The organism is Pseudomonas sp. Irchel s3h17 (assembly GCF_900187505.1).
GTDB lineage: Bacteria > Pseudomonadota > Gammaproteobacteria > Pseudomonadales > Pseudomonadaceae > Aquipseudomonas.
Window position 1 is genome coordinate 114561 of sequence record NZ_FYDL01000001.1, and the last position, 57671, is coordinate 172231.

The following is a 57671-nucleotide window of genomic DNA, read 5'->3' on the forward strand; positions in this document are numbered from 1 at the left end:
GTGGCCGGCAGCCCGAGGCCGAAACCGTTGTGCTGATAGCCCGTGGCAAAACCGTTATCGAGGTTGTGATAGGCGTACAGTGCGATCGCCATCGCGTCGCTGAACAACGCCTTGGATGCTGATGCGGTGAAGTCTTTGTAGTCATAGACAGCCATGGTATTGCCTCTCTCGTTGTTGGAATTGTCAGAGATAGCTCACGCAGCCGGAACGCCCCGCTGGGCGGGACGTTCCCGCGTATTACCTGGTGATGCGTTTACGCAAATACGATCCCCGCGCCTGACAGGTTGTCCAGGCCAACGCCCACCAGCGTTACCGCGTAGTCGCCGACCTTGAGCAGCGTGTCGCTGCCCGATTGCGAGACATGCTGGCTGTAGTCGTAGCCCTGCCCCGCGCCCTGCACGCCCATGAACACCAGCGTGTCGCCGCCCTGGTAACCGTTGATGGCGTCGAAGCCGAACGCACCGCTGAACAGGTAGGTGTTGTTGGCGCCACTGGCCGACATGACGTCATTGCCCTCGCCGCCGACGAAGGTCACCTGCTGCTTGTCGCTTTGCAGGTGGTCGTTGCCCGACAGACCGAACAGCCAGTCGCCGTCGGCGCTGGCCACCAGCGAATTAGCGTAGGCATCACCCTCGAACGAGTGGTTGTAAGCGATCAGGCCGGTGTCACTGAGCAAGCCCCGGTCGGTGACGTTGTAGCTGACGTCCTTGTTGAACAGCCCCCACAGGGCGCCGGACTCCTTGCTTACCAGCGCGTCGATGTCCCGGGTCAGGCTGATGCCGCCGTAGCTGTCGCGCAGGTACAAGGTGCCATCGCCGTCATGGGCCAGGTTGAAGTTCTGCAGGGGCTGTTGCAGTTCCAGCAGGTTGTGCCCCTGGCCACCGAGCAGGATGTTGTAGCCACCACCATCACGGAAGCTGTCGTTGCCGTCGCGTCCTTCCAGGAAGTCATTGCCCTTGCCGCCACGCAACAGGTCGTTGCTGTCGGTACCGATGATGAAGGTGCTGCCGGTGTGGGCTTCACCACTGCGGCCCAGGTCTTCGATCCAGGTGCTGCCACGGACGCTCTCGGACAGGGTCGAGACGAAGATCGTCGAGTCCTTGTGGGTGAGGTCGTAGAACGCCGAGTCGATCACCCGGTTGAGGCCATCGGCATAGCCCAGTGAACCGTGGGCCGCCCAGTGTGACGGGTTGGCGATGCTGAACGGGGTCATCTGGGTGGAGGCGTAATGGTCGTTGAAGTTGACCAGGTTATTGGTCGCCGACGCCTGGGGCTGGTCGTGCTTGTACAGCGACGAAGCGGTGAAGGTGGTGCCATCCAGTACACGGAACACCGGGTCGTTTTCATAGCCGATGTTCAGCACCTGGGTACCGGGCGAGCTTTGGGTCGGCGAGGCAAAGGACACATAGTTGGCGTCCTCGTAGAAGCCGCCCCAATGGTCACGGCTCAGCTCGGCGACACTGTTGACGCCCAGGCCGCCCAGGCTGTGGCCGCTGATCAGCACGTCCCTGGCACTGAGGCCCTGGCTGGTGGCGAACGCGGCAACGTCCTTGAGCAAGGTGTCGAACGCACTCTTGGCGTAGTTCTTCGCGTAATCCGTGGGCCCGACGGCCGCCAGCAGGTTGTTCTGCATGTCGCCGTAGGTGTCGCTGTACCCCAGGCCGCCGGTGCCGCGAAACGCAATGCCCAGGCCGAGCAGCTTGCCCGCCCCGTCGTACCTGGCCAGCACCTCGGCTTCGGCGCTGGTGAAACCGGGCTGCTCGCCAAAGAACGTACCCTGGGCACCCACGGTGCCCTGGTAACCCAATTGCCCGGCCGTGACCGGCGTCCAGCCGGACGCCAGCGGCTGGCCGGTCGGCGTGTAGGCATAGAGGGTCAAGGCGATGGCGTCGCTGTACAGCGCCCTGGCCTCGCCGCTGAAGTTCCTGTAATCAAAAACACCCATGGTCTTGCCTCTTGGTCAGTGCGGGGGCGTGTTGCGGTTGTGCGCGTGAGGCGGCCATCAGAATTGCCAGTCGAGGGTCAGCCCCACGCCGTGGGTCTTGTCGTTGGAGCCCAGCAGGCCGTTGTAGTCCAGGTTCAGGCTGACATCCCGCGCCAGCGCCAGGCCGGCGCGCACACCCACCACCGCGGCGTTGCGGTCCATGGACACGCTCTGCACGCTGAACGGCGTACCGCCACCGTTGGCAAAGGCCAGGTTCTCTTCGCTGTGGATGTTGCTCAGGTTGTGCTGCCAGCCCAGGGTCCCGGACAGGTCCAGTGACTGCTGCGCGCTGAGGGCCACGCGCTGGCTGGCGCGCAGGCCGAGGGTGGAGAGCACGGCATCGCGGTTATCGTCGCCGCCCTTGAGCGCTGCCGCCCCGCCTTTCTCGGTGAAGCTGTCACTGCCCACGTGCACATAGGCCAGGTTGGCGAAAGGTTCCAGGGCCATCGGTTGCAGGTCCAGGCGGTAGGCGGCTTCGGTGAACACCTGGCTGGTTTGCGCATCGCGCTTGGTTTTCTGCTTGGCGCTGACGTCGCCGAACTGCAGTTCCCGCTGGCTGTCGATGCGGTGCCAGCTGTGGGCGCCACCGACGCTCAGGCGCCATGCGTCGAGCTGATGCCCGGCGTACAGCCCCAAGTGATAACTGTCGACCGAAGCCGAGGAATGGGTACCGTCGCCCATGCTCAACGAACTGTCGCTGTAACCGGTGACGAAGCCCAGGCGGGTGTTTTCGGCGATCAAGCCGTCCACGCCGGCCAGCAGGCCGCCAATGGAATGGGTGTAGTTGGCATCACCCTGGTCGCCGTCGGTCTTGCCCCAGGCACCGAGCACTTTGACCCAGCCGTTGTTGTCGTCGCTACCGGGGGTGGCAGCGTCATACAGACCGTGATCGCGCAAGCGCTCACCCACGGCATCGCGCAGGTAGCGCGAGTCGTTGACCAGCAAGGTGCCGATGGCCGGATGGATTTCCCCGGACAGTTGCTGGAACGCTTGCTGCGCGCTGGCGGCGTCCGGCGACAGCAGCACGGTTTCATACAGCGCATTGCCCGCCCCCAGTTGCTCGGTGGCCGCGGCGACCGAACGCTGGTTCGGGGTCTGGCCGACGCTGGCGAAGCTGTTGCCATTGCGCCCGACTTCCAGTTGCACGGCGGTCGCCGAGTAGTCGAGGGTGCCGCCGAGGAACGCGTAGTTGGGCAACACCGCGCCGAACTGGCCCTGGATACCGCCAGCCGCTTGCAGGATGTTGTACTGGGTACCCAGCAGGCTGCGGACCTGGGTGGTACTGAGCAGGGTTGGACTGTTTTCCAGGGACAGGCTGACGGTCGCGCCCTGAACGGTGGCCTGGCCACCGGCAACGATGCGGTCGCTGCTCGTAGGTGAAACCTCCACGGCGTAGGTCGAACCCGGCGCGAAGGTGACATCGCCGGCCACGTTCAAGGTGCCGATGGAGTTGCCCGGCGCCACCGTGCCGCCGCTGTTCGCGCGCAGCGCGCCGACGCGCCCGGAACCGCCGAGGATGCCGCTGTCGTTGACGGTCACCGTCGAATCCAGCGCACCATTGATCGCCAGGCGCCCCTGGTTGACCAGGGTCGGGCCGCTGTAGGTGTTGTTGCCAGTGAGCACCAGCGTGCCGATGCCCTGCTTGGTCAAGCCGCCGTGACCGGCAATGTCGTTGCCCCAGACATCCAGGCCACAACTGAGGTCAGTGCACAGCCGTTGCGTGGGTTTGCCGGCATCGATGACCGCGCCGATGCCCGGCAGGTCGGCGACAAACTGGCCGTTGCCATAGGCACCCTCTACGCGAAATTCCTGCGGGATATCGGCGTCGGCGACGAACATGCCGGGGCCGTCGATGCCCTTGCGCAGGTTGATCATGCCCCAGCCGTACAGCGAGTCGATGCCCGGTGTGCCCATGTCGGTGGCGGTGGTTTTCAGCACGCCGGCGACCTGCGCACCGGTCATGTACGGGAAGCGCTCCATCAACACCGCCGCAGCACCCGCCACGTGGGGCGCGGCCATCGAGGTGCCACTCTTGTTGGCGTAATCCATGGTCAGGTTATCGGCGTTGGTACCGCCAATCACCGCGCTGTAAATGCGACTGCCCGGAGCCGACACGCAGAAACCCGCGGTGTAGCCGCAACGCGAGGAGAAGGCGCTGATGGTGTACGGGTCGGCGCTGGCGAGGTCCGGATTCTTTTGCAACGCGGCGACGGTAACCCAGTTGGCGGCGATGTCCGGGACGAAATAGCCGAGGCCGGCGATGGCATCCGGGTTGTTGAGGTTGTAGTCGTTGCCGGCGGCGAAAATAGTCACGATGCCGCTGCGGGCGGCATCGATGGCGCCACGGTAGGCACCGCCCTGTTTGGTGTCGAGCAAGGGCTGGATCTGGTCGAACTGGAGTTGGGCGTCGCTCACCGTGAAGTGCGGGAATGCCGGGTCGCGCCCCCCCTGGTCAAAGCGGTCGGTGATGCCGATGCCCCAACTGTTGTTGATGATCCGTGCGCCACTGTCGCGCAGGGCGTCCCAACCGGCCTTGTACACCGCGCCGTCGTTGCCCAGGATGATGCCGTCTTCCGGGCCCGGATCGCCATTGTCGGCGCTGATGATTTGCGCATTGAACGCCACGCCGTGCATCGGGTTGCCGTCGCGGCTGCCGGCGGCGATCCCGCCGACGTGGGTGCCGTGGGAACCGAGCTTGCCGTCCGAACCCACCGACGGCGACCCGTCATACACAAAGGCATCGCCGGCTTTGACCGGGATGTACGGGTCGGTGTACTCGCGAATGCCGCGAGTGACCAGGGTGATCACTTTGTCCGCGCCGGAAAACTCCGGGTGCGGGGCGTACACCGGCTGGTCGAAGATCCCCAGTTTCACCCCCTTGCCGGTGTAGCCAGCGGCGTAGGCATCCTGGGCATTGATCGCCCCCAGGCCCCATTCGGCATTGAACTCGGCGCTGCGCCAGCTGTTGGCATCGCCGACCCTGCCGGCTTCCTCATAGGGCGCGGCCTGGGCGGTTCCCAGGGTCGCCAGCGCACAGAGCAAGGCGCGGTTTAGGGTTTTCAGGGTGAATATTGCGTTTGCTTGAACCGGTTGCACGTCCATCCAGCCACCATCCTTAGTTGTTTTGCCGTTGTTGTTATTGCCCGACCGTTCCCGGCCGGGTGTACTGCCGGGGTCAGAACTGCCAGTTCAGGCTCAGCCCTACCCCATGACTGCTCTCGTCGCTGGCCAGGCGGCCGCTGTAATCGAGGTTCAAGCGCACGTCCCTGGCCAGCGCCAGCCCCGCCTGCACACCGACCAGGGCGGCATCGCGCGCCAAAGGCGTGCTTTCCACGGCGAACGTCGGACCACCGCTGGCGAACGCCAGGTGATCCTGCGAATCGGTGCCACTCAAGGTGTGCTGCCAACCGAGGGTGCCCGCCAGGTCGAGCGCCTGTTGACCGGACAGGTTGATGGTTTTCAGCGCGCGCACCCCCAGGGTGCCGAGCACCGCGTCCCGCGTGTCCTCGCCGCTTTGCAGCGCGGCGGCATCGCCTTTTTCGCTGAAGCCATCCGTATCGAGGTGCACATAGGCCAGATGGGCGAAGGGTTCCAGCGCCAGCGGTTGCAGGTGCAGGCGATAGGCCGCTTCGGTGAATAGCTGGGTGGTGCCAGCATCGACGGTGGCCTTCTGTTTCGCGCTGACGTCGCCGTAATGCAGGTCGCGCTTGATGTCCGCGCGGTGCCAGCTGTAGGCCCCGCCGAGGCTCAGGCGCAGCGCGCCCAGCTCACGCCCGGCGTAGGCGCCCAGGTGATAGCTGTCGACCTGCGCCCGGGAATGGGTGCCGCTGCCCAGGTTCAGCGAGCTGTCGCTATACCCCGCCACCAACCCCAATCGCGTGTCCTCTGCCAGCACCCCGTCGACCCCGGCCAACAAACCGCCAATCGATGACGTCGACCCCGCGTGGTCATCGTGTGCGTCGCTCGTCCCCCAGGCGCCCAGTGCCTTGACCCAACCGTTGCTACCCGGCGCCTGATATTGCAAGCGCTCCGCCACCGCATCACGCAGGTAACGGCTGTCGTTGATCAGCAAGGTGTCGAGCGCCGGATAGATTTCTCCTGACAACTGCTGGAACGCCTGCTGCGCGGGTGCGGCCGACGGCGACAGTAAAAGGCTTTCGTAGACTGGGTTGCCCGTGCCCAGTTGCTCGACGGCAGCACCCACCGAACGTTGATTCGGGGTTTGCCCGACACTGGAGAACGACGTACCGTTGCGTTCGATCGCCAACTGCACGTCGCTCGCCGAGTAGTCGAGACTGCCGCCGATAAACAGGTAGTTGGGCAGCACCGCCCCGAACTGGCCTTGAACGCCGCCTGCCGCGTGCAGAATGTCATAGCGCTGTCCCAGCAGGCTGCGCACTTGAGTCGCGCTCAACAGTGTCGGGCTGTTTTCCAGCGCGAGACTGACCGTCGCGCCCTCGACCGTGGCCATCCCCGTTGCCACGATTCGGTCGCTGCCCGAAGGCGACACCTCCACGGCATAGGTCGAACCCGGTACCAGCGTCACGTCCCCATTCACCTGCAAGGTCCCGATCGAATTGCCGGGGGCAACGGTGGCACCGCTGCGGGCCGTCAAGCCTCCAACGCGCCCGGACCCGCCAAGGGTGGCGCTGTCGTTGACTGTCACCGCTGAACTCAACGAGCCATTGACCGTCAGCAGGCCGCCATTGACGGAGGTTGCGCCGCGATAGGTGTTGTCCCCGGTCAACACCAACTGACCGGCGCCGGACTTGATCAGGCTGCCGGCATACAGGCGTTGGGTGGCCGCGGCGGCGCGCGCCGTGCCCACGGCGTAGTCGGTCTGGTCCTGCTGGCTGGCGTCGCTCGCGATGCCGTGTTCCCAGCCCTTGTCCTTGAGGGTCTGTTGCCACGCGCTGCGCTCCGCGGCATCTTCCGCCTGACGCTGCAGCAAGGCCTTGTCGGAAATGTCATTACTCCACACATCGCGCTGACCGACGCCCAGGTTCGCGTCAAATTCGCCGAGCAGTTGCCCAGGCCCACGCATCGCCCGCGCCAGGTCGGGCACGCCCCAGCCCACCCGGTCGGTGGGCGCGTCGGTGATTGAGCCGTCGAGCTGAGTCGCGGTGGTCAGCAGCACGTGCAAGGCTTGCTGGTTGTTCATGTACGGATAGCGTTCCATCACCAGGGCCAGCGCGCCTGTCGCGTGAGGCGCGGCCATCGACGTGCCGTTGTAACTGGCGTATCCGCCACCGACGATGGTGCTGTTGATCTTTGCGCCCGGGGTGCTGATGCACCAGTATTTGGCGATGCCGCACTGGTTGTATTTCTGCTGGTTGTTTTTATCCAGCCCCGACACCGCCAGCCAGTGACCTTCCAGGTCCGGCTCGAAGTACGGCAGCGCCGAACGCACGCTGGCATTGGCATAACCGCTGTTGCCGGCGCTGAACACATTGATCACCCCGCGCCGCGAGACATCGGCCGCGGCATCGATCCAGGTGTTGCGGTTCCAGTGCTGGGCATAGGCGGCATGCAGGCTTTCGAGCGTCTTATAGTCGACGTCCTTGGGCTGGCTGCCCCAGCTGTTGTTGATCGCCCGCACGCCGGCATCGGCGAGGGCATCGTAGGCAGCCTTGAAGTAACGCGGGTCGGGGCCGGGACCGAACAGGAAGCTGTCGTTCTGGTTGGTGTTGGCGACGTACACATCCGCGTTGAAAGCAACACCGTGCATGCCGACACCGTCACGGGCCGCGCCCATGGTGCCGGTGACATGAGTACCATGGGAGTCGTTGTTACTGTTGAGCACACCGCTGACACTGAATGGCGAGCCGCCGGCATCGATACCGTTGGCGACAATCGGGCGGAATCTCGCGGCCTCGGGATGGTTGGGGTCGAAGCCTGAGTCCATGGCGCCGATTTTCACCCCTTGACCGGTGATTCCCGTGGCGTAGGCCTGACTCGCCTGCATGCGCTCCAGCCCCCAGTCCTCCTGGTACTCCGGCGTGCGCCAACTGGCGGCATCCCGGGGTTGCCCCGGATCAAGATAAGCGGCCTGCACCGCCGCCGGGAGCGCTGCCATCAGCAGCAACGAACGGGCGGCCATGGGCCTTGCGCGGTAACGACGTACATCCGTGTTCATAAATACTCGCTTTTCTGCCGTTGTTATTGTCGGGGTCCCCTGCTGCGGGGCGATGCGCTCTTCAGCGGGTTGTCGTACGCGGACCGAAGGCCTCGTCCACTTTCGCCAGGTCCGCTTCACCCAGGACACCGGCGTAGTAACGCAACCGGGTCCAGGCCATCAAATAGTCGTAACGAGCCTGGGCCAGGTCGCGGCGGGTGCTGAAGAGCTGTTGTTCGGCGTTCAACACGTCGAGGTTGACCCGTTCGCCGCCGAGGACGCTTTGCCGGGTCGACACCACCTGCGCCTGGGCCGAGGCCAGGGCCTTTTGATAAGCGCGCAGTTTGCTCACGCCCGACAGGCAGCCGGTGAACTGGCGACGCAGTTCGATCAGGGTTTCGCGGGTCTTGGCGTCCAGGTCGTATTCGGCCTGCTCCATGGAGCGGCTGGCCTGGCGGGTCGAGGCCGAGACCCCGCCACCGGCATACAGCGGCACGCTGATTTCAATGCCGACGGTGTTGGTGTCATAGCGCTGGTTGTAGGTGTTGCCGCTTTCCGACTCGTTCTGCCGCGCCGAGGCATAGGCGCTGATCCTGGGCAAGTGCCCCGAGCGATTGCGCTCCACTTCATAGCGCGCCACCTCGACCGCCTGGCGCTGGGAGGCCAGGTTCGGGTTGTTGCTCAGCGCCAGTTCGTGCCAGCTGTCGTAGTTGGCCGGTTGCAGGCTAAAGGACTGGAAGGACTCGCCCAGGGGTTCCAGGTCGTTGATGTCGATGTCCGGGGTGCCGATCAACGCGCCCAGTTCACGCAACGAGGCGTCCTGCTCATCGCGCGCTTCGATCTCTTCGGCAGTGGCCAACTCGTAGCGCGATTCCGCTTCAAGGATATCGGTGCGGGTGCCCTCGCCCTGGCGGAACAACTGCTCGTTCTGCTGGAACTGCTGTCCGAAGGCCTTTTTCTTCGCTTGCGCGATGTCGATCTGGTCCTGGGCAAACAGCGCCTGGGTGTAGAGCGTCAGTACTCGAACCAGCAGTTCCTGGCTCTTGCCACGAAAGTTTTCATCGGCAAACAACGACTGGGCCACGCCTTTGCGATAGGCCGCGTAGGCCTCGTAGTCCACCAGTGGCTGTTGCAGGGTGAAGGTCGAGCCATAGCTGTCGTAGTTACGATCATCAGTGCGATTGCGGCGGTTTTCGTCCAGGTAGGTGGCCTTGGAGTTGTTGCGGCCCTTGTTGTAGTTGTACGACAGTTTTGGCAACAGGCCGGCGCGACCGATGGTCCGGTTCTCCAGGCCCGCATCGCGTTCCTTGATGGCGCCGAGGAACACCGGATCATTGCGCAACGCCTGTTCATACACCTCAAACGGCCCCATGGCCTGGGCCTGAGTACACACCAGCCACGCAATGGCGGCCCCGAGAATGGAAAGCTTGCTCATGCGACGGGACATCCTTATTCCTCGGTCAATGCCGAACCTGCCCGGTCGAGCAGCGGTTTGAACAGGTAGTTGAGCAACGAGCGTTCACCGGTACGCACGAACATCTCCGCCGGCATGCCCGGCTTGATCACCAACCCGTTGAGTTTTTCCATAGCCACATCGCTGACGCTGCTGCGCAGTACGTAGTACGGCACGCCGGTTTTTTCATCGATCATCTGGTCCGCCGAAATCAGGCTGACCTCGCCGGGAACCCGTGGGGTTTTGCTCTGGTTGAACGCGGTGAACAGGATGTCCACCGGCAGCTGGCTGCCGACCTTGTCGATCAGGTTGACCGGCAGGTGGCCTTCCACCTCCAGGCGGGTGCCTTGCGGCACGATCTCCAGCAAGGTGTCGCCGGGGCGGACCACCGCGCCTTCGGTGTGCACCCCGAGGTTGACCGCGATGCCATCGGCCGGGGCGACGATTTCACTGTGCTGCAGGTCAAAGCCGGCGGAGGTCAGTTGCTGTTCCAGGGTCAGGCTCTTGAGCTGGGCTTCGGCCAACTGGCCGCGCACCTCTTTCTGGTACTCCTCGGCATGCTGTTGCAGCTTGAGGCGGGTCTCGACAATACCCTGCTCCACCCGCCCGCTTTCACCGCTGTTTTGCGCCAGTTCCTGCTGCACCTGGGAGAGTTGGCGCTGGTATTCCATCAAGCGGTTGCGCGGGATGTAGCCGTTGTCCGCCAAAGGCTGCAGGTTGGCCAATTGCTGGCGCAGGGATTCGGCCTGCGCCAGCAGGTCGGTGCGCGCCCGGCGCATCCCGGACAGTTGCGCGGTGGCGCCGTCGATGTTGGCGCGCAATCCGGCCTGTTCACGATCGAACGCTTCACGGCGGCTGCTGAACAGTTGCCGCTGGCCTTCCAGTACCAGCGCCAGGCGCGGGTCGGGGTCGTTGCTCAGTTGGGACGGAAAGCTCACCTGCTTGAGGTTGTCACGCTCACTCTGCCACCGCGCCAGGCTGGCCCAGGCCATGCGGTATTGGGCTTGCAGCGACTGCACGTCGGCCTCGACCTGGGTCTGGTCGAGCCGGAACAATGGCTGGCCCTGTTGCACCGCTTCGCCTTCACGCACCAGAATCCGCGTGACCACCCCGCCGCTCATCGACTGCACGGCCTTGCGTTTGCCGGACACCACCACCGTGCCCTGCACCGGGATCCCTTGATCCAGCGGTGCCAGGCTGGCCCACAAAAAGAAGCTGCCGGCCCCCACCACCGTCAGTATCCAGCCCATGCGGGCAAAAAAACCGGCCTCGCGCTCCGGGCGTTCCGGGGCGTCAGTGTGTTCGATGGTCATGTCGCGTTCCTTGCGGCTCATACACCGGCACTCCGTGTCGGCGCCTGGTACTGGCGGCTCATGCTGAGCCCGTTCGGGGTTTCCCGTGGTGGCTGCGACTGGACGCCGGACAAGGCCTTGAGCACCTCCTGGCTGGCACCGAAGGCTTGCAACCGGCCTTCGTTGAGGACCAGCAACTTGTCTGCCTGGGCCAGGGCTGAGGAGCGATGGGTCACCAGCACCACACTGGTGCCCTGGGCTTTCATCTGCGCAATGGCACTGGCCAGTGCCGCTTCACCGACGGTATCGAGGTTGGAATTCGGTTCGTCGAGCACCACCAGGCTCGGGCCGCCATACAGCGCCCGGGCCAGGGCCACGCGCTGCTTCTGGCCGCCGGACAGACCGCTGCCATCATCCCCCAGGCGGGTGTCGTAACCCTGGGGCAGGCGCAGGATCAGCTCGTGCACGCCCGCCTGTTGCGCCGCCTCGACGATTTTCTGCGGATCGGCCTGGCGAAAGCGCGCGATGTTCTCGGCCACGGTGCCGCTGAACAGTTCGATCGCCTGCGGCAGGTAGCCGATGTAAGGGCCAAGGTCGTCGCGGTTCCAGCGTTGGATGTCCGCGCCGTCCAGGCGTACGGTGCCGGCCAGGGTCGGCCAGACACCCACCAGCACCCGCGCCAGCGTCGACTTGCCCGAACCCGACGCCCCCAGCACTCCCAGCACCTCGCCGGCACCGAGGGTGAAGCTGACCTGTTGCAAGGTCGCATTGCGCTGGCCGGGTGGGCCGGCGCTGACCTGTTCGAAGCTCACCTGGCCCTTGGGCGCCGGCAGTGCCATGGCGCTGTCCGTGGGCGGGAATGCCAACAGCAAGGCGTCCAGGCGCCGATAGGCCAGCTTCGCCCCGCTCCATTGTTTCCAGACCGCGATCAGTTGGTCGATGGGGCTCAGCACCCGGCCCATCAGAATCGAACCGGCGATCATCATGCCCGCCGTCATCTGCCCCTGGATCACCAGCAACGCCCCCAACCCCAGCACCAGGGATTGCAGGCACAGGCGCAGGGTCTTGCTCAAGGAACTGATGACCGCCCCGGTGTCGCTGGCCTGGTTCTGCAGGCCGAGGAATCGCGAATGCACCTGGAACCAGCGCTGGCGCAGCGCACCCAGCATGCCCATGGCCTGGACGGTCTCGGCATTGTGCAGGTGACTGGTGGCCAGTTGGCTGGACTGCTGGGAGTACCCACCGGCTTCGGCCAGCGGCTTTCGGGTCATGGCCTCGTTGAGAAACGCCAGGGCGATCAACAGCGCGGCACCGACGGTGGCGAATACCCCCAGCCAGACATTGAACAGGTAGATCACCAGCAGGTAGATCGGAAACCAGGGCGCGTCGAAGAAGGCAAACAGCGCTGGCCCAGTCACGAACTGGCGAATGTGGGTCAGGTCGGCCAGGGACTGGCCGGCGTTGCCCTCGCCCTTGAACAGGTTGCGCTCGAACGCCGCCTGGTAGACCTGCAGGTTGAAGCGCCGCTCCAACTGGCTGCCGATGCGGATCACGATAAAGCTGCGAACGATCTCCAGCAGCCCGATGAACACGAAGAACCCCACCACCATCAGTGACAACATCACCAGGGTGGTTTCGTTCTGCGACGAGAGCACGCGGTCATACACCTGGAGCATGTAGATCGACGGCACCAGCATCAGCAGATTGATCAACGCGGTAAAGCAGCCCACGCTGATCAGAATGTTTTTATAGTCACCCAGCGCGTTCAATAGCGGTGCAGTGGGAGTGGTCTTCGCCATTCTCATTAATCTTTCCCGAGCTGATAAAGCGTGCCGAAGTTCGACACGGATCCAATAAACTGCCGCGAAGCAAGTCCAGGCATTGTTTGAATACAGGCAACTGACAGGCGAACGAACGCCCTCTGATGACGATAGAGCGCCGAAGTTATTTACCCGACCGTTAATAACGACAATGAATGCAGGTATCCACTCAGGGATAATTATTCAGTTTACAGCTGTACTCCCGACTTCAGTCGCGCTGTAAAACAATAATTGGATCCGATTGTTTGTTACTCCGGTAACGTCTATCTTGCTGTCGGGCAAGATGAATAATCCGTGTGCCTTCCTTATTGGTCAGCGATATACCATCGGGTTCGGTGAACCAGCCGACGGGAAGTTGCCCGAGCCAGGCGGCCAGACATTCAACATCGCCGCCCAGGGTTTGATCGGGCGCCAGTTTCAGTGCACAGGTGTTCTGCGGCTGCGGTTGCAGGTAAACCCGCCAGGTGCCCGCCAGTTCCGAGGGGTCCGCCAATCTCAGGCTGCTAGCCATGCAAACATCTCCAGAAAACATCATCAGCGTGGCGATCAGCCAGGCCATTGCCTTGTAGGTAAAGGCGTTATTCGTCATAAGCCGTGTGATTCCAGGTTGTAGCCCTTGCAGCCTTGCCTTTCGCGGCTCAACTGGCAAGGACAAAGGGCAGCGCATCGGCGCCGCCCCCTTGATCATCGACTCAGGCCACGATATCCGTGGTAGCTGCCTGGCCAACGGTGCTGACCAGGAAGTCAGCCACGCCATGCCCGGAGAAGTCGATGGCCAGACTGCTGCCACCCGACACCGTGCTCAATACCGCGTCACCCACCGCGCCGGTGAACGCGCTGACAAAGTGCAACCCCGTGCCCTTGGTCAGGCCGGTCAGGTCGATCTTGTCCAGGCCGCTGACGAAATCGAGGATCTGATCCACCGTCCCTGGTCGGGAGTCCGAGCTGGCGGCAAACACGAAGGTGTCGGAACCGCTGCCACCCCATAGCTTGTCGGCACCGCCGGCGCCAAACAGGATGTCGTTGCCGGCACCGCCCTTGAGCTCGTTGGCCACGGCATTGCCGATCAGCAGATCGCTGCCCGAACCGCCGATGGCGTTCTCGACGGTCACGCCCTTGGCAATGGACACGTTACCAAACATACCGCCAACGTCGGAGAACGAGGCCTCATTGAGGTTGATCTTCTGGTTCTGGGTGAAGCCTGAGAAGTCCAGGGTATCCTTGCCGCCCGCGTCCCACACCGAGAACACCACTTTGTCCGACGACGAACTGGCGCCCAGGAAGTCGCGCCCGGCGTTGGAGTTGAAGCCGTAGGTGGTGTCCCCTGTACGGGTACTCATGTTGGCACCGTAGAGTTTCTGCACCGCGGCGATATCGTCCATCAGCGGGCCGGACGCATACGCCGTCGAGCCGCCCTTGCTGAAGTCCTGGTCGATATTGTTTTCGCTCCAGTAGCTCATGACGCTGTAGCCGCGGGTGTCTTCGGCGTAGGTCACATCGTTGTAGGTCGGGTTGCCTTCGCCGGCGTTGTAGTCGCCAGGGTGCGCCAGGCCCAGGGTGTGGCCAATCTCGTGGGTCAGGGTCTGGCGGCCATAGTTGTTCAGGCCGGGGGTCTTGTTGACGTTGTAGCCATCACCCGTGAGGTACCAGGACTGGCCGTTGTAGACACTGCCAGGCTCCGGGAGGAACGCAAAAGCCGCGCCACCGCTACTACCGTTGCTGTAGTTGCCAAAGGTCATGTGACCGTCGCCACCCGAGGCTTTCTCGGTAAAGCTGACATTGGCGACATCGCCCCACGATTGCATGGCCAGTACCGCCTGGGCCTTTTGCAGCGCACTGAATTGGCTGAACGTACCGACCTGCAGCGCGGCGAAGCTGGACCCAGGAGCCGTGAGGAACGTGTAGGTCAGTTCGATCTTGCCGCTACCGTTGAGGTCCTGCCAGGACGCACCGTCACGCAAAATCTGTGTCGCGGCCTGATCAACGGAATAAGAGGGTTTGCCATTGACCACAAGATTGCCGCCCCGGTCATACTGATGGCTGAAACTATCGATCTGCGACCAGGCAGTACTGGGGGCGGCCGCCGATTCAATAGCGTTAACTTTTACTTTCGACATAAACACACTTCCTTGTTTTGCAATGGAACAGTTTTTGTCCGATAGCGACTCTCTCTGGCGAGATCGTCCTATCACTCGCCCAATGAAGGCGAAAGGAAACTGACACAATTTGAAATCCGACGTCTAGTGTTTTTTTGACGTCAAATTGAACCACTCCACAAAACCACCGAAAACAATGAGCACACTGTCTGAATAATAAGGGTTGCGCTCGATCCGACGTGGATGAACGAGCAGAGTCTTATTTAAATATTAAATATCAGTACAGTTGTACTTGCGATCTACGTCGCCCTGTTCACAGGGCACTTCGCCATCAACTAAGACACGTCCCGTGAATTGAAAGTCCGGCCGCCACACCGGTCGCCAATGAGGACTCCAACCGCCATCGGGGTTGAGCACTGCAAATGCACCATTAAGGTGCGATCAGCCCTTCCCTTCGCGCTACGTTCAAGCATCGGACGGCCCTTTTTTGGCCTTCCTGCCCTGCGTCGCCGCACTTCGCCGGTGCAATTGTCACAATCCTCGTGTCGTCCTTTGCCGCCGAAAACCGATTGTCGAACAATTCGAAAAACCCTTCCACATGGCTCTAGATTCTGACCTAGACTCCTGATCGCAAATGGAAACCGGTCGGTCATATTTCGGCGAAAAACCCGAAACTTTCCACCGCAGGCACGGGTCAGGTGTTAAGAGGGGCCGGCGACTGGTGCAATCCTTGCAATGTCCAAAACAGCCTTCGAGCTTCACCGCAGCGGGCCGCGTTTGCCGCACGTTGCGTAGCGCTTTAGCGCCTGGCCAGGGAACCGGCCACATCCATCACGGGTGAGATGCCTGAACCAGATCAATAAAACGGGAGAACCACATGAACAGTGCCGCTTTAGACATCCAGGAAGAAACTACTCACCCGACCATCGACGAAACGACGTCCATGGCCATCCTGGCTTCGGGTTCAAAACCGGTACTGCCTGCTCAACGTCACAATCCGAACAAGAAGAAAGTGCTGTTCGTGACCTCGGAAATCGCCGACCTGGTGAAGACCGGAGGCCTGGGGGACGTGTCGGCCGCACTGCCCCGCGCCATGGCCCACCTGCACGATGTGCGAGTGCTGATCCCCGGTTACCCGCAAGTGATGCACAGCGACAACCCGATTCACATCATTGGCGAACTGGGTGGCCATGCGGCCCTGCCGGCCTGCAAGATCGGGCGCATGGACATGCCCGACGGGCTGGTGATCTACGTGCTGATCTGCCCGGAGCTGTACGAACGCGAAGGCTCGCCCTATGGCGCCAACAACGGTCGTGACTGGCCGGACAACCATATCCGGTTCGCCCGCCTGGGCTTGGCCGCCGCCGACATCGCGGCGAACCTGGCGCACCTGCACTGGTGCCCGGATCTGGTGCACGCCCACGACTGGCCCGCGGGGTTGGCCCCAGCCTACATGCACTGGCGCGGGCAACGCACGCCGACCCTGTTCACCATTCACAACCTCGCCTATCAAGGCGTGGTCAGCCTGGCCTCCTGCCCGGAGTTGGGCATTCCCGAACACGCCCTGCAGCAGGAAGGCATGGAGTTCTACGGCAAACTGTCGTTTCTCAAGGCCGGCATGGCCTATTCCAGCCATATCACCACCGTCAGCGCGACCTATGCCCAGGAAATCACCACCCCGGCATTTGGCTGCGGGCTGGACGGTTTCCTCGCCAGCAAGACCCAGCAAGGCCTGCTCAGCGGTATCCCCAACGGCATCGATGAGAGCTGGGATGCGGCGACCGACCCGCACCTGCTCTGCCCCTTCGGCATCGGCGACTGGGAAGGCAAGGCCGTCAACGCGGCCCATGTGCGCCAGCTGTTTGCCTTGAAAGAGTCCGAAGGTCCGTTGTTTGCGGTGGTCTCGCGCCTGGTCTATCAGAAAGGCCTGGACCTGACCGAGGGCGTCGCCGAGTACATCGTCAAAGCGGGCGGACAGATTGCCATCATCGGCCGTGGCGAGCCGGAAGAAGAACACGCCATGCGCAACCTGGCGCTGCGTTTTCCAGGGCAGATCGGCGTGCGCATCGGCTTCAATGAAACCGATGCCCGGCGCATGTTCGCCGGCAGTGATTTCCTGTTGATGCCGTCGCGTTACGAACCCTGCGGCCTGAGCCAGATGTACGCGCAGCGCTTTGGTTCGTTGCCGGTGGCCCGCAACACGGGTGGCCTGGCCGACACCATCGAGAACGGCGTCACCGGTTTCCTGTTCGACGAATCCACCGTGGTCAGCTACGAGGAAGCGCTGAGCCGGGCATTCAAGGTCTTCGCCTTCCCCGCCCTGCTCAATGCCATGCGCTGCCGGGCCATGGCCGCGCCCTTCAACTGGTGCAAGGCGGTCGAACCCTACGCCGAACTCTATGAACAACTGGTCGCCAAGGCGCTGGGCAAGTCGGTCAAGCCATGAGAGGGGTCCTCGAATGCCGTTACGGACTCTGCAAACCTGGCCCCACGGCGCCGTCATGCTGGATGCCGGGCGCACCCGCTTTGCGTTGTGGGCGCCCGATGCTTTTCATGTCAGTGTCGAGTTTGCCACGGGGCAATCCTTGCCCCTGCGGCCCCGGGAGAACGGCTGGTTCGTGACCGACACCCGGTGCCCGGCAGGCACCCGCTACCGCTTCAACATCGATGGCGAGCTGGACGTGCCAGACCCTGCATCACGGGCCCAGGTCGCGGGCCCGGAGTCTCCCAGTGTGGTGGTCGACCCCCTCGCCTACCACTGGCGGCACCCGGATTGGCAAGGCCGGCCCTGGCACGAGGCGGTGATCTACGAACTGCACGTCGGCCTGCTGGGCGGATTTGCCGAGGTCGAACGCTATTTGCCGCACTGGGTGGAGTTGGGCGTCACGGCCATCGAGCTGATGCCGCTGGCACAATTTCCCGGCGAGCGTAACTGGGGCTACGACGGCGTGCTGCCCTACGCGCCACAGTCATCCTATGGTTCGCCCGAAGACCTCAAGCACTTGATCGATACCGCCCACGGCCTGGGCCTGGTGGTGATGCTCGACGTCGTCTACAACCACTTCGGCCCGGATGGCAACTACCTGCCCCGCTATGCCAAGGGCTTTTTTCGCGAAGACCGGCAGACCCCCTGGGGCGCGGCCATCGATTTTCGCCGGCGCCAGGTGCGCGACTTCTTTATCGACAATGCACTGATGTGGCTGTTGGAGTACCGCTTCGACGGCCTGCGCCTGGACGCGGTGCATGCCATCGAGGATCCGGACTTTCTGCAGGAACTCGCGTCCCGGGTGCGCCAGCAGGTCGAACCGCCCCGTCACGTCTGGCTCACCGTGGAAAACGAACACAACCAGGCCAGCCTGCTGGAGCAGGGTTTCGACGCCCAATGGAACGATGATGGCCACAATGCCCTGCACGTCCTGCTGACTGGCGAAACCGACGCCTACTACGCCGACTTTGCCGAGCAGCCCACCGAACAACTGGCCCGCTGCCTGAGCCAGGGATTTGTCTATCAGGGCCACCTCAATCGCCACGGCCAGCCCCGTGGCGAGCCCAGCGCCCATCTGCCCCCCAGCGCCTTTGTGCTGTTTCTGCAGAACCATGACCAGATCGGCAATCGGGCCTTTGGCGAACGCCTGCACCAGTTGAGCGCCCCGCAGGCACTGCAGGCGACTACGGTGCTGGTGTTGCTGTCGCCTATGATTCCACTGTTGTTCATGGGCGACGAAGTGGCCGCCGCCGAACCCTTCCTGTTTTTTACCAGCCACCAGGGCGAACTGGCCGAACGGGTGCGTGAGGGCCGACGCAACGAGTTCGCCGCCTTCACCGCGTTCGCCGATCCCCATCGCCGCGCCCGGATTCCCGATCCGAACGCCCCGCCGACCTTTCTCGGCTCGCGTCCGACCTTGACCCCGGGGCCATCCAGATCCCGGCGCGCCACCCATGAGCTCTATCGACAACTGCTGCGCATCCGCCACCGGGAAATCATCCCGCGCCTGCCCGGCGCCCGGGCCCTGGAGACCACGGTACTGGGAACCGGCGCCCTCAGCGCCCGCTGGCAATTGGGCGATGGCAGCCTGCTGTGCATTGACGTGAACCTGGGGCGTACCGGGGTTGCCCATCTGCCGCCCGCCCATGCCCGGTTGATCTTCGACTACCCTCCCCATACCTTCGAACAGCTGCAACAGGGCACCCTGGCGCCCCATTGCGCGGTGGTCAGCCTGACGGCGGGCACTGCATTGCCATCCCCTACTGGAGAGCGCCCATGAGTGACGCCCAACTGGAAATCCTCGCCAGCCGCGCCGGCCTGGCAGTGGACTGGATCGACGCCAATGGCCGGCCGCAAAAAGTCGCGCCATCGGTGATGCGGGCCGTCCTCACCGGGCTTGGGCACCCGGCCGGCAGCGCCCAGGAAATCGACGCCAGCCTGCAAGCCTTGCAGCAGGCCCAGGACCGCACGCACTTGCCGCCGCTGATGACCGTCGATGTGGGGCGCGGACTCGACCTCGCGCGCTACTTTGCGCCCTGCACGCCCTGTGAAATTCGCCTGGAAGACGGCGCAACCCTCCACCTCAGGCTCGACGACGATGCCGTCCTGCCAGGACTGATCCCTGTGGGGTATCAGGATGTCAGCATTGCCGGGCATGCCTTCACCCTCGCCGTGGCCCCCTTGCACTGCCATAGCGTGGCGGCGGCGGTGGACAGTCCGACACCTCGGGCCTGGGGCTTGAGCGTACAGTTGTATGCATTACGACGCCCTGGCGACGGCGGTATCGGCGACACACAGGCCTTGGAGAACCTCGCCCGGGTTGCTGGCGAACGGGGCACCGAGGCCCTGGCGATCAGCCCGATACACGCGATGTTCAGCAACGACCCGCAGCGCTATAGCCCTTACTCGCCCTCCAGCCGGTTGTTCCTCAATAGCCTGTATGCCGCGCCCGGCGAGATCCTCGGCGAACGCGCGCTGCGCATGGCCATTGACGCCACCGAACTGGCGGACGAACTCAAGCGCCTGGAGAACCAGCCACTGATCGACTGGCCGGCGGCGGCCAAGGCCAGGCAACAAGTGCTGCAAGCGCTGTACGACGGGTTCACCCAAGGCGAACACCCGTTGCACGCCGACTTCGGCAGTTTTCGCCACAGCGGTGGCGAAGCCCTGGAAAACCACTGCCGCTTCGAGGCCCTCCAGGAGGTGTGTGCCGCCCGCGGTGAAAGCCTCGACTGGCGACAATGGCCGTCCCCCTGGCGCAACCCGCGCAGTGCCGAACTGGCCGCCTTTGCCGAACAAAACGCCGGGCGCATCGGCTACTACGCCTTTTGCCAATGGCTGATCGCCCGCTGCCTGCAACGGGCGCAAAACGTGGCCCGCAACAGTGGCATGGGTATTGGCCTGATCGCCGACCTGGCGGTGGGCGCCGACGGGGGCGGCAGCCAGGCCTGGAGCCGCCAGGACGAATTGCTGGCCTCGCTCACGGTCGGCGCGCCGCCGGATATTCTCAACCGCACCGGTCAAGGCTGGGGGATTTCCGCGTTTTCTCCCGAAGGGCTGGTGCGTAACGGCTTTCGTGCGTTCATCGAAATGCTGCGGGCAAACTTCGCCCACGCCGGAGGGTTGCGCATCGACCATGTGATGGGCCTGCAACGATTGTGGGTGATCCCCTTGGGCGCGCCGCCCAGTGAAGGCGCCTACCTGTACTACCCGGTGGACGACCTGCTGCGCTTGCTGACACTCGAATCCCATCGGCACCAGGCAATCGTCCTCGGTGAAGACCTGGGCACCGTACCCGACGGCCTGCGGGAGAAACTCAGCGCGCGCTCGATCCTGGGCATGCGTGTGCTGCTGTTCGAGCAGGACCACGGCGCGCGCTTTCGCCCCATTCTCGACTGGCCCGACACCGCGCTGGCCACCACCAGCACCCACGACCTGCCAACGCTCAACGGCTGGTGGCATGGCCGCGACATCGAATGGAGCGCCCGCCTGGGGCTGACCGATGAGCAAGGCGAGCGGCAATGGCGCGCACACCGCCAGCGCGAACGCGACGGCCTGCGCGGCGTACTGAGCCAGGACCCACAGAACTTCCGCGAGGAAGCCCTGGAGACCGATCAAGTGCTCGATGCCAGCACACGCTTCCTCGGGCATACCCGCGCGCCCCTGGTGCTGCTGCCCCTGGAAGATGCACTGGGGCTTGATGAACAGGCCAACTTGCCTGGCACTCACGACAGCCACCCGAACTGGTGCCGGCGCTTGCCGGTGGACAGCGAAAAACTGCTGGACGATACCGACGTTGCGCGACGCCTGGAGATGCTCGCCTGTGCTCGCCAGCAGGCCGTTGAGCGTGATCAATGACCCAGGGGCACACCCCACCGCCAAGGGCAACCCTCCGGTTGCAGTTTCATCGCGGCTTCACCCTGGATGACGCGGTGCCGCTGGTGCCGTACTTCAGCGACCTGGGTATCAGCCATCTGTACGCCTCGCCACTGCTGTGTGCGCGCAGCGGTTCGCCGCACGGCTACGATGTGGTCGACCCCGGCCGGGTCAATCCCGAACTGGGCGGCGAGGCCGCGTTGCGGCGCCTGGTGCAGGCCCTGCGCGCCAGGCACATGGGCCTGGTGCTGGACCTCGTGTCCAATCACATGGCCGTCGGCGGCGCGGACAATCCCTGGTGGCTCGATCTGCTGGAGTGGGGGCGGCTCAGCCCCTACGGCGAATTCTTCGACATCCAGTGGCACTCTCCGGACCCCTTGCTCGAAGGTCAACTATTGCTGCCGTTTCTGGGCAGCGATTACGGCATCGCCTTGCAGGACGGTACCCTGGCGCTGCAATTTGATCCTGGACAAGGGCGTTTCCATGGCCAGTACGCTCAACACCGTTTCCCGATCTGCCCCACCGACTACGCCCTGCTGCTCAAGCCCGACGATGCACTGAGCGCCGACCAGACCGAACCCCTAAAGGCCCTGGCCGACCAGTTCACCACCCTGCGTTACCAGACCGACGCCCGCGCCCTCGCCGACCCCTTGCACCAAGCGCTGGCGACACTGGCCCGACGGCCCGGGATCGCGCGCTGCATCGCGTTCAACCTGGCCCTGCATGACGCCCGCCAGCCGGAGGGCTTCCAGCGCCTGCACACCCTGCTGGAACGGCAGAGCTATCGCCTGGCCAGCTGGCGAACCGCCGCCGACGACATCAACTGGCGACGCTTCTTCGACATCAATGAGCTGGGTGCGCTGAGGGTCGAGCGCCCGGCCGTGTTCGAGGCCACCCACGCCAAGGTCTTCGAGCTGATCGCCAGCGGCCTGGTGGATGGCTTGCGCATCGACCACATTGACGGCCTCGCCGACCCACGGGGTTACTGCCGCAAGCTCAGGCGCCGGGTCGACGCGCTTGCGCCCGGGCGGCACATCCCCCTCTACGTCGAGAAAATCCTCGGCGCCGGCGAAACCCTGCGTCGCGACTGGAAGGTCGATGGCAGTACCGGTTATGAATTCATGAATCAGCTGTCGCTGCTGCAACACACCCCCCAAGGCGCGCAGCCCCTGGCTCAATTGTGGCAGCGCCACAGCGAACGGCCGCCGGCCTTTATCGAAGAGGCCCAGTTGGCTCGCCAGCAAATCCTCAACGGCTCGCTGGCCGGCGACTGTGAAAGTGTCGCCCAGGCCCTGCTGCAAGTGGCCCGGGATGACGTCATGAGCCGCGACCTGACCCTGGGCGCCATTCGACGGGCCCTGCAGGCGTTGATCGTGCATTTCCCGGTGTACCGCACGTACATTGGGCCGCTCGGGCGCTCGACCGAGGATGAGGTTTTTTTCCAGAAAGCCATGACCGGCGCACGCCAGGCCTTGAGTGAAGCCGACTGGCCGGTACTCGATAATATTGCGCTATGGCTGGGCGGCCAGCCCTGGCGCAAGCGAGCGGTGGGCCGTCAGCGCAAGATCCTCAAGCACGCCTGCGTGCGCTTCCAGCAACTGACCTCACCCACTGCGGCCAAAGCCGTGGAGGACACCGCGCTCTATCGCTGGGGCGTGCTGCTGTCGCGCAACGATGTCGGCTTCAACAGCGAACAATTCAGTGCGCCGGCCAGCGATTTCCATACCGCCTGCCAGCAACGCCTCGAGGCGTTTCCCGACAACCTGCTGACCACCGCCACCCATGACCACAAACGCGGCGAAGACAGCCGCGCGCGACTGGCTGTACTCAGTGAGCTCAGCACCTGGTATGCCGGACAGGTCCATGCCTGGCGCCCGCACGCCCAGGCCTTGCGCACCGACCCGCTCGCCCCCTCGGCTGGCGATGAACTGATCCTCTACCAGACGATGCTCGCCAGCTGGCCTCTTGGACTACGCGCAGACGACCTCGCCGGCCTGACAGGCTATTGCGAACGCCTGTGCCAGTGGCAACAAAAGGCCCTGCGCGAAGCCAAGTTGCAAAGCAGCTGGAGCGCCGCCAATGAGCCCTGTGAGCAGGCCGCCCGGACCTTTATCGAGACACTGCTGCTCGCACCGCGAGGCCTGGCATTGCGCACCGCGATCGCCGAGGCCGCGCAGACGATTGCCTGCGCCGGCGCACTCAACGGGTTGGCGCAAACCTTGCTGCGCATGACCGCGCCAGGGGTGCCGGACCTGTATCAGGGTAACGAATTCTGGGACTTCAGCCTGGTGGACCCGGACAATCGTCGGCCGGTGGACTTCAAGGAACGTCAGGCCGCGCTGGCCACCATGGCCCCGCCCCGGGTGCTGCTGGACACCTGGCGCGACGGCCACATCAAGCAGGCGTTGATCGCTCGTACCCTGGCCTTGCGCGCCGATTATCCGCAGCTGTTCCGACGCGGACGCTATGTGCCCTTGCCGGTGCTGGGCAGCCAGGCCCGACGGGTACTGGCCTTTGCCCGCGAGGACCGGGGGCAATGGGCGATTGTGCTGGTACCGATACAGGTTGCCACGCTGCTGGAAAGCAGTGCCGAACCCAAGGTCGCTGCCCCGCTCTGGGGCGACACCCGGGTCAAACTACCGTTCACCCTGCGCGGTGAAACACTGAAGGGACTTTTTTCAACACCTGAAGTCACACACCCCACGGAACTACTGATCAGTGCGGCACTGGGTGACTTTCCGGTCAATCTGTTAATCCAGCCTTGAGCCCAACTCAGGAGTATTGCGATGAGTACCGATGACAAACGCATTCGTGAATTTGCCTATCAGATCTGGGAGTCCGAAGGGAAACCCGAAGGTCAGGAAGCCCGCCATTGGGACATGGCCTGCAAACTGGCCGAGGCCGAAGCCCTGGCACCCGCCAAATCGGTAAAGCCGGCCAAGGCAGCGACTGGCAAATCCCCGGCGACCAAGGCCGGGACCGGGACCAAGGCCAAAAGCGCGGCGGCCGCCACGCCAGGTGAAAAGAGCGTCGCGCCAAAAAAGCCCCGGGCGCCGCGCAAGCCGGCCAGTTGAAGGTCGCCTCTGGAACACCGCCCGCGCATCGCAATGCTGTTGAGTTAAGGATAGGGTTGCTCAATACATCCCCGGTGGCGAGCGAGCTTGCTCGCGCTGGGTTGCACAGCAGCCCCAAAAGCTTGCGCCGAGTTCGTTCTGAAAGACCGCAGTCGCTTTATTGGGTGCGCTTCGCGCCCCGGCGCGAGCAAGCTCGCTCGCCACGGGCCTCTCACTCGCCTCAAGCGTTTCTCAACGGAACCGTATTACCCGCGAATCGGCCCACGTCGATGCCAAGCCGCAGGAGTCTTCATGACCACGCCCACTACGACCACCGCCGAACCCCATGTCGAGGCCACGCGCATCCGTGAAGGCCTGCCTTTTCCGCTGGGTGCCACCTGGGACGGCCTGGGGGTCAACTTCGCGATCTTCTCGGCCAACGCCACCAAGGTCGAACTCTGCCTGTTCGACGATGCCGGCGAGGTCGAGCTCGAGCGCATCGAACTGCCGGAATACACCGACGAAATCTTTCACGGCTACCTGCCCGACGTCCATCCCGGGCTGATCTACGGCTATCGGGTGCATGGGCCGTACGACCCGCAGAACGGCCATCGCTTCAACCCCCACAAGCTGTTGATCGACCCTTACGCCAAGCAACTGGTGGGCCAGCTGAAATGGTCCGAAGCCTTGTTTGGCTACACCATCGGCCATCCTGACGCCGACCTCAGCTTCGATGAACGGGACAGCGCGCCCTTTGTACCCAAGTGCAAGGTGATCGACCCCGCGCACACCTGGGGCCGCGATCACCGGGTCAACGTGCCGTGGGACAAAACGATCATTTATGAGACTCACGTGCGAGGCATCAGCATGCGCCATCCGGCGGTGCCGCAAGCACTGCGCGGGACGTTCGCCGGGCTGATGGTCGACGACCTGCTGGAGCACATCCGCAAGCTGGGGGTGTCATCGGTGGAGTTGTTGCCGATCCATGCCTTCGTCAACGACCAGCACCTGCTGCACAAAGGCATGACCAATTACTGGGGCTACAACAGCATCGCGTTTTTTGCCCCCGACCCGCGCTACCTGGCCAGCGGCAAGATTGCCGAGTTCAAGGAAATGGTCGCGCACCTGCACGACGCCAATCTGGAAGTGATCCTGGACGTGGTCTACAACCACACCGCCGAAGGCAACGAACAAGGCCCGACCCTGTCCATGCGCGGGATCGACAACGTCTCGTACTACCGCTTGAAACCCGATGACAAACGCTTCTACATCAACGACTCCGGTACCGGCAACACCCTGGACCTGAGCCATCCCTGCGTGCTGCAGATGGTCACCGACTCCTTGCGCTACTGGGCCGGGGAGATGCACGTCGATGGCTTTCGCTTCGATCTGGCCACCATCCTTGGCCGCTATCACGACGGCTTCGACGAGCGCCACAGCTTCCTCGTCGCCTGTCGACAGGACCCGCTCCTGCGCCAGGTCAAACTGATCGCCGAGCCTTGGGACTGTGGCCCCGGCGGCTATCAGGTCGGCGGCTTTCCACCCGGTTGGGTGGAATGGAACGATCGCTTCCGCGACACCGTGCGCGCATTCTGGAAAGGTGACGATGGCCAGCTCGCCGATTTTGCGGCGCGCATGACCGCCTCCGGGGAAATGTTCAACCAGCGCGGTCGGCGGCCCTACTCCTCGGTCAACTTCATCACCGCGCACGACGGCTTCACCCTCAATGACCTGGTCTCCTACAACGACAAACACAACGAAGCCAACGACGAAAACAATCAGGACGGCAGCCAGCACAACCTGTCCTGGAACCACGGCGTCGAAGGCCCGACCGACAACCCCGGGATCAACGCACTGCGCCAGCGGCAGATGCGCAACTTCTTCGCCACCCTGCTCCTGGCCCAAGGCACGCCGATGCTGGTGGCTGGCGATGAGTTCGCCCGGACCCAGCACGGCAATAACAATGCCTACTGCCAGGACAGCGAGATCGGCTGGGTCAACTGGGACCTGAGCGACGACGGCAAGGCCTTGCTCAAGTTCGTCAAGCGCCTGATCAAGCTGCGCCTGAGCTACCCGATCCTGCGCCGGGGGCGATTCCTGGTCGGCAGCTACAACGAGGACATCGGCGTCAAGGACGTGACCTGGCTGGCACCCGATGGTAGCGAGATGTCGACCGAACAATGGCAGGACAGCCACGGTCGCTGCCTGGGCATACTGCTTGACGGTCGCGCCCAGGAAACCGGCATCCGTCGCAAGGGGGCCGATGCCACCTTGCTGCTGGTGGTCAACGCCCACCACGACATCGTCGACTTTTGCCTGCCCGAAGTGCCTGACGGTGGATTCTGGACCTGCCTGGTCGACACCCACCAACCCTCGATTCGTGGCCAGGAACGCTTCGCTTTCGATCACCCGTACGCCGTGACCGGCCGCTCGCTGCTGCTGTTCGAACTGCAACGCGAGGAGGATGAGTGAAACCCTACCCCTCGGGTCGCACCCAGTACAGTCCTTGAAAAAATACTGACCTGCATGCAGGCGGGGGCGACGAACCGCAGGGCATGGACAATACTCAACGTGCGGCAGTCCAGGGTCAGGATCGCTGAACCCCGGTACAACGAGTGCCACCCGATCTGTCGCCAGGACGTAGCCAGCAAGGCGGGTACGACAGATGACCACCCCGTACAAGGACGTATGACCATGAGCCCTACCCCTCTCGTCGACCGCCTGTTGCCTGGCCCCCTCTGCAACCCGCCCCCGCAAGCAGAGCACAGTGCATTCATCCGTCCCCGTTCCCTCCTCTATGCCTGCGTGCGTGCCTGGGTGATCACTGCGCGCGACGACACGGCCGCGCGCCCCTGGCTGAACTGCCGGCCACTGCATCGGTCGCATGGATACCCTGTTGCGGATTTCGAGGAGTGAACGTGAGCCCCGACTCAGAACAGCAATCGGCCCCCGCGGCCTCGACGGCGACCCATCGACTCCGGGTGCTCACCGTCAACACCCACAAGGGGTTTACCGCCCTCAACCGGCGTTTCATCCTTCCAGAGCTGCGTGAGGCCGTGCGCAGCACCGCGGCCGACCTGGTGTTCCTGCAAGAGGTGCTGGGCGAGCATGATCGCCACGCGGCGCGCCACAGCAACTGGCCATCGACCTCGCAGTACGAGTTTCTCGCCGACAGCATGTGGAGCGACTTTGCCTACGGACGCAACGCGGTCTACCCCGACGGTCATCACGGCAATGCCCTGCTGTCCCGCTACCCGATCCGTCATTACCGCAATCTGGACGTGTCCATCACCGGCCCCGAACGTCGCGGGTTGTTGCATTGCGTGCTCGATGTACCGGGGCACGCCGAGGTGCATGCGATCTGCGTGCACCTGAGCCTGCGGGAAAGCCACCGTCAGTTGCAGCTGGCCCTGCTCTGTCAGTTGCTTGAGTCGCTGCCGGGCGATGCGCCGGTGATCATCGCCGGCGATTTCAATGACTGGCAGCTTCAGGGCAACCTCACCCTGGCCCGGCGCGACGACCTGCACGAAGCCTTCGAGCGCCATCATGGGCGCCCCGCCAAAACCTACCCGGCGCGGTTTCCGCTGCTGCGCCTGGACCGCATTTACCTGCGCAATGCCAACAGTCACGAGCCGAAAATCCTCGGCAGCAAGCCCTGGACCCACCTGTCCGACCACCTGCCGTTAGCAGTCGAGGTTCATCTGTGAACCCGACGAAAGGCGTGAAATCAACGCTCGGCGGATGATTTTTTGGATAAACAACGGCTTATGGATTCGTCAATTTTCAGTCGTTTACATCACCTAATTTTGTCGTACCGCTCATCGTTCAATTTCTTGACGCGGAGCCTCGGGTCTTCTTAGCTAGTCCTTACTACCCCCGGAAGTATCTCCCTGGGGCAGGCCTCGACAACCCGTCACCACGGGCCGCCAGGGTTTGCCCCAATGAAATCGGTCGCCCCTCATTCGGGGTAGGAGGGACACCAAGACGAGAGACAGCATGCGATTGCAAGGTAGACCTCCATGACCACTTCACTCCGCCACCACGAATTCAAACTGACCCTGTACACCGTTTCGACTTCGCTACTGCTGTGTACCTCCATGGAGGTTCAGGCGTCGTCCGCCGAAGACGAGGCGACTCCCTGGTATCGGCAGGATGTCCCAACGTTCGCGTTCCCCGCCCCTGACGTGCCGCAGGGCGGGCACTTCATTCGCCAACCCGGCCTTGAAAACCAGCTTCTGACCATCGAGCAGGCGGCCCCGGCCGCCTGGCAACGGGTGTACGGCGAACCTGCCCGCCAGGCTGAGCAGGATGTACTCAATTCGCAGTTTTCCAGCACCGCCGGCCATCCGAGCGTCAAGAGCCCCGCGCTCTTGACCGTGCATGGCAATGGCGGCAGCACGCAGCGCATGGGACTGGTGGGTGGAGCCCAACAGATCCAGGGCAACAGCAGCGGCACGCTGATCGGCCCGGCACTGGCCAACCCGCACACCGACAGCCTCAACGTCGCAGGCGAAAACCTGGGCGCCTACTGGAGCCTGACCGGTGCCAGCGGCTGGCACGTGGACTTGACCGCCAGCGGTGGCCGGGTCAGCGGCTACAGTCGCAACAGCCAGGGTGACCGCCAAGCCACCGAAGGCCGGGCAGTGACCTTGTCGGTCGAGGGTGGATTCCCCATTGGCATCAGCAAGAACTGGGTGATTGAACCCCAGGCACAATTGATCAACCAGCGCATCAGCCTGGAGGCCAGCAACACCGGCAACGATGCCCCCTCCAGTGACCTGAATTCCTGGAGCGGCCGCGTCGGTGCACGCTTGAAAGGTAGTTACGACATCAATGGCCTGCCGGTCGAACCCTACGTGCGCACCAACCTGTGGCACACCGTCAACACCAGCGCCGCGGTCACCCTGGACCAGGTCGACAAGATCAGCAGCAGTCGCAACTCATCCATGGTGGAACTGGGTTTTGGGCTGGTGGCCAAAGTCTCGCCGACCGTCAGCCTGTACGTCAGCGCCGACTACAGCAGTGACGTGGACGACAACGACCTGAACGGGTTGATCGGCAGTCTTGGCGTGCGGATGCGCTGGTGAACCGGCACCGCCCGGTCCTGCCGGTCATCCTGGATGCCGGCAGGGCCCGCGGACGTTGCACCCGCGCTTCACCTCCGTACTTCAGGTGACGAACTCACCCTCCGGGCGCAGGATCAGCACCGCCAGTGGCGGCAGGTTCAACACCAGTGACAGGGCCTGGCCATGACTGCCCTCCTCTTCGGCCACCACGCCGCCCGCGTTGCCGTAGTTGGAACCGGCATAGATCCCCGCATCGCTGTTGATCAGCTCATTCCAGCGTCCGGCGAACGGCACCCCTACCCGATAAGCCGGCCGGGGCACGGGAGTGAAGTTGGCCACCACCAGCACCGGCCGCCCGTCCTTGCTCCAGCGCAGCCAGGCGTAAACGCTGTTGATTGCATCGTCACCGATCAACCATTGGAAGCCTTGTGGCACGTCGTCCTGTTCATGCAGCGCCGGTTCCTGCCGGTACAACTGGTTGAGATCGCTCACCAGTTTTTGCACGCCACGGTGCTCCGGGTATTGCAGCAGGTACCAATCGAGTTGCTGGTCGTGATTCCACTCGCGCCACTGGCCGAACTCGCAACCCATGAACAACAGCTTCTTGCCCGGATGGGCCCACATGAAACCGAGGTAAGCCCGCAAGTTGGCGAACTTCTGCCAGCGATCGCCGGGCATCTTGTCGATCAACGAATGCTTGCCGTGTACCACTTCGTCATGGGAGATCGGCAGGATGAAGCGCTCGGACCAGGCGTAGACCAGGCCGAAGCTCAGTTCGTTGTGGTGATGGGCGCGGTACACCGGATCCTGTTGGATGTAGTGCAACGAATCGTGCATCCAGCCCATGTTCCACTTGTAGTCGAACCCCAGCCCTCCATGTTCGGTGCTCTGGCTGACCCCCGGCCAGGCGGTGGACTCTTCGGCAATCACCAGGGCCCCCGGTGCTTCCAGGTCGATCACATCGTTGAGGTGGCGGACAAAATCGATGGCCTCCAGGTTCTCCCGTCCGCCATGGCGGTTGGGTACCCACTCGCCGGCCTTGCGCGAGTAGTCGCGGTAGAGCATCGACGCCACCGCGTCGACCCGCAGCCCGTCGACATGGAAATGCCTGAGCCAGTGCAACGCCGACGCCAGCATGAAACCATGCACCTCAGTGCGACCCAGGTTGTAGATCAGGGTGTCCCAGTCCTGGTGAAAGCCTTCCTGCGGGTTGCCGTACTCGTACAGTGCCGTGCCATCGAACTGCGCCAGGCCGTGGGTATCGGTGGGAAAGTGCGCGGGCACCCAGTCGAGGATCACGCCAATCTCGGCCAGGTGGCAGGCATTGACGAACGCGGCGAAGTCATCGGCCGAACCGTAGCGGGCGCTCGGGGCAAATTGCGCCAGTGGCTGATAGCCCCAGGAACCACCGAAAGGATGCTCCATGATCGGCATCAACTCGATGTGGGTGAACCCCAGGGTCTTCACGTAAGGGATCAGGCGTTCGGCAAGCTCTGCCCAGTTGTACTGGCGAGCGACTTCGCCGGCATCGTCGACTTCGCACTGCCAGGAACCGGCGTGCAATTCATAGATCGACAACGCCGCGCTGGACCGTTGACGCTCGCCGCGGCGTTGCATCCAGTCCGTGTCCTGCCAGTCGATGGTCAAGGGCGCGGCAACTTTCGACGCCGTGTCGGGGGGCATCTGGGTGGCCAGCGCCATGGGGTCGGCCTTGAGCGGCAGGATCCCGTGGGCGCCGAGGATTTCATACTTGTAGGCTTCTCCTGCCTGCAGGCGTGGAATGAACACCTCCCAGACCCCGGACGGATGACGCAGGCGCATCGGATGGCGGCGACCATCCCACACGTTGAAATCACCGACCACCGAGACCCGGCGCGCGTTGGGGGCCCAGACCGCAAAGCGCACACCGTCCACACCGTCGACGGTCTTCAGTTGTGCGCCCAGGCAGGCGCTGAGTTCCCGATGGTTGCCTTCGGCAAACAGGTACAAGTCCATCTCGCCCAGCAACGGACCAAAACTGTAGGGATCCTCTGCGGTCTGTTCGCCGCCGGCCCATTGGGTGCGCAACAGGTAAGCCTGTGCCCGGTCGAAATGGCCGACGAACAACCCGGGTACTTCGGTGGTCTCCAGGCTACCAAGCTGCTCACCGGAATCGCGGGCGATCACCTGCACGCTCAAGGCGTCCGGCAGGTAGGCCCGAATGAACTGGCCGCCCGCGTCGTCGGCATGGGGGCCGAGTATCGCAAACGGATCCTGGTGTTCGGCGCGCACCAGCGCCTCGATGTCCCGCGCCGCCGGAAGCAGCGCCTCTTTCACATGTCCCCGCTCTTTCATGACAGCTCCTTCATGACAGCTCTGCACCGTCTTCAGAAAAGGGTTCCAGGCCACTCAACAACCCGTACAAACCGTGCAACGGCACGGCCAACCAACCGGGACGATTTTCAGCTTCATACACCACTTCATAGGCCGCCTTCTCCAGGCTGAACAGCGCCAGCGCGGCGTCTTCAGCCTCGGGATCCTGCCAGGCATGCTCAAGACTAGCTGTCGCGCGCCGGTACGCCCGGATAAATGCCTCCCGGGATTCACGCACATAACGTTGCGTCACACGCTGACGTGCGCCTTCGACCTGCACGCTGCTGTCAGCGCCCTGCCCGCCGCGTGCCGTGGCAGCCGCGTAATCAAACGAACGCAGCACGCCACTGACATCCTTGTAGGGACTGTGCTTGCCCCTGCGCTCATGCAAGGGACGCGCCGGCTCGCCTTCGAAGTCGATCAGGTAGGCATCGCCCTTGATCACCAGCACCTGTCCCAGGTGCAGGTCACCGTGGACCCGCATGCGCAATCCGCCCACGGTTTTTTGTGCCAGTGCCTGAATGTGCTTGAGGATCGCCTTTTTCTGCCCCAGCAAACGCCCCGCCAGCACCCGATCCATCGGGCTCAGCGCGGCCTGGTGCTGCGCCAGCTGTTGCAAGGCACTCTCCAGTTGTCGCGCAACCGCCTTGGCCTGCGCCTGTTGGTCCTTGGGCGTGCTGACCTGGGAACCGAAGGCCGGGTCGTCGCTGGGCGCTGCCAGCACCTGGTGCATTTCCCCCAGGCGCCGCCCCAGCATAGCGGCGAATTCTTTCAGTTCGCCGAGCGCGTTGTAGTGCCGTTCCTGTTCGGACACGGCATCGGCCAGTTCATCGCGGATCGCCCGTTCCAGGTTGCTCTGGGTCCACTCCCAGGCATCGCCCTGATTGCTCAGATAGCCTTGGGCGATCATCAACAGCGTGTCTTGACCCTGCCCGTCGCGGCGCACCACCGAACCTAGCAATGGCGAGATATGACGGAATCCGGCCGCCGTCAGGTACCCCCCCATCTCCCGCTCCGGATGCACGCCGGCGGCGACCTGGCGAATCAGCTTGAGCACCAGGCTGGCGCCGATTACCACCGAGCTGTTGGACTGTTCGGCCGTCAAGTAGCGCACCGGCGATTCGGCGTTCAGTCCCAGCTTCGCCAGCCCCGGGGTGGGTTCAAAGCGTATCTCGCCGTCGTCCAATGCCAGCACGGTCTGCGTCTGCATCGCCTGCAACACGGCATGGACAAAACTGTCGAGGCTGAACGCGTCGGTCATCAACCCCACCTGCGGCCCTCGGCGGACACGGGACAGGGCCAACTGTTGCGGCAAGGCCGTCGCCACCTGGTCCTCGGCCAGGAAACCGAAAGGCAACTGGTAGCGACTGCTCACCCCGTTGCCGGTGACCTCGATTTCGCTGAGCAGCACCGGATGCTGCGGATCGCCAAAGCGCACACCATAAGCAATGTGCACGCTGTCGATACGGCTGCCCTTGCCGGCGAACCAACGTCGATTGTGCAGCCAGCTCGGCAGCACCTCCTGCTCCAGAAGGGTGCGTGAAGGGGCCTCGAGCAACTCCTCCATGCGCTGTTTCAGCACAAGGGTGGTGAAATCCGGCAGGCTCTGCGCCGGCTCCACGTGCCAGCTAGGCATCTGGTTCTCGCTGGCCAGCACGAACCAGTGGAAGCCATAGGGTGCCAGGGTCAGGAGAAAGTTCAGCTGGCCTATGGGCGGGAACGCATTGCCGCCAAGCATCTCCACCGGGACCATGCCGGCAAACGCCGACAGGTCCAGTTCCGCCGCCTGGGCACTGCGCGAAACGTTGGCCACGCATAGAATGATTTCCGGCTTGCCGTCTTCACCGGTGTATTCGCGCGTATAGGCCAGAATCCGTCGATTGCTCGGTGACAGCATCTTCAGGCTGCCGCGGCCGAACGCCTTGGAATGTTTGCGAACGGCCAGCATGCGCCGGTTCCAGTTCAACAACGAATGAGGGTCGCCGGCCTGGGTTTCGACATTGACCGACGGGTAGCCGTACAGCGGGTCCATGATCGGTGGCAGCACCAGGCTGGCCGGGTCGGCCCGGGAGAAACCGCCGTTGCGATCAATCGACCATTGCATGGGGGTGCGCACCCCGTCACGGTCCCCCAGGTAGATGTTGTCGCCCATGCCGATTTCGTCGCCGTAGTACAGGGTCGGCGTGCCCGGCATCGACAACAGCAGGCTGTTCAACAGCTCAATGCGCCGCCGATCGCGCTCCATCAAAGGGGCCAGGCGCCGGCGAATGCCCAGGTTGATCCGCGCGCGACGGTCGGCGGCGTAGTAGTTCCACAGGTAGTCGCGCTCTTTGTCGGTGACCATCTCCAGGGTCAGCTCATCGTGGTTGCGCAGGAAAATCGCCCATTGGCAGTGGGCCGGGATTTCCGGGGTCTGGCGCAGGATATCGGTGATCGGAAAACGATCTTCCTGGGCCAGCGCCATGTACATGCGCGGCATCAGCGGGAAGTGGAACGCCATGTGGCATTCGTCGCCATGATCGCCGTGGGTGTCGCCGAAGTACAACCGGGTGTCCTCGGGCCATTGGTTGGCTTCGGCCAGCAGCATGCGGTCAGGGTAATGGGCGTCGATCTCGGCGCGGATATGCTTGAGCACCGCGTGGGTCTCGGGCAGGTTCTCGTTGTGGGTGCCGTCCCGCTCGATCAGGTAGGGAATGGCGTCCAGGCGCAAGCCGTCGATGCCCATGTCCAGCCAGTAGTGCATCACCGACAGCAGCGCTTTCATGACCTTGGGGTTATCGAAATTGAGGTCCGGCTGGTGCGAATAGAAGCGGTGCCAGAAGTACTGGCCGGCCACCGGGTCCCAGGTCCAGTTGGACTTTTCGGTGTCGAGGAAGATGATCCGGGTACCGTCGTATTTTTGATCGTCATCGGACCAGACATAAAAGTCCCGTGCCGCCGAACCGGGCTTGGCCTTGCGCGCCCGCTGGAACCAGGGGTGTTGGTCGGACGTGTGGTTGATGACCAGCTCGGTGATCACCCGCAGCCCGCGCTTATGGGCCTGGGCAATAAACCGCCTGACGTCGGCCAGGGTCCCGTAGTCGCTGTGCACGCCCCGGTATTCGGCGATGTCGTAGCCGTCATCGCGCCGTGGCGAGGGGTAGAACGGCAACAACCAGAGGGTGTTGACGCCCAGGTCGGCGATGTAGTCGAGCTTGGCGATCAAGCCGGGAAAGTCACCGATCCCATCGTTGTTGGCATCGAAATAGGATTTCACGTGCAGTTGATAGATCACCGCGTCCTTGTACCAGAGCGGGTCATTGCTGAAGGTGGCTGACCTCGTTTTCTTCGCCATGGGCAACTCCCATCGATGAGTGATCATCAAACCGATATGCGCCAGATCCCGAATGGCTGATGCCAGGGTTCGATGCGCATGAACTGATACTTGCCGTGCCAGTCCCAGCGATGACCGTTCATCAAGTCCTCGCCGTGGGTGGTCGCGTCACCCGGCAAGCCCATCTCCCACAACGGCAACTCGAAATTCGCCTCCTGGGCGTTATGCGGATCCAGGCTGACCGCCACCAGAATGAAATTGCTGCCGTCCGCGCTGCGCTTGCCGAAATACAAAATATTGTCGTTCCACGCGTTATAGACCTTCAGGCCCAGATGCGTATGCAGCGCCGGGTTCTGCCGGCGAATGCGATTGAGCTGGGCGATCTCGGCGATGATGTTGCCCGGCGCATTGAAGTCGCGAACGCGGATCTGGTACTTCTCCGAGTCCAGGTACTCCTCCTTGCCCGGCACCGGCGCCGATTCGCACAGTTCAAAGCCCGAATACATGCCCCACAGGCCCGAGCCCATGGTCGCCAGGACGGCGCGGATCAGAAATCCGGCACGGCCCGAGGCGTGCAGGAACTGCGGATTGATGTCCGGGGTATTGACGAAAAAGTTCGGTCGGTAGCACTCGCGCCACGGCGACTGGTTCAGTTCGGTGAGATAGGTCGCCAGCTCGTGCTTGGTGTTGCGCCAGGTGAAATAGGTGTAGCTCTGGGAGTAACCGACCTTGCCCAGGCGCGCCATCATCGCCGGCGTGGTGAAGGCCTCGGCGAGGAAGATCACCTCGGGGTACAGCGCCCGTACATCGCCAATCAGCCATTGCCAGAACGGCAAGGGCTTGGTGTGCGGGTTGTCGACCCGGAACAGCTTCACCCCCTCCTTCACCCAGCCCACCACAATGTCGCGCAGCTCCAGCCACAGACCGGGAACTGCATCGTGGGTATAGAAGTCGACGTTGACGATGTCCTGGTACTTCTTCGGCGGGTTCTCGGCGTATTTGATCGTGCCGTCCGGGCGCCAGTTGAACCAGCCCGGATGCTGCTTGAGCCAGGGATGGTCCTGGGAGCACTGAATGGCGAAGTCCAGGGCAATCTCCAGCCCATGGTCGGCGGCCGCGGCTACCAGGCGCCGGAAATCCTCGCGGCTGCCCAGTTGCGAATGAATGGCCTCGTGCCCGCCCTCATCGCTGCCGATGGCATAGGGACTGCCGGGGTCATCGGGACCGGCCACCAGGGCATTGTTGGGGCCTTTGCGAAAGCTGTGTCCGATGGGGTGGATCGGCGGGAAATACAACACGTCGAAGCCCATGTCCTGGATCATCGGCAGGCGCGAGTGCACATCGTCGAAGGTGCCGTGCCCGGTGGGATCGTCGGTGATCGAGCGGGGAAACAGCTCGTACCAGCTGGCGAATTGCGCACGGGTGCGCTCCACGTCCAGCGGATACTCGGGGCTGAGGCTGATGTAGGGGCGTTGATCGGCCGCCGCCATCAATGCGGCGCTGCGCGGATGCACAAACAGCGCCACCTGCTCGGCTTCCAGCAAGCCCGACAGCTCCTGGTGCAGGGCGACAAGTGCTTCACCCACAGCCCCTTCACTGCGCTGCGAGGCGTGCTGCACCAGGTTGCGGCCTTCCTGCAGTTCCAGGCTGATCGACACGCCGCCCAGGTGCTTCTTTTCCAGCTCATGACAGAAAGTGGCGAACGGGTCGAGCCAGGCCTCGATACAAAACCAGTAGTACCCGGGCGCCGCGACCTTGAACTGGCCTTGCCAGCGGTTGTTACCCAGGTTGCTCATCACTTCGCTTTGCCAGCACTCATCGGCGTCATTGCGCCAGCGCACGCGCACCGCGAGCCGGTCATGACCGTCGGCAAACACCTTGCTCGTCACGGTCACCACCTGCCCTTCGATGGCCTTGACCGCAAACTGGCCGCCATCGATCACCGGCGTGGTGTCCTCGATCGCAATGCGCGGCAGCAACAGCGCCTGTGACAGCGGCAGTTGCGGGTTGTAGTTGAGTTCCGTCGGTTTCCCAGTCGTCATCGAGCATCCCCCCTTACGCCCCGTGGACGCGCTAGTGGCCAGTCGTGTCCTGCCTGCGGACCCTGCTTAAGATTCCGAGCACCGGACGTCGGGCAAAGTTCAGTCGAATCCGCACCGGGCCGATGGAATCAATGCGCAGGCGCGGTGGTCCATCGGATAAGCCAAGCACAAAAGAGGCCACACCGATGAGTATTCCGATCCCGCCTGAAACGCCCGATCCGAACATTGATCAACCCATCCTGCCGCCGGACGAGCCAACGCCCGAGCCCGAGCCCGAGGAGGATCCGCTACCACCCGGCCCGCCACTGCCAGCGGGCGACCCGCCGAGTGAAGAGCCGCCCGCCAGGGCATACAAGCCTGGCCGATTATCCGCCCCGCTGGTGACGATCCGATGTCAGCTCGCCGGCCATCGGAAAGAGGCACTGGCCACTGATCGACGGCACCGAACCACGGTGCCAGATGTGCGTCCCAAGGGATAAGATCGGCTAAGAAACGGAGAATCCCATGACGGTACGCATCGACCATCAGACCTGTTTTTTCATCACCGAAAACGGCGAAGAGATTCGCCTGGCACCCGACGTGACCCTCATCACCGACGATCAGACATTGATGCCGGCGGTCGACCTCGATGGCCTGCGGTTCTACATCACCGAAGCAGAAGCCGACGCATTGACCGTAGCAGGCGCCGTCGACGAGCGCACACGCCTGTAGCCCGGCGGCGGTGATTCGGTGATTTACCTGACGCAGATCACGGACACCGGCAGCGCCCTGATATAGGAGCGGCTACCGCGCCTGGCGGGGTGCATCAAGTTGTCGCAGGGGGCACCCGCAGGCCCATCTGATCCGCTTTTTAATCCAATACCTGAGTCTGTTATGCAAACAGTTCGGCGCTCATAGTTCACTGGCCTGATGGAGGCTGATGAGCGAAAGACCATGAGCGATAAAATTCCCGTCCGATTAGTAGAAACATTCGAGCCTTCGCGTCCAAAGATGAAGGCCAAATCCAGCGACAACCAGATTCACACCCGAAGCTTCACCGGTTTGTTCCGCAATTTGCGCCTTGGTGGTGCGGGTTTTCTGTTTCTGGCGTTTTTTGGCACCGTGTGGCTGAACTGGGGCGGGCGACAAGCCGTGCTCTGGGACCTTTCGCAAAGCAAATTCCACATCTTTGGCGCGACCTTCTGGCCACAGGATTTCATCCTGCTCTCGGCGCTGTTGATCATCTGCGCCTTTGGCCTGTTCGCGATCACCGTATTCGCCGGACGCGTGTGGTGCGGCTACACCTGCCCGCAAAGCTCGTTCACCTGGCTGTTCATGTGGTGCGAAAAGGTTACCGAGGGCGAACGTAACCAAAGGATCAAGCTGCAGGCCGCGCCCTGGAGCCTGGACAAGCTGCTGCGCCGCTCGGCCAAACACACGATGTGGCTGGCCATCAGCATCCTCACCGGCCTGACCTTTGTCGGTTACTTCACCCCTATCCGCCCGCTGGCGACTGAACTGCTGACCTTGCAAATGGGCGGCGTGAGCCTGTTCTGGGTGTTGTTCTTCACCGGCGCCACCTACATCAACGCCGGCTGGCTGCGTGAAGCGGTGTGCATGCACATGTGCCCGTATGCGCGGTTCCAGAGCGTGATGTTCGACAAGGACACCCTGACCATTTCCTACGATGCGGCCCGTGGCGAACATCGCGGCCCGCGCAAGCGTGACGTGAAACCGGCCGAAGCCGGCCTGGGCGATTGCATCGACTGCCAGCTGTGCGTGCAGGTCTGCCCGACCGGCATCGACATCCGCGACGGCTTGCAGATGGAGTGCATCGGTTGTGCGGCCTGTATCGACGCCTGCGATTCGATCATGGACAAAATGGGCTACGCCCGTGGCCTGATCAGCTATACCTCCGAGCACGAGTTGCAAGGGGGCAAGACCCACCTGCTGCGGCCGCGCTTGATCGGCTACACCGCCGTGCTGCTGGTGATGATCGGTGCGCTGGTGCTGGCGTTGATGGAGCGGCCCATGGTGTCGCTGGACGTGAGCAAGGACCGGGGCCTGTTCCGGGAGAACAGCCAGGGGCAGATCGAGAACATCTACAGCCTCAAGGTCATCAACAAGACTCAGCAGCGCCAGGACTATCACCTGTCGTTGGTGGAGAGTGAAGGCTTCCAGTTGCAGGGGCGCACCGAACTGAGCCTGGCGCCGGGCGAGATTCTCGACGTGCCGGTGTCGGTGGCCATGACCACCGACCAGGCGCAGAGCAGTTCACAGAAGATCACCTTCAAGATCACCGACAGTGACGAGCCGCAGATCTTCAGCGAAGCGAACAGCCGGTTTGTTGCGCCGATGAATCGTTGAGCCTTTAAACTCTATGGCCCGTCAGTGAGCTTCCGGTTGAGCAAAATCATTGTAGCGAGGGGGCTTGCCCCTTCATTCGTTCATACCGGTCGATCCGACACGCAAGTATTACGACTGCTACGCAGTCGAACGGGGGCAGCCCTAATGCCGGTCAGTTAAGAGAAATAAAGCCGAACACGAAACCCGTGGCGAGGGAGCTTGCTCCCGCTGGGGCGCAAAGCGGCCCTGTTTTTGGGCTGCTACGCAGCCCAGCGGGAGCAAGCTCCCTCGCCACGGACTCTATGTTCGGCTGGTCTTTGGCTTAACCGATCGGCATCAGGGCAAGCCCCCTCGCCACACAAAGCTCCATTCGCCACAGAAGTATGTGTCGCCTGTTTTCCGTCAATTCCGGGATTGAGATGAAACGCTACGAAAAATTCGCCGACGACATTGCCGAACTGATCCGCTCCGGGGTGCTCGGCCCCGGCCAGCGCGTGCCGTCGGTGCGCTACGCCAGCCAGACCTACGGGGTCAGCCCCTCCACGGTGTTCCAGGCCTATTACCTGCTGGAGCGTCGCGGGCTGATTCGCGCCCGGCCGCGTTCCGGTTACTTCGTCAACACTCACGCGCCAAGCCCGTTTTCGGAGCCGGTGATCAGCAGCCAGGTCAACGAATCCACCGAAGTTGACGTCAGCGAGCTGGTGTTCTCGGTGCTCGATTCGATCAAGGACCCGAACACCGTGCCCTTTGGCTCGGCCTTCCCCAGCCCGACCCTGTTTCCCTTGCAGCGGCTGTCACGCTCGCTGGCCAGCGCCAGTCGCGAGATGGACCCGCGCATGGTGGTCACCGACATGTCGCCGGGCAACCCGCAACTGCGTCGGCAAATCGCCCTGCGCTACATGGTCGGCGGCCTGATGCTGCCCATGGAAGAACTGCTGATTACCAACGGCGCCCTGGAAGCCCTGAACCTGTGCCTGCAGGCGGTGACCGAGCCCGGCGACCTGGTGGCCATCGAGGCCCCGGCGTTCTACGCCAGCCTGCAAGTGCTCGAGCGCCTGAAACTCAAAGCGGTGGAGATCCCCGTGCACCCCCGTGACGGCATCGACCTGGGCGTACTGGCACAAACCCTGGAGCGCCATCCGATCAAGGCCTGCTGGTGCATGACCAGTTTCCAGAACCCCATGGGCGCGACCATGCCCGAGGCCAAGAAACAGGAGCTGGTGGAACTGCTGCGCCGCCATCAAGTGCCGCTGATTGAAGATGATGTGTACGCCGAGCTCTACTACGGCCAGCAAGCCCCCAAGCCGGCCAAGGCGTTCGACTCCGAGGGACTGGTAATGCATTGCGGCTCGTTCGCCAAGAGCCTGGCCCCCGGCTACCGGATCGGCTGGGTCGCCGCCGGACGTTACGCGCAGAAAATCGAACGGCTGAAATTGATGACCTCGCTGTGCGCCTCGATGCCGGCCCAGGCGGCGATTGCCGACTACCTGCAACACGGCGGCTACGACCGCCACCTGCGCAAACTGCGCTATGCCCTGGAAGAACAGCAAAGCGCCATGCTCGCCGCCATTGCCCGCTACTTCCCGGCACAGACCCGCGTCAGCCAACCGGCCGGCGGCTACTTCCTGTGGCTGGAACTGCCGGCACAGATGGATTCGTTGAAGTTGTTCCAGATGGCGCTGGCACAGGGCATCAGCATCGCACCGGGGCCGATCTTTTCACCGACCCGGCGCTTCAGGAATTGCATCCGGTTGAATTACGGCAGCCCGTGGACTGAAGATTCCGAGAAGGCGATGGAGACATTGGGACGGATCGTACGATCGTTCTGAGGGTTCGATGTTGTCCAGGCTAGCGCTATCGATCCTCGCGTGTATACCACAGGCGCAGCAAATAGAGGGTGGAGCCCTGTATCTCGTAACGCATCTCGTAGTGGCCGATGATAATTCTGCGGACATCCCGTGGCTCAAACTCTTCAAGCCGTTCGCCAATGCGTGGATTAGCCAGCAACGTGGCTGGAGCAGCCGTGAGCTGTTGAACCGTATGCGCGGCAGCAGGTTGGTTCACCGCGGCCAGAAACTCGTACAGCCGGGCAATGTCGGAAAGCGCCTTGCTTGTCCACTTCAACTCCATCAGCGCGGCACTGGCAGCGGGGAGTCGGTACTGAGGCTATCGGCCCAGGCCTGGACAGCCTGGTGATCAATCACGCGGCCAGCGTCCACATCAGCCAAGGCCTCACGGGTCAGGCGACTGCGCTCTTCTTCCTGGTCTATCCAGGCGGACAGAGCCTGCTTGACTATCCAGTTCTTTGAGCGCTCCAGGCGCTCCGCGATCTCGTCAACCCTTTCGGCTAGATCGACAGGGACATGAGCCGTCACGGATCGGGTTTTGGCAGTAGTCGCCATGATCATTACTCCAATGCCGCGCAATCACGCATCACTATGATTAAAATCCAATCATAGTTAATAACTTCGAATCGTCAAGCCGTAGTATCAGGCTCGGAGTGGCAACAGACGCCATCAAAAAGGTCGGCGAGTCAGGACACTAGCGCCCACCCCCCAGGTCGACAAAGGTCCCGGTGGCATAGGACGCCTTGTCCGAGAGCAACCAGATAATCGCTTCGGCCACTTCATCCGGGCGACCGCCGCGCGCCATCGGAATCCCCGATTCCAGCTTGCTGACCCGATCCGGATCGCCGCTCAGGGCATGGAAGTCGGTGTAGATGTAGCCGGGGCGCACCGCGTTGACGCGGATGCCTTCGCCGGCGACTTCCTTGGACAGGCCGATGGTGAACGAATCCAGCGCGCCCTTGGAGGCCGCGTAGTCGACATACTCACCCGGAGAGCCGAGACGCGAAGCGACCGACGAGACGTTGACGATGCAGCCACCCTGCCCGCCGTGCCTGGGCGACATGCGCAACAGTGCGTGCTTGGCACAGAGGATCGGCGCCAGGACATTGGTTTTCATGACTTTCAGGATGCGGAACTCGGACATCTCCTCCACCCGAGCCTTCTGGCCGACGGTGCCGGCGTTGTTGACCAATGCGGTCACGCGGCCCAGTTCCTGGTCGACCCGTTGGAACAGGCTGATCACTTCATCTTCGATGCTGACGTCGGCGCGTACGGCGATGGCCTGGGCGCCAAGGTCGCGAACCTGCTCCAGTACTCGCTGTGCGGACTGCTCGTCGGACTGGTAGTTGATGCAGATGCGGTACCCTTGCCTGGCCGCCAGCAACGCCGTGGCGGCACCGATCCCCCGACTGCCACCGGTGATGACGATGACTTTGTCCATACTGATCTCTCCCCCTGGTCTGAGCTGAAGCCTTGCGTGCCAAGAATACCCGCCAGCGCCGGCTTTTGCATGTCCTGGGTCAGGCAAAGCCGGCATCCGACAGGCTTGCCGAGGGTGGAAAACCCACTGCTGCCTGCCCTGGCAAGCCAGCGCCCACCGGTCAGTCGATGTGGGTGGCGATCAGCCGGCAGCCCGTTGCTCGGCGCGGTGGATGTCGACCATGAAGCGCTCGGCCGGCAACGGATGGCCCAGCAGATAACCCTGCAGCGAATCGCAGCCCAACTGCGTGAGGAAGTCCTGTTGCACACCGGTTTCCACCCCTTCGGCGACAATGCGCAAGCCCAGCGCCTGCCCCAGGGCGACGATGGCAGACACGATGGCGGCGTCGTCACTGTCGTGCTCCAGATCACGGACAAAACCGCGGTCGATCTTCAGCTCGTTGGCCGGCAGGCGCTTGAGGTACATCAAGCTGGAATAGCCGGTGCCAAAGTCATCGATGGACAGGTCGACCCCCATGTCCGACAACTGCTGGAGCACCGTCATGCTGGCGTCCGCATCGCTCATGGCGGTGGTCTCGGTGATTTCCAGGGTCAGGCTGTTCGCCGGCAGGTCATGGGCCGCCAGGGCATTGGCCACGCTTTGCACCAGGCCTTCGTGACAGAACTGCAAGGCCGACAGGTTGACCGCGATGCGCCAGTTGGCATACCCCTGCAGGTGCCACAGACGCATCTGCCGGCAGGCTTCGTTGAGTACCCACTCACCCATCGGGATGATCAACCCGGTTTTTTCCGCCAGCCCGATGAAGCGGTCCGGCAACATCATGCCCTGGGTCGGGTGCTCCCAGCGCAACAGCGCTTCGGCGCCCACCGGCTGACCGTTGCTGGCGTCGAACTTGGGTTGGTAGTACAGGCGAAACTGCCGCTGCTCGAGCGCGTTGCGCAAATCCTGCAACAGCTGCAGCTGCCGGCGCGCATCGGTGTTCATCGACGCATCGAAGAACCGGTAGCCGTTCTTGCCGGTGCCCTTGGCGTGATACATCGCCGCATCGGCATTCATCAGCAACTCTTGCGGCGTTGTGCCGTTGCCGGGATAGATCGCGATACCGACGCTGGCGGAGATCTGCAGATCGTGCTCCCCGACCCGGAACGCACGCGAGATCAGCCCCACTTGCCGCGCGGCCAGGCGCAAGGCATCGTCCGCCTCGGCGAGCTGCACCAACAGCACGAACTCGTCCCCGCCGATGCGCGCCAGGGTGTCCTGGCTGCGCAAATCCTCACGCAGGCGCACGCCCACCTCACGCAGCAACTGGTCGCCCATATGGTGACCGAAGGCGTCGTTCACCGGCTTGAAGCCATCCAGGTCAATGAACATCAGCGCAAAGCAGCCGCCCTGCTCCTGCACCCGCTGCATGGCCAGGTCGATGCGGTCGGCCAGCAACACGCGGTTGGGCAACCCGGTGAGCGTGTCGTGCAACGCCAATTGGGTCAGTTCACGGTTGGCTTGGGTCAGGGAGTTGGCCAGCGCGGCAGTGCGCGCTTCAAGGCGCGCATCGAGGATGGAGGTCAGCAGTGCAATGCTCAGCACCGCCAGGGTGGTGACCAGTACCAGGTTGTCCAGGCCCTTGTCGCTCAAGCCATCGAGGGCGGCGCTGCAAAAGCTGCCGTCGGCGAATTGCGCGGCGGCCATCCCGGTGTAGTGCATGCCGACAATGGCAATGCCCATGATGATCGCCGCCCCGGCCCGGGCAAAGCGCACGTACGGGGTGTTCTGGCGCAACCGGAAGGCGATCCACAGTGCCGCGGCCGAGGCCCCGACGGCAATGGCCAGCGAGGCGCCGAACAGGGTCGGGTCATAATCGATGCCGGGCGTCATGCGCATGGCGGCCATGCCGGTGTAGTGCATCGCACTGATCCCGGCGCCCATGATCAAGGCGCCAAATGCCAGTTGCCAGGCCGGCAGGCGTGGCTGGTTGACCAGCCATAGGGCAAAGCCGCTGGACACCACCGCAATCAGCAGCGACAACGCGGTGATTGCGAAGTCATAGCCCAGGTTGATCGGCAAACTGAAGGCCAGCATGCCGATGAAGTGCATGGACCAGACCCCGATCCCCATGGCCAGGGCACCACCGGCGGTCCACAGGTGGACCGCCCGCCCCTTGGCCGTGGCGATACGCCCGGTCAGGTCCAGCGCGGTATAGGACGCAAGGATCGCTACGCAGAGCGAGATAAGAACCAGGGCGGGGGAATAGCTACCGATGAGCATCAGACTTCTCGACAAAGCCCTACCATGCTGCGTCCGTGCTCGTGGGGCGAAAGTGGGCGATTGTACTGATTCCGTCGCCGAACGCACCTACAAAGTAACCAAAAGGCCAGTAGTCGAATGGAAAGTCTGTAACAAGGCCAGACATGCCCTTACGGGGTGTAAGGGTGTGTGCCGGAAGGGGTCGACAGCGCGCTTTCATGTGGCGAGCGAGCTTGCTCGCGCTGGGCTGCACAGCAGCCCCAAAACCGCTAACCGAGGTCTTTCTGACAGACCACCATTGCCTTCACCCGGGGCCGCTGCGCAGCCCAGCGGGAGCAAGCTCCCTCGCCACAGGGGGCCGTACTGCGAAGCGAGGCTGTCGACTGCCATCACAAAACCCGGGGACCGGTGCGTGACGCAACTGTAATCCTGGCGCCACCTCGACGAAAGGCAACGGTTGATAGGCTTCAGGCTGTACTTACATGAGGGTTTAACCATGAAACCGATCAAGTTCCTGACCTTAACCGGCGCCCTGCTACTGTCTGCGGCAGCCATGGCAGAAAGTGGTGGCGATAAAGCCTTTGAAAAGATGATGCAGAACAACCGCGTTGCCATGGAAAACTATGCCGCGAAACAAGGCAAGAACCCGCCGCAAGTCCGCGAGTATGCCTATGGCATGCAACTGGATGTGGTGAACGTGGTGAGTGTCACGCCACCGATCAAGTCGTGCGGCGTCGTGCCGGCGCAGATGACCTATGAAGATTCCAGTGGTGAACTCAACACCCTGCGCTACAACGTAGCCGGGGAGTGTCGTACGCACGGAGGGTAATCCTGGCAGTCGCGTAAGGCTGTTCAGTAGGAGCGAGCCCGCTCGCGATGGACGTTAACGATTACGCGTATGTTCTGAGTAACTGCGTAGTTCTTGAGTTCATCGCGAGCGGGCTCGTGCCTACAGAGATCGGCGTTCACGGGTAGCGTTTCACCACAGATCAAAACAATCAAAAAAAGCGTCCCGAAGGACGCTAAAGATTCACCTCTTCCAAAGGAGCAAGGAGCTTCTGAAGGTGAATGGTCACACTGTAAAAACCTTGGCTTAGCCTTCCGACTTCGTGCCCTGCTTTTGCGGGTCTTGCGAACCGGCTTCAGCCGTCGACTGGACATCCGCGCTGTTGGCGCTGCCATGCACTTGCGCCTGGCTCAGTTTGAATTGCTTCAAGTATTCCTGAGAGCGTTCAGCGCCACCTTCGGCAAATACGCTGCTGCTGGTGATAGCCATTGCGGTTACAAACAGAACGTTCAGAAGTTTCATGGTGAGTTTCCTCTTACCTTCACGGGAAGACTTACGGACATGTTCGCCTGCAAGTCCTTGGGTTCCCGTGAATGATAAAAAAACCAAGCTAACAGGAGCATGTGCGCGGCATTACATTCTTGACATGTTCAGGTTTTAAACAGGTTTATTACAAAATTGTCATCGGGTACTCGACAATCAAGCGTACTTCGTCCAGGTCGGATTCGAAGTCCGTGGCGCGGGTGGTGGCCTGGCGCACCCGGAACGACATGTCCTTGAGCTTGCCGGCCTGGACCACGTATTTGGCTTCGATATCGCGCTCCCAGCGCTTCTGGTCGGTCAACGGATTGCCCGCGTCGTCACGGCGCACGTACACCGAGTTGGCGTTGCCATAGTCGGCGTCGCTGCCTCGGCCATAACGGGTCATGAAGGACAACCCGGGCACACCATAGGTGGTCATGTCCAGGTCATAGCGCACCATCCAGGAACGCTCCTTGGGCGCGTTGAAATCGCTGTACTGGATCGAGTTGTCGAGGTAGATCGAGTCCGACTGGCGCAGGTAATCGAAGTCGTCATTGCCGTTGTTGCGCTGGTGGGACAACGCCACGCTGTGGGCACCGAACGCGACGCCCGCCCTGGCGCTCCAGATGTTGTTGTCGAACGCCCCCAGCAACTGCTTGCCCTCGTCCACCGCCTTGTAATAGTTGAAGCCACCGAACAACGAGACCTCGTCGGACAGCGGATAACTCAGGGTCGTGCCCGCGTAGTACTGGTTCCAGGCGTCCTTGAGGCGGCTGGAGTACAGGCTGAAGCTGACATGGCTGTCGAGGTTGTAGTCGCCCCCGAAGTAGGCCATCCAGGGTGAGTCCACGGGGCCGGCGTAAAAGGTCTCGAAGTTGTCGCGCATGTTGCTCGACGTCGGCTGGCTCATGGCATGCAGGCGCCCGCCCTGCACGGTCAGGCCATCAATGCTGGTGTTGCTGGCGGTCACCCCGGTGAAGCTCTCCGGCAGCAACCGCGAGTCACCGGCTGCCACCACGGGGGTGGCGGGAAACACATCGCCGACCTTGACCACCGTGTCGAACGCCCGCACCTTGGCGGCGCCACCGACCTTGGTGTACTCGTCACTCGCCTCGCCTTCACTGTTCACCGGCAACACATCGAATGAACTGCGGCCGCCGTTGCGACCGTCGCCGGTGTCCAGTTTCAGCCCGATCATGGCAAAGGCATCGACCCCCACGCCCACGGTGCCCTGGGTGAATCCCGATTCGAAGTTACCGATGATGCCCTGGGCCCAGGCTTCGGAATATCCATTGCCGGTAGGACTGGACTGGCCCTTGCGGTTGTCACGGTTGAAGTAGTAGTTGCGGTTGAGCACCGTCAGGCTGCTGCCCTCGATAAAGCCTTCGGCCTTTTCCTCGGCCAGCGCCCACGATGGCGCGACACCGAGCAGGGCTGCCAGCGCCGCCACGGTGAAAGGTGTTGTGTTGTTCATCTGTTGCTCCTGAATGTTCGGCAGAACGGAAACCGTTCCCAGGCTTGGGTCTTGTTGTAGGCGGGGCCGGGTGCCCCGAAGCCGCCGAGGGGTATCGTGGCAAGCGCGAGATAACGTGAAGATGATTGGCCGATTACAATTTCGTCATCTGCCGGGCGCGGCGCCCGGGGCAATCCGCCGCAACGCCACAAGCTGTACATCCATACAGATAAAGATTGATCCATGCCGCCGTACCGCGCATGCTGTGCACCTTTCAAACCTGATGACTGATGGTGGTTATGCGGCTGTTTCTGTGTGAAAAACCTTCCCAGGCCAAAGACATTGCCGCCGTGCTGGGCGCCAACCGGCGTGGTGACGGTTGCTGGCTGGGAAGCGGGATCACGGTCACCTGGTGCATCGGCCACTTGCTCGAAACCGCCCCGCCGGACGCCTACGACGCACGCTATAAGCGCTGGGTACTGGAAGACCTGCCGATCGTTCCCGAGAAGTGGAAGATGCAGGTCAAGCCCAAGACCGCCAGCCAGTACAAGGCGGTCAAGCGGCTGCTGGGCGAAGCTCAGGAATTGGTGATCGCCACCGACGCCGACCGTGAAGGCGAGATGATCGCCCGTGAGCTGGTGGAGCATTGTCGTTATCGCGGGCCGATCCAGCGCCTCTGGCTGTCGGCGCTGGACGACGCTTCGATCCGCAAGGCCCTGGGCGCACTCAAGCCTGGCGCCGACACCTTCAGCCTGTATCACTCGGCGCTGGGTCGCTCGCGGGCGGACTGGCTGATCGGCATGAACATGAGCCGCCTGTTCACCCTGCTCGGGCGCCAGTCCGGCTACCAGGGCGTATTGCCGGTCGGCCGGGTGCAAACCCCGACCTTGCGCCTGGTGGTGGACCGCGACCGCAGCATTGCCGACTTCGTGCCGGTGCCGTACTGGGCGATTGACGTACAACTGCTGCACGCCGGTACGCCGTTCACCGCCCAGTGGCGTGCGCCCCCCCAGGTGTGCGATGAGCATGACCGCTGCCTGGACCCGGCGCAGGCCAGGGAAGCCGCCACCGCCATGGGCAACGCCGCCAGTGCGCGGCTGGTCAAGCTGCGCACCGAACGGGTCCGCGAAGTCGCCCCGCTGCCGTTCGACCTGGGCACCCTGCAGGAAATCTGCTCGAAGAAACTCGGCCTCGGCGCCCAGGAAACCCTCGACGTCGCCCAGGCGTTATACGAAACCTACAAAGTCATCACCTACCCGCGCAGTGACTGCGGCTACCTGCCGATCAGCCAGCACAGCGAAGCACCCGCCATTCTCGCGGCGCTCGGGCGTGCCGATCCCAGTCTTGGCGAACTGGCCCGGCACCTTGATCCACTGCGCCGCTCCCGGGCCTGGAACGACGCCAAGGTCAGCGCTCACCACGGCATCATCCCGACCACCGCGGCGCAAAACTTCGAACGCCTGACCGGCAAGCACCGGGCGGTCTACACCCTGATTCGTGCCCGGTACCTGGCGCAGTTCCTGCCCCACCACGAGTACGACCGCACCCAGGCCGACTTCGAGTGTGCCGGCCAGGCCCTGCGAGCGGTGGGTAAACAGGTGGTGGAAGCCGGCTGGAAACGCGCCCTGCCCGAAGCGTTGGCCCCGGCCAAGGGACGCGAAGCACCGGCACCGCAGAACCTGCCACCGCTGACCCAGGGCCAGGACTATCCGGTTGCCGGCGTCACGCTCAAGGACCTCTGGACCCAGCCACCCAAGCCGTTCACCGAGGGCGACCTGATCAAGGCCATGAAAAACGTCGCCCGGCTGGTGGAAGACCCGCTGCTCAAGCAGAAGCTCAAGGACACCACCGGCATCGGCACCGAAGCGACCCGCGCCGGAATCATCCAGGGCCTGCTGGATCGCGGCTACCTGGTCAAGCACGGCAAGGCCCTGGCCGCCACTCCCGCGGCCTTCAGCCTGATCGACGCCGTGCCCCGGGCCATCGCCGACCCCGGCACCACGGCCATCTGGGAACAGGCCCTGGACATGGTCCAGAGCGGTGAAATGAGCCTCGAGGAATTCGTCGCCAAGCAAGCCGCCTGGATGAGCAAGCAGGTCGGTCGCTGCGCCGGCCTGCGCCTGACCATCAGCGGCCCGGCCAGCCCCGCCGGCAAAGGCGCGGCCCCTTGGAAGAACAAGCGCAAGACCACCGGCAAGCGCAAAGCCGCACCGACCGCCAGACGCAAGGCCAAGCCTGCCCCGTAACGGCCATGCTCCGCTCGCACAGGGTTCGAGTGAACGCCTGTGCGAGCGCAACCGGCATCACGCCAGGCTTTTGCTGACCACTTCAAACACGTCGCTGGACAGCTCGCCCGAGGCGCGGATGCGCTCAAGTTCGCCCTTCATCAACGCCTGGCGAGCGCTGTCGTACTTGCGCCAGCGAGTCAAAGGCGCCAGTTGGCGCGACGCCATCTGCGGATTCAACGCGTTCAACTCAATGACCAGGTCCGCCAGGAAGCGATAACCCGAACCATCGGCCGCGTGGAAGTTGATCAGGTTCTGCCCGGCAAAGGCCCCCACCAGCGCCCGCACCTTGTTCGGGTTCTTGATGTTGAAGGCTGGATGCTCCATCAACTGGCGAACCCGCTGCAAGCCACCCGGCAAACCACTGCCGGCCTGGACGCTGAACCATTGGTCCATGACCAGCGGGTTGTCCTTGAAGTGCTCGGCAAAGCTCGCCAGCGCCTTGGCCTTCTCGGCTTCGAACGGCGAGTTCACCAGCACCGCCAGCGCCGTCAGGCGCTCGGTCATGTTGTCACAGGCATCGAACTGCTCGAGGGTTGCCGCCAGCACTTCAGGCTTGCCGCTGAGCATCAGGTACGACAAGGCGATGTTCTGCAGGCTGCGTCGGGCGAAGTGTTCGGCCTCGGCGACGTACGAGGTGTTCTTCGACGCTTCGCGGTTGGCCTGGTAACGCGCCAACAGGCCGTCGAACAGGCTGTCGGCCAACTGCTTGCGCGCGAATTCGCGTGCCGCGTGAATGGCATCGACGTCAGCCACTTCGCTGATTTCGGTCAGGTAGGCCTCGCTGGGCAGCGAGAGCATTTCGGCAACCATGGCCTGGTCCAGGGACTCGTCCGCCAGCACGCTGCGCAGCGCACTGATCAAGCGCGGGTCGAGCACCAATGGCTGGCCTGCCTGATGCTGGGCAATCAGCTCCTGCAAGACTTGCACCGACAGTTGCTGGCCCGCTTCCCAGCGGTTGAAGCCATCGCTGTCGTGCTGCATCAGGAACATCAGTTGATCGCGGTCGTACGGGAAGCTCAGTTTCACCGGCGCCGAGAAGCCACGCAGCAAGGACGGCAATGGTTGTTCGGCGATGTCGACGAAGGTGAAGGTTTGCTCGGCTGCGGTCACCGACAGCACGCGGGAGGTACCCGTGGCAGCGGCCTCGCCCGCCAGGCGCAGGGCAATCCCGGCCCCCTGGCGGTCCAGCAGGCCGAGTTCGACCGGGATCACGAATGGCAGCTTCTCGACCTTGTCCGGTGTCGCCGGGTAGCTTTGACGGAAGGTCAGGCTGTAGGTGTTCGCGGCGGCATCAAAGGACTCACTGACCGCCAGGCGCGGTGTCCCTGCCTGGCTGTACCAGCGCTTGAACTGGGTCAGGTCAACGCCGTTGGCGTCTTCCATGGCCTTGATGAAATCATCGCAGGTCACGGCCTGGCCATCGTGGCGCTCGAAATACAGGTCGCTGCCTTGGCGAAAACCCTCGGCGCCAAGCAAGGTGCGGATCATCCGCACCACTTCCGAGCCCTTCTCGTACACGGTCAGGGTGTAGAAGTTGGAGATCTCGATGAAGCTGTCCGGGCGCACGGCGTGGGCCATGGGGCCGGCGTCTTCGGCGAACTGATGAGTGCGCAGGTACGCCACGTCTTCGATCCGCTTGACGGTGCGCGAGTGCATGTCGGCGGAGAACTCGGCATCGCGGAACACCGTGAACCCTTCCTTGAGCGACAGCTGGAACCAGTCGCGGCAGGTGACGCGGTTGCCCGACCAGTTGTGGAAGTATTCGTGGGCCACCACCGCCTCGACCCGCTGGTGCGCGGCATCGGTGGCGGTTTCGGCGCGGGCCAGCACGCAGCTGGAATTGAAGATGTTGAGGCCCTTGTTCTCCATCGCCCCCATGTTGAAGTCGTTGACCGCGACGATCATGAAGATGTCCAGGTCGTATTCGCGACCATAGACGTCTTCGTCCCAGCGCATGGACTTCTTCAGGCTGTTCATGGCGTGCTGGCACTTGTCGATGTTTTCCGGCTCGACATAAATGCGCAGCGCCACTGTGCGCTGGGTCATGGTGGTGAAGGTGTCTTCGACGCACCACAGGTCACCGGCCACCAGCGCGAACAGGTACGCCGGCTTCATGAACGGATCTTCCCAGGTGGCCCAGTGCCGACCGTCTTCGCCAGGACCGCTGGCAATCGGATTGCCGTTGGACAGGAGCACCGGGTAACGGTGCTGCTCGGCGACCACGGTGGTGGTGAACTTGCTCATCACGTCCGGGCGGTCGAGGTAATAGGTGATCTTGCGGAAACCCTCGGCCTCGCACTGGGTGCAGAACATGCCGCTGGACTTGTACAGGCCTTCCAGTGCGGTGTTGGTTTCCGGGTGGATCCTGACACTGGTGTCGACCGTGAAGGTAGCGCTGGTCGGGTGCAGGGTCAGGTGGCTTTCCGTCAATTGATAGTCACCGGACGCAAGCTCGGCATCGCCCAGGGCAACCGACAGCAGCTCAAGCTGCTGGCCGTCGAGCACCAGCGGCGGCAAGCCCGCACCACGAGCGGGGTTGCGGCGCATGACCAGTTGCGCATGGACCAGGCTGTGGTCCTCGAACAACTCGAAGGTCAGGTGCGTCTCGTCGATCAGGTACTCGGGCGCCTGATAGTCCTTCAGGTAAATCATCTTCGGTTGTTCGGTGCGCATGCTGGAATCCTTTTACTTGGGCACGCCTAGTGATGGACGGCGAGCTGATAAGCCGTGTATTTACGAATATTGATAACGCCGGTGTCGAAGATCAGGTACTGGCCCTTGATCCCCATCAGCGTCCCTTCGGCAATCGGGTTCTTGTCCAGATTGAAGCTGACGATCTTGGCCGGGTACTGCTCGACCGGGTAACGGATTTCAAGCGGCTCGATATCGCTCACCGGTTGAATCGCTTGCAGGCCGAAGCGCTCCTGCAGGCCCAGCAGGCCCTCGGCACAGCTGGCGAACAGTTGGTCGCGTACCTGCTTGAGGTCAACCGCTGCCGCATCGCCCTTGAGCAAGGCACGCCAGTTGGTCTTGTCGGCCACCTGCGTGCGCAGCAGGTCTTCGACCAGGCCCGACTGCTGGCGGGTCGACACCCGCATGATCGGCAACGCCTGGCTCGCACCCTGGTCGAGCCAGCGGGTCGGCAGCTGGGTGGCGCGCGTGATCCCGACCTTGACCCCCGACGAGTTGGCCAGGTACACCACGTGGTCGGTCATGCAGAACTGCTCACCCCAGGAGGGCTCGCGGCAGGTGCCGGCGTCGTAGTGGCAGCGCTCCGGGCTCATGATGCAGATATCGCACTGGGCCAGCTTGGTCATGCAGGGGTAGCAGTAGCCCTGGCTGAAACTGGTCTTGGTTTTACGCCCACAATGGATGCAATGGATTGCCCCCAGGTATTCCAGGCGAACCGTGCTGCCAATCATCGGATTGACCGGCACCTCGGTATCGCCCAGGCGAAAAGCGTATTGCACCGTCGAGGCGTCAAGGCGCACCGACATCTTGCTGATTGCACCGCGGCCAATCTCGATCAATGGATGGCATCCGACTTGAACAGGATATTCGGCACTTCGATGGACTTGGAGCTGCATTCCTGCGGGCCCATGTAGCCGGTGTGCTGGTCTTCGGGCAGATTCTGCATTTCCCAGGCAATCATCGCCTGCAGCGACAGTTCACGCTGTTCGGCGGTCAGCTTGCCACCGTCGGACCACTTGCCGATCTCCACCGCCAGCTTGAGGCTCTGGTAGATCTCGGGGGTGATGTTGCCGATCATTTCGTTAAAAGAGGACATCAAGGTCTCCGTGCTCTTTATTGACATAACAATTTAGAGGGCGAGTTTACGGCGACTGTACAAGCCACCCAACAAACCGGTGAGGCATCCGACGAGTAACCCGCCGACATGCGCCGCATTGGCAATTTCGCCGAAACCGATCATCGAGATCAGCCCCGACATACACAGGGCCAGCCATACCAGCATCATCACCAACACCCCGCGAGGCAGGCGATAAGCCGGGTTCGGCGACAGCAACTGGTAGATCCAGCAATGCCCGAGCAAGCCGTAGAGCACCCCGGACAGCCCGCCGAACAGGCCTGGACCGCCATAAAGGTACTGGCCGTAGTTCGACACCAGGCTGAACAGCAGCGTCAGCCCCAGCAGGTTGATACCGCCCTGGCGCGACTCGATGCGCCGCCCCAGTTCCCAGTACCACATGCCGTTCATGGCCAGGTGCAGGAAGCCGAAGTGAATCAGCATGGGCGTGAACAGACGCCACCACTGCCCCGCCGCCAGGCTGTCGGCCAGCGGCGTGAAGTGGATGTACTCGCCCGCCACGCGGAACTCGAGGAAGGTGAACCAGTGCAGGGTATCGAGGTTGTCGCCCAGCAGCGTCACGACGCCCACCAGCGCACTCAACAGCAGGACCAGCGCGGTCATCGGGCTGTGGCGCAATTGCTCGACGAACCCCGGGCGCTGGACCTTCGCCTGCGCCGGAATGTCCAGTTGCTGATCGGGGTCGCCCGCCGGAAAACGTTCGTACAAGGAACGTACGTCCTCGCTGATGGCGTCCGACACCCAGAGCACCTGCTCCCCACCCTCCTCACTGACCCGGTGAGGGACCTGCATGCGTTGCAGCAACTTCACAAAACCACTCAGGTCCACCGCCAGCGGCAGACGTAAAACAGCAACAGCAGTCATTGCATGGCCTCCGGCCGTTCGACATCGACCCAGACGAACTTGCCCGGGTCGAGACGTGTTTCCTGATCCAGTCGATAGGCAACCAGTTTGCCGTAGAGCACTGCGCTATAGTCCAGGCAGGCCAGGTTCTGACGAATCGGCGCCGGCTTGCCGCTGCGCCAGTAGTGCCCGACAAACAACAGCGGCTCGTCGATGCCGTAGCGCAGCAAGGTGTCCTTTTCCACGGCCGACAATGGCGTCTGCGCCACCGGCTCGGGCAAGGCATCGGGCTGGAACACGATATCGCCGTAGGTCTGCGGGTTGTCTTCCCAGAATTTGGTGCGGAAGAACGAGCGTATCAGGCCGTCGCCGCTGGTCATGGTCAGGCCATGGGGCAGGCGCATGTCGGTGCCCCGCAGCAAACGGTCGAAGGCCATGCAGGCGAAGCTGCCGGAAATCGCCGCGGCCTGGACGAAGTGCTCGTCGACGCAGCCATCGGCATGCTGCTTGCGCAGCAGGTCGATCAAGGCGCCATCCCAGCAGGCGTGAACCACCCGGAAACGGCCGGCGTCGACAAACAGCGGCATGTCATAGAACCATTGCAGGAAGTCGTGCCAGTCCGCCGGATGATGGGCGAACTGGCTCAGGGTTTCGTCGATCAGTCGGGCATGCCGCGGGGTGTGTTCACGCACGTACTGCTTGCCGCAACCAGCCGGTGCCGGGGTGCTCCAGCCCAGTGCGTTGAACTCGTGGTTGCCCATGATGCACAGCGCCTGGCCGGCCTCGACCATGTCGTGAACGATGTGCAACGCTTCGCGGATGCGCGGGCCACGGTCGATGATGTCACCGAGGAACACCGCCATGCGTGACGGGTGGCGCCAGACGCCCCCCAGCCTGTGGTACCCGAGTCGGTCCAGCAGATGCTCAAGGGTATGAGCGCAACCGTGCACGTCACCGATCAGGTCGTAGCTACGCGCGGGATCGAGCATCAGTCGCCTCCACCACCCAGACGGCTGCCCCAGCCAAGCTTGGTCCGGCAGACCTCGTAGTAGTTGTGATCCAGAGGGTGAATCAGACGCAGCTTCTGCGCCTTCTTGCTCACGGTGATGGTGTCACCGGGGGCGCAGGTGAAGTGGTTCTGCCCGTCACACGAAACTTGCGGGTAAATCTGCATATCCTTGGACACGACGATTTTCAGCTCGCTGTTGCCATCGACCACAATCGGCCTTCCGGACAAGGTATGGGGGTACATCGGCACAATCACAATGGCATCGAGCTTGGGATGCATGATCGGCCCGCCCGCCGACAACGCGTAGGCCGTCGAGCCGGTGGGTGTGGCGACGATCAGGCCGTCGGCCTTCTGGCTGCAGACGAACTGGCCATCGATGTACAGTTCGAACTCGATCATCCGCGTGGATTTGCCGGGGTGCAGCACCACGTCATTCAGCGCATCGCCCTGGCCGATGGCCTCGGCGTGACGGCGAACCTCGGCCTGCAACAGGAAGCGGTTTTCCACCAGGTAATGGCCGTCGAGCACTTCGGCGACCTTGGTTTCCAGCTCGTCGGGACGGATATCGGTGAGAAAGCCCAGGTTGCCGCGGTTGATCCCCAGCACCGGAATATTGTGCCGGGCCAATGCGCGGGCGGCCCCCAGCAGGCTGCCATCGCCGCCCACGACGATGACCATGTCGCAGACTTCGCCGAGCATCTTGCGCGACGAGGTTTGCAGGCCGTGGCCAGGCAGGACTTCGGCAATGGTGTCTTCGAGAATCACGTGCAAGTGCCGGTCAAGCAGGAATCTTTTCAGTCGGCGAACGGTATCCAGCACCTGCGAACTGCCCAGGCGACCGATGATGCCGATATTGCGAAATTGCTCCATGGGGCTCCTGCGAGGGTCTGCGACGGCGAAAAGCACGATTATGGGCGAAACCGGGCCGTAGACAAAATCCTTTCAGCCACGGGGACTCCCCTATTTGAGTCTATGCTCGCAAGATGATCCTATTTCCCGATTTGCTCCAGTTGCCCCACCAATTGCACCACCCGCAAGTGCGCGATCTGGCGTGGGTGATCCTCGCACCGCCCATGCTCAGTGCGACGCCATGGCCGCAACGTCATCCGCTGGCCGGCAGCGACTGGGTGCGCGCCCCGCAACGGCTGGAGCATTGGCTGCATCAGCTCGACCAGGACAGCCACGCACTGCAGTATTGGCTGGCCCAGGCCCGCACCCGGCGACTGGGGCTGTACTACGAACGCCTATGGCAGTTTGCCGTGGGGCATGCCCCCGGGATCGAACTGCTGGCGGCCAACCTGCCGATCCGCCGTGAAGGGCATACATTGGGCGAGCTGGACATGCTGCTGCGCGACGGCGACGGCGTGCATCACCTGGAACTGGCGATCAAGCTCTACCTCGGCCCCCAGGACGGCAACGGCCATGACCCCGCGCTCTGGCTAGGCCCCGGATGCCATGACCGGCTGGATCGCAAGTTGGAACACCTGAGCCAGCATCAGCTCCCCATCTCCGCCCGCCCCGAAAGCCGCGACGCCCTGGCCGCGCTGGACATCCATCACGTCAGTGCACAGCTGTGGCTGGGAGGGTATCTGCTGTATCCGTGGCCGGGACAGTGCGAACCACCGCGCGGCGCCCATCCGCAACACCTGCGCGGCAGCTGGCTGCACCAGAAGGACTGGCTGGGGTTTGTCGCCCAGCGCCCCGTCGGCCGTTGGCAGCACCTGCCCCGCCATGCCTGGCTGGCACCGGCGCACTACCCGGCCGACCAGACCTGGAGCGATGCCCAGCTGCAGGCGTGGTTCAACACCCTGGAACCACTGGCCCCGGCACAGCTGATGGTGCGCTTGACCGAAAACAGCCACGGCGACTGGGAGGAAGCCGAGCGCTTGTTTGTGGTGTCCGATTTGTGGCCGAACGTACCGGGACAGGCTTGATGCCCGGATTGCCGGTCTACAGCGACAACCGCAGGGCCAGTGCCGCCAGGGTCACCAGCAACACCGGCAACGTCAGCACGATCCCGACCTTGAAGTAGTAACCCCAGCCAATCCGGATACCCTTGCGCTGCAGCACATGCAACCAGAGCAAGGTCGCCAGGCTGCCGATCGGGGTGATCTTCGGCCCCAGGTCGCTGCCAATCACGTT

At 63.0% G+C, this 57671-nt stretch carries 39 protein-coding genes (2 of these 39 cut by a window edge); 14 read left to right on the forward strand and 25 right to left on the reverse strand.

Annotation, left to right across the window (positions count from 1 at the left end; translation table 11 throughout):
* The 9 genes from CKW25_RS00545 to CKW25_RS00585 all read right to left on the reverse strand — a co-directional run.
* Positions 1-155: the 5' end (the start) of a polyurethanase gene (locus CKW25_RS00545; protein WP_095077084.1), read on the reverse strand. It extends 1699 nt beyond the left edge of the window; the window shows 155 of its 1854 coding nt (coding positions 1-155); its start codon is at positions 153-155; its stop codon lies beyond the left edge, outside the window.
* Between the two features lie 98 nt (positions 156-253).
* The gene (locus tag CKW25_RS00550; protein WP_095077085.1) at positions 254-1945 is read right to left on the reverse strand and encodes a polyurethanase; all 1692 of its coding nucleotides are present in this window, start codon (positions 1943-1945) and stop codon (positions 254-256) included.
* A 57-nt stretch (positions 1946-2002) separates the two neighbouring features.
* Positions 2003-5086 carry an autotransporter domain-containing protein gene (locus CKW25_RS00555; RefSeq protein WP_095077086.1) on the reverse strand — a complete coding sequence of 1028 codons (3084 nt, stop codon included), beginning with the start codon at positions 5084-5086 and terminating at the stop codon, positions 2003-2005.
* A gap of 73 nt (positions 5087-5159) precedes the next feature.
* The gene (locus CKW25_RS00560; RefSeq protein WP_095077087.1) at positions 5160-8120 is read right to left on the reverse strand and encodes an autotransporter serine protease; all 2961 of its coding nucleotides are present in this window, start codon (positions 8118-8120) and stop codon (positions 5160-5162) included.
* A gap of 61 nt (positions 8121-8181) precedes the next feature.
* Positions 8182-9546 (reverse strand): TolC family outer membrane protein, encoded by a 1365-nt coding sequence (locus CKW25_RS00565; RefSeq protein WP_095077088.1) that lies wholly within the window; start codon positions 9544-9546, stop codon positions 8182-8184.
* A 2-nt stretch (positions 9547-9548) separates the two neighbouring features.
* Entirely contained in the window at positions 9549-10865 is a 1317-nt protein-coding gene (locus CKW25_RS00570) for an HlyD family type I secretion periplasmic adaptor subunit (RefSeq protein ID WP_095077354.1), read from the reverse strand.
* Positions 10866-10882: 17 nt separating this feature from the next.
* Positions 10883-12649 (reverse strand): type I secretion system permease/ATPase, encoded by a 1767-nt coding sequence (locus CKW25_RS00575; RefSeq protein ID WP_095077089.1) that lies wholly within the window; start codon positions 12647-12649, stop codon positions 10883-10885.
* A 223-nt stretch (positions 12650-12872) separates the two neighbouring features.
* On the reverse strand, positions 12873-13253 hold the full coding sequence (locus CKW25_RS00580; RefSeq protein ID WP_095077090.1) for an AprI/Inh family metalloprotease inhibitor: 381 nt from the start codon (positions 13251-13253) through the stop codon (positions 12873-12875).
* A 103-nt stretch (positions 13254-13356) separates the two neighbouring features.
* Positions 13357-14781 carry a serralysin family metalloprotease gene (locus CKW25_RS00585; protein ID WP_095077091.1) on the reverse strand — a complete coding sequence of 475 codons (1425 nt, stop codon included), beginning with the start codon at positions 14779-14781 and terminating at the stop codon, positions 13357-13359.
* Between the two features lie 856 nt (positions 14782-15637).
* Here CKW25_RS00585 and glgA point away from each other — a divergent pair.
* From glgA to CKW25_RS00630, 8 genes are all read left to right on the forward strand, one after another.
* The gene (glgA, locus tag CKW25_RS00590) at positions 15638-17206 is read left to right on the forward strand and encodes a glycogen synthase GlgA (RefSeq protein WP_095077092.1); all 1569 of its coding nucleotides are present in this window, start codon (positions 15638-15640) and stop codon (positions 17204-17206) included.
* A gap of 13 nt (positions 17207-17219) precedes the next feature.
* Positions 17220-19025: a malto-oligosyltrehalose trehalohydrolase gene (gene treZ, locus CKW25_RS00595; RefSeq protein ID WP_095077093.1), complete on the forward strand. Its 1806-nt coding sequence runs from the start codon at positions 17220-17222 to the stop codon at positions 19023-19025.
* Positions 19022-21103, forward strand: a complete 2082-nt coding sequence (gene malQ / locus CKW25_RS00600) for a 4-alpha-glucanotransferase (protein ID WP_095077094.1) — start codon at positions 19022-19024, stop codon at positions 21101-21103. Before treZ ends, malQ begins: the two co-directional genes overlap by 4 nt.
* Positions 21100-23886 (forward strand): malto-oligosyltrehalose synthase, encoded by a 2787-nt coding sequence (locus CKW25_RS00605; RefSeq protein WP_095077095.1) that lies wholly within the window; start codon positions 21100-21102, stop codon positions 23884-23886. The genes malQ and CKW25_RS00605 overlap by 4 nt, the downstream gene beginning before the upstream one ends.
* A gap of 21 nt (positions 23887-23907) precedes the next feature.
* Positions 23908-24195 carry a DUF2934 domain-containing protein gene (locus CKW25_RS00610; protein WP_095077096.1) on the forward strand — a complete coding sequence of 96 codons (288 nt, stop codon included), beginning with the start codon at positions 23908-23910 and terminating at the stop codon, positions 24193-24195.
* Positions 24196-24486: 291 nt separating this feature from the next.
* Positions 24487-26646, forward strand: coding sequence for a glycogen debranching protein GlgX (glgX, locus tag CKW25_RS00615; RefSeq protein ID WP_095077097.1), 2160 nt, complete (start codon positions 24487-24489; stop codon positions 26644-26646).
* A gap of 446 nt (positions 26647-27092) precedes the next feature.
* Positions 27093-27881, forward strand: a complete 789-nt coding sequence (locus CKW25_RS00625; protein ID WP_095077099.1) for an endonuclease/exonuclease/phosphatase family protein — start codon at positions 27093-27095, stop codon at positions 27879-27881.
* Between the two features lie 312 nt (positions 27882-28193).
* Entirely contained in the window at positions 28194-29261 is a 1068-nt protein-coding gene (locus tag CKW25_RS00630) for an autotransporter outer membrane beta-barrel domain-containing protein (protein WP_095077100.1), read from the forward strand.
* 81 nt (positions 29262-29342) lie between these two features.
* Here CKW25_RS00630 and glgB read toward each other — a convergent pair whose 3' ends face one another.
* Genes glgB through CKW25_RS00645 form a run of 3 tightly spaced genes read right to left on the reverse strand, consistent with a single transcriptional unit; the run spans position 29343 to position 36947 of the window.
* Positions 29343-31574 (reverse strand): 1,4-alpha-glucan branching protein GlgB, encoded by a 2232-nt coding sequence (gene glgB, locus CKW25_RS00635; protein WP_095077101.1) that lies wholly within the window; start codon positions 31572-31574, stop codon positions 29343-29345.
* A gap of 10 nt (positions 31575-31584) precedes the next feature.
* On the reverse strand, positions 31585-34926 hold the full coding sequence (gene treS, locus CKW25_RS00640) for a maltose alpha-D-glucosyltransferase (RefSeq protein ID WP_095077102.1): 3342 nt from the start codon (positions 34924-34926) through the stop codon (positions 31585-31587).
* Between the two features lie 26 nt (positions 34927-34952).
* The gene (locus tag CKW25_RS00645) at positions 34953-36947 is read right to left on the reverse strand and encodes an alpha-1,4-glucan--maltose-1-phosphate maltosyltransferase (RefSeq protein WP_095077103.1); all 1995 of its coding nucleotides are present in this window, start codon (positions 36945-36947) and stop codon (positions 34953-34955) included.
* Between the two features lie 504 nt (positions 36948-37451).
* On the opposite strand from CKW25_RS00645, the gene CKW25_RS00655 reads away from it, so the two are divergent.
* The 3 genes from CKW25_RS00655 to mapR all read left to right on the forward strand — a co-directional run bounded on the left by CKW25_RS00655 (position 37452) and on the right by mapR (position 41101).
* On the forward strand, positions 37452-37658 hold the full coding sequence (locus CKW25_RS00655) for a DUF3203 family protein (RefSeq protein WP_095077105.1): 207 nt from the start codon (positions 37452-37454) through the stop codon (positions 37656-37658).
* Between the two features lie 222 nt (positions 37659-37880).
* Complete coding sequence (ccoG, locus tag CKW25_RS00660; protein ID WP_095077106.1) at positions 37881-39293, forward strand: cytochrome c oxidase accessory protein CcoG; 1413 nt, start codon at positions 37881-37883, stop codon at positions 39291-39293.
* Positions 39294-39691: 398 nt separating this feature from the next.
* Positions 39692-41101, forward strand: a complete 1410-nt coding sequence (mapR, locus tag CKW25_RS00665) for a GntR family transcriptional regulator MpaR (RefSeq protein WP_095077107.1) — start codon at positions 39692-39694, stop codon at positions 41099-41101.
* Between the two features lie 25 nt (positions 41102-41126).
* Here mapR and CKW25_RS00670 read toward each other — a convergent pair whose 3' ends face one another.
* From CKW25_RS00670 to CKW25_RS00685, 4 genes are all read right to left on the reverse strand, one after another.
* Positions 41127-41402: a type II toxin-antitoxin system RelE/ParE family toxin gene (locus tag CKW25_RS00670; protein WP_095077108.1), complete on the reverse strand. Its 276-nt coding sequence runs from the start codon at positions 41400-41402 to the stop codon at positions 41127-41129.
* On the reverse strand, positions 41402-41674 hold the full coding sequence (locus CKW25_RS00675; RefSeq protein WP_095077109.1) for a CopG family ribbon-helix-helix protein: 273 nt from the start codon (positions 41672-41674) through the stop codon (positions 41402-41404). The genes CKW25_RS00670 and CKW25_RS00675 overlap by 1 nt, the downstream gene beginning before the upstream one ends.
* A gap of 139 nt (positions 41675-41813) precedes the next feature.
* Positions 41814-42560 carry an SDR family oxidoreductase gene (locus CKW25_RS00680; protein ID WP_095077110.1) on the reverse strand — a complete coding sequence of 249 codons (747 nt, stop codon included), beginning with the start codon at positions 42558-42560 and terminating at the stop codon, positions 41814-41816.
* A gap of 180 nt (positions 42561-42740) precedes the next feature.
* Positions 42741-44822 carry a bifunctional diguanylate cyclase/phosphodiesterase gene (locus CKW25_RS00685; RefSeq protein WP_095077111.1) on the reverse strand — a complete coding sequence of 694 codons (2082 nt, stop codon included), beginning with the start codon at positions 44820-44822 and terminating at the stop codon, positions 42741-42743.
* Positions 44823-45297: 475 nt separating this feature from the next.
* Here CKW25_RS00685 and CKW25_RS00690 point away from each other — a divergent pair, with 475 nt between their 5' ends.
* Entirely contained in the window at positions 45298-45630 is a 333-nt protein-coding gene (locus tag CKW25_RS00690) for a DUF2790 domain-containing protein (protein WP_095077112.1), read from the forward strand.
* A gap of 264 nt (positions 45631-45894) precedes the next feature.
* Here CKW25_RS00690 and CKW25_RS00695 read toward each other — a convergent pair whose 3' ends face one another.
* Together CKW25_RS00695 and CKW25_RS00700 are read right to left on the reverse strand one after the other, a co-directional pair.
* Positions 45895-46110, reverse strand: a complete 216-nt coding sequence (locus CKW25_RS00695) for a hypothetical protein (RefSeq protein ID WP_095077113.1) — start codon at positions 46108-46110, stop codon at positions 45895-45897.
* A gap of 148 nt (positions 46111-46258) precedes the next feature.
* The gene (locus tag CKW25_RS00700) at positions 46259-47584 is read right to left on the reverse strand and encodes an OprD family porin (protein ID WP_095077114.1); all 1326 of its coding nucleotides are present in this window, start codon (positions 47582-47584) and stop codon (positions 46259-46261) included.
* 278 nt (positions 47585-47862) lie between these two features.
* On the opposite strand from CKW25_RS00700, the gene CKW25_RS00705 reads away from it, so the two are divergent.
* A complete protein-coding gene (locus CKW25_RS00705) occupies positions 47863-49809 on the forward strand; it encodes a DNA topoisomerase III (protein WP_095077115.1) in 1947 nt (648 codons plus the stop codon).
* 57 nt (positions 49810-49866) lie between these two features.
* On the opposite strand, the gene pepN is transcribed toward CKW25_RS00705, so the two are convergent.
* From pepN to CKW25_RS00735, 6 genes are read right to left on the reverse strand one after another with little or no spacing between them, the layout of a single operon-like run.
* Entirely contained in the window at positions 49867-52524 is a 2658-nt protein-coding gene (pepN, locus tag CKW25_RS00710) for an aminopeptidase N (RefSeq protein ID WP_095077116.1), read from the reverse strand.
* A 26-nt stretch (positions 52525-52550) separates the two neighbouring features.
* Positions 52551-53381, reverse strand: a complete 831-nt coding sequence (locus CKW25_RS00715) for a DUF2797 domain-containing protein (RefSeq protein ID WP_095077117.1) — start codon at positions 53379-53381, stop codon at positions 52551-52553.
* Entirely contained in the window at positions 53378-53638 is a 261-nt protein-coding gene (locus CKW25_RS00720) for a YeaC family protein (RefSeq protein WP_095077118.1), read from the reverse strand. The genes CKW25_RS00715 and CKW25_RS00720 overlap by 4 nt, the downstream gene beginning before the upstream one ends.
* A 33-nt stretch (positions 53639-53671) precedes the next feature.
* Positions 53672-54541: a rhomboid family intramembrane serine protease gene (locus tag CKW25_RS00725; RefSeq protein ID WP_095077119.1), complete on the reverse strand. Its 870-nt coding sequence runs from the start codon at positions 54539-54541 to the stop codon at positions 53672-53674.
* Positions 54538-55509, reverse strand: coding sequence for a metallophosphoesterase (locus tag CKW25_RS00730; RefSeq protein WP_095077120.1), 972 nt, complete (start codon positions 55507-55509; stop codon positions 54538-54540). Before CKW25_RS00730 ends, CKW25_RS00725 begins: the two co-directional genes overlap by 4 nt.
* Complete coding sequence (locus CKW25_RS00735; protein ID WP_095077121.1) at positions 55509-56399, reverse strand: NAD(+) kinase; 891 nt, start codon at positions 56397-56399, stop codon at positions 55509-55511. The genes CKW25_RS00730 and CKW25_RS00735 overlap by 1 nt, the downstream gene beginning before the upstream one ends.
* Before the next feature lie 113 nt (positions 56400-56512).
* On the opposite strand from CKW25_RS00735, the gene CKW25_RS00740 reads away from it, so the two are divergent.
* Positions 56513-57463: a DUF1853 family protein gene (locus tag CKW25_RS00740; RefSeq protein WP_095077122.1), complete on the forward strand. Its 951-nt coding sequence runs from the start codon at positions 56513-56515 to the stop codon at positions 57461-57463.
* 16 nt (positions 57464-57479) lie between these two features.
* On the opposite strand, the gene CKW25_RS00745 is transcribed toward CKW25_RS00740, so the two are convergent.
* Positions 57480-57671, reverse strand: the 3' portion of a protein-coding gene (locus CKW25_RS00745) for an arsenic transporter (protein WP_095077123.1). 1092 nt of this gene lie beyond the right edge of the window; only the last 192 of its 1284 coding nucleotides appear in the window; its start codon lies beyond the right edge, outside the window; the stop codon is at positions 57480-57482.

Excerpts from the sequence above, each read along its gene's own strand:
- CKW25_RS00550 (WP_095077085.1), bottom strand. The coding sequence starts at position 1,945 with ATGGGTGTTTTTGATTACAGGAACTTCAGCGGCGAGGCCAGGGCGCTG.
- CKW25_RS00555 (WP_095077086.1), bottom strand. The coding sequence starts at position 5,086 with ATGGACGTGCAACCGGTTCAAGCAAACGCAATATTCACCCTGAAAACC.
- CKW25_RS00560 (WP_095077087.1), bottom strand. The coding sequence starts at position 8,120 with ATGAACACGGATGTACGTCGTTACCGCGCAAGGCCCATGGCCGCCCGT.
- CKW25_RS00565 (WP_095077088.1), bottom strand. The coding sequence starts at position 9,546 with ATGTCCCGTCGCATGAGCAAGCTTTCCATTCTCGGGGCCGCCATTGCG.
- CKW25_RS00570 (WP_095077354.1), bottom strand. The coding sequence starts at position 10,865 with ATGACCATCGAACACACTGACGCCCCGGAACGCCCGGAGCGCGAGGCC.
- CKW25_RS00575 (WP_095077089.1), bottom strand. The coding sequence starts at position 12,649 with ATGAGAATGGCGAAGACCACTCCCACTGCACCGCTATTGAACGCGCTG.
- CKW25_RS00580 (WP_095077090.1), bottom strand. The coding sequence starts at position 13,253 with ATGACGAATAACGCCTTTACCTACAAGGCAATGGCCTGGCTGATCGCC.
- CKW25_RS00585 (WP_095077091.1), bottom strand. The coding sequence starts at position 14,781 with ATGTCGAAAGTAAAAGTTAACGCTATTGAATCGGCGGCCGCCCCCAGT.
- glgA (WP_095077092.1), top strand. The coding sequence starts at position 15,638 with ATGAACAGTGCCGCTTTAGACATCCAGGAAGAAACTACTCACCCGACC.
- treZ (WP_095077093.1), top strand. The coding sequence starts at position 17,220 with ATGCCGTTACGGACTCTGCAAACCTGGCCCCACGGCGCCGTCATGCTG.
- malQ (WP_095077094.1), top strand. The coding sequence starts at position 19,022 with ATGAGTGACGCCCAACTGGAAATCCTCGCCAGCCGCGCCGGCCTGGCA.
- CKW25_RS00605 (WP_095077095.1), top strand. The coding sequence starts at position 21,100 with ATGACCCAGGGGCACACCCCACCGCCAAGGGCAACCCTCCGGTTGCAG.
- CKW25_RS00610 (WP_095077096.1), top strand. The coding sequence starts at position 23,908 with ATGAGTACCGATGACAAACGCATTCGTGAATTTGCCTATCAGATCTGG.
- glgX (WP_095077097.1), top strand. The coding sequence starts at position 24,487 with ATGACCACGCCCACTACGACCACCGCCGAACCCCATGTCGAGGCCACG.
- CKW25_RS00630 (WP_095077100.1), top strand. The coding sequence starts at position 28,194 with ATGACCACTTCACTCCGCCACCACGAATTCAAACTGACCCTGTACACC.
- glgB (WP_095077101.1), bottom strand. The coding sequence starts at position 31,574 with ATGAAAGAGCGGGGACATGTGAAAGAGGCGCTGCTTCCGGCGGCGCGG.
- treS (WP_095077102.1), bottom strand. The coding sequence starts at position 34,926 with ATGGCGAAGAAAACGAGGTCAGCCACCTTCAGCAATGACCCGCTCTGG.
- CKW25_RS00645 (WP_095077103.1), bottom strand. The coding sequence starts at position 36,947 with ATGACGACTGGGAAACCGACGGAACTCAACTACAACCCGCAACTGCCG.
- CKW25_RS00655 (WP_095077105.1), top strand. The coding sequence starts at position 37,452 with ATGACGGTACGCATCGACCATCAGACCTGTTTTTTCATCACCGAAAAC.
- ccoG (WP_095077106.1), top strand. The coding sequence starts at position 37,881 with ATGAGCGATAAAATTCCCGTCCGATTAGTAGAAACATTCGAGCCTTCG.
- mapR (WP_095077107.1), top strand. The coding sequence starts at position 39,692 with ATGAAACGCTACGAAAAATTCGCCGACGACATTGCCGAACTGATCCGC.
- CKW25_RS00670 (WP_095077108.1), bottom strand. The coding sequence starts at position 41,402 with ATGGAGTTGAAGTGGACAAGCAAGGCGCTTTCCGACATTGCCCGGCTG.
- CKW25_RS00675 (WP_095077109.1), bottom strand. The coding sequence starts at position 41,674 with ATGGCGACTACTGCCAAAACCCGATCCGTGACGGCTCATGTCCCTGTC.
- CKW25_RS00680 (WP_095077110.1), bottom strand. The coding sequence starts at position 42,560 with ATGGACAAAGTCATCGTCATCACCGGTGGCAGTCGGGGGATCGGTGCC.
- CKW25_RS00685 (WP_095077111.1), bottom strand. The coding sequence starts at position 44,822 with ATGCTCATCGGTAGCTATTCCCCCGCCCTGGTTCTTATCTCGCTCTGC.
- CKW25_RS00690 (WP_095077112.1), top strand. The coding sequence starts at position 45,298 with ATGAAACCGATCAAGTTCCTGACCTTAACCGGCGCCCTGCTACTGTCT.
- CKW25_RS00695 (WP_095077113.1), bottom strand. The coding sequence starts at position 46,110 with ATGAAACTTCTGAACGTTCTGTTTGTAACCGCAATGGCTATCACCAGC.
- CKW25_RS00700 (WP_095077114.1), bottom strand. The coding sequence starts at position 47,584 with ATGAACAACACAACACCTTTCACCGTGGCGGCGCTGGCAGCCCTGCTC.
- CKW25_RS00705 (WP_095077115.1), top strand. The coding sequence starts at position 47,863 with ATGCGGCTGTTTCTGTGTGAAAAACCTTCCCAGGCCAAAGACATTGCC.
- pepN (WP_095077116.1), bottom strand. The coding sequence starts at position 52,524 with ATGCGCACCGAACAACCGAAGATGATTTACCTGAAGGACTATCAGGCG.
- CKW25_RS00720 (WP_095077118.1), bottom strand. The coding sequence starts at position 53,638 with ATGTCCTCTTTTAACGAAATGATCGGCAACATCACCCCCGAGATCTAC.
- CKW25_RS00725 (WP_095077119.1), bottom strand. The coding sequence starts at position 54,541 with ATGACTGCTGTTGCTGTTTTACGTCTGCCGCTGGCGGTGGACCTGAGT.
- CKW25_RS00730 (WP_095077120.1), bottom strand. The coding sequence starts at position 55,509 with ATGCTCGATCCCGCGCGTAGCTACGACCTGATCGGTGACGTGCACGGT.
- CKW25_RS00735 (WP_095077121.1), bottom strand. The coding sequence starts at position 56,399 with ATGGAGCAATTTCGCAATATCGGCATCATCGGTCGCCTGGGCAGTTCG.
- CKW25_RS00740 (WP_095077122.1), top strand. The coding sequence starts at position 56,513 with ATGATCCTATTTCCCGATTTGCTCCAGTTGCCCCACCAATTGCACCAC.